This is a genomic window from Bradyrhizobium sp. (assembly GCF_030697065.1).
GTDB lineage: Bacteria > Pseudomonadota > Alphaproteobacteria > Rhizobiales > Xanthobacteraceae > Bradyrhizobium.
This window is the reverse complement of the sequence record NZ_JAUYQU010000256.1, coordinates 1-48217: the sequence shown is the minus strand read 5'-3', so window position 1 is coordinate 48217 and position 48217 is coordinate 1. Positions and strand designations below refer to the sequence as shown.

The window sequence follows — 48217 nt, the reverse complement described above, 5'->3', positions numbered from 1 at the left end:
GAAGGGCGCCAAGCAGAAACTCGGCATTGCGCTGGAGCCGTTTTCGGTGCCGGACGAAGTGCTGAAGGCCTGGCGCGAGGCCGGCAGCCGCGGCGTGGCGGCGCGCCAGGAGTGGGAAGCGCAATTCGCCGAACTCGGCAGCCGCAAGCGCGCCGAATTCGAACGCCGGCTGCGGCATGAACGGCCGGCCTCATTGGCGAAGGCGCTGAAGGCGCACAAGAAGGCGTTGCTGGAGACGCCGCAGAATATCGCCACCCGGAAATCGTCGGAGCTGGCGATCGAGGCAATCGTGCCGGCGCTGCCGGAATTCCTGGCGGGCTCCGCCGACCTCACCGGGTCCAACAACAACAAGGCGAAATCCGCGGTCGCCTTCTCGGCCAAGACGCCGAAGGGCCGCTTCATCCATTACGGCATCCGCGAGCACGGCATGGCGGCGGCCATGAACGGCATCTTCCTGCATGGCGGGTTCGCGCCGAACGGCGCCACCTTCATGGTGTTCACCGACTATGCCCGGCCGGCGATGCGACTGGCGGCGCTGATGGGCGCCGGCGTGGTCTATGTGATGACCCATGATTCGATCGGTCTCGGCGAAGACGGCCCGACCCATCAGCCGGTCGAGCATCTCGCCGCCCTGCGCGCGATTCCCAACATGCGCGTGTTCCGTCCCTGCGACGCCATCGAGGTGGCGGAGTGCTGGGAACTGGCGCTGAACCGGACCGACGGGCCGACGGTGCTGGCGCTGACCCGCCAGAACCTGCCGCAACTGCGCACTTCAGCGCCGCCGGAGAATCCCTGCGGCCACGGTGCCTACGAACTGGTCGCAGCGCAGGGCGACGCCAAAGTGTCGCTGTTCGCCTCCGGCTCCGAGGTCGAGATCGCGGTGGCCGCGCAGAAGCTTCTGGCCGATCGCGGCATCGCGTCACGGGTGGTCTCGGTGCCCTCGCTCGAATTGCTGCTGGCGCAGCCGGAAGGCAAGCAGAAGGCGATTATCGGCAATGCGCCGGTCAGGATCGCGATCGAGGCCGCGGTGCGGTGGGGCTGGGATGCCGTGATCGGGTCGGATGGCGTCTTTGTGGGCATGCACGGTTTCGGCGCCAGCGCGCCTGCCAAGGAGCTCTACAAGCACTTCGGCATCACCGCCGAGGCTGCGGTTGACGCGGCCCTGAAGCGCCTGGGCTGACGGTTGAGATTGACCCCAAAAGGGTCTACCTAACGGTCATCTAATCCGCTCCCGCCCGGCCGAACCGGGCGTCCGCCGCAAAACCCTCGTGGATGGCTCGACGCCCTCCGCGGGGCTGACAGAGGTCATTGAAGGAGAGACAGCAGATGGCAATCCGGGTCGCGATCAACGGGTTTGGCCGTATCGGCCGCAACGTACTGCGCGCCATCGCCGAGTCCGGCCGCAAGGATATCGAGGTGGTCGGCATCAACGATCTCGGTCCGGTCGAAACCAACGCCCATTTGCTGCGCTTCGATTCGGTCCATGGCCGCTTCCCCGGCATCGTCACGGTCGACGGCGACTCGATCAGCGTCGGCAACGGCAAGATCAGGGTTTCCGCCGAGCGCGATCCGTCAAAGCTGCCGTGGAAGGAACTCGGCGTCGACATCGCGCTGGAATGCACCGGCATCTTCAGCGCCAAGGCCAAGGCCTCGGCGCATCTCACCGCCGGCGCCAAGCGCGTGCTGGTTTCGGCGCCGTCGGACGGCGCTGACGCCACCATCGTGTTCGGCGTCAACCACGACAAGCTGTCGAAAGATCACCTCGTGGTCTCCAACGGTTCATGCACCACCAACTGCCTCGCGCCGGTCGCAAAGGTGCTGAATGACACCGTCGGCATCGAAACCGGCTTCATGACCACGATCCACGCCTACACCGGCGACCAGCCGACGCTCGACACCATGCACAGCGATCTCTATCGCGGCCGCGCCGCGGCGATGTCGATGATCCCGACCTCCACGGGTGCGGCCAAGGCGATCGGCCTGGTGCTGCCGGAACTGGTCGGCAAGCTCGACGGCGTCGCGATCCGCGTGCCGACCCCGAACGTCTCGGTGGTCGACCTCAAGATCATCGCGCAGCGCAAGACCGACGTGAAGGAAATCAACGAGGCGATGAAGCGCGCCAGCGAGCAGCAGCTCAAGGGCATTCTCGGCTACACCACCGCGCCGAACGTCTCGATCGACTTCAACCACGACCCGCATTCCGCCACCTTCCACATGGACCAGACCAAGGTGCAGAACGGCACGCTGGTGCGGGTGATGGCGTGGTACGACAACGAATGGGGTTTTTCGAACCGCATGTCGGACACCGCCGTGGCGATGGGGAAGCTGCTGTAAAGTCGCGCACCGTCATTCCGGGGCGGTCCGCAGGACCGAACCCGGAATCTCGAGATTCCGGGTTCGATGCTTCGCATCGCCCCGGAATGACCGCTTGGAGAGTTCGAGTCCGGCCATGAAAAAATCATTCCGCACCCTCGATGACGTCGACGTGAAGGGCAAGCGCGTGCTGCTGCGCGTCGATCTCAACGTTCCCATGGAAGATGGCCACGTCTCCGATGCCACCAGGCTGGAGCGCATAGCGCCCACCATCGGCGAGATCTCAGGCAAGGGCGGCAAGGTCATCCTGCTCGCGCATTTCGGCCGACCCAAGGGACGCGATCCCAGTCAATCGCTGAAGCCGGTCGCCGCAGCGCTGGCGCTGGTAATCGGGAAGCCGGTGGCGTTCGCGGAGGATTGCGTCGGCGACGTCGCAGCCAGGGCCGTCGGCGCCATGCAGGACGGCGACATCCTTTGCCTGGAAAACACCCGCTTCCACAAGGAAGAGGAGAAGAACGATCCCGCCTTCGTCGCGGAACTGGCAAAACTCGGCGATATCTGGGTCAATGACGCCTTCTCGGCCGCGCACCGCGCCCATGCCTCCACCGAGGGCCTCGGCCACAAATTGCCGGCCTATGCCGGGCGCACCATGCAGACCGAACTCGACGCGCTGGGCAAGGCGCTGGACGCGCCGACCCATCCGGTCATTGCGATTGTCGGGGGCGCCAAGGTCTCTTCCAAGATCGACCTGCTGGAGAACCTGGTCACAAAAGTCGATGCGCTGGTGATCGGCGGCGGCATGGCCAATACGTTCCTGCATGCGCAGGGCGTCGGCGTCGGCAAGTCGCTGGCGGAGAAGGACCTCGCGGCGACCGCGCTGCGGATTATCGCCAAGGCGGAAACCGCCAATTGCGCCATCATCCTGCCCGTCGACGCCATCGTCGCCACTCACTTCGCCGCCAACGCGCCGTCCCGGGCCTACGGCCTCGATGCGATTCCCGCCGACGGCATGATCCTCGACGTCGGCCCGCAGTCGACCGCACGGATTCATGCCGCGATCGACGATGCCGCAACGCTGGTCTGGAACGGCCCGCTCGGCGCCTTCGAAATGAGCCCGTTCGACCGGGGCACCATGGTGGCGGCCAGGCACGCGGCGGAACGGACCAAGGCGAACAAGCTGATCTCGGTTGCCGGCGGCGGCGACACGGTGGCGGCACTGAACCAGGCCGGGGTATCCGGCGATTTCAGCTACGTTTCGACCGCGGGCGGCGCATTTCTTGAATGGATGGAAGGCAAGCCATTGCCCGGCGTTGAGGTTTTGAAGGCAAAAGGGGCATAACTTGAAGCTTGGCGGCCCTCGGCATATGTTACATGTAACATTCCACCCGAGGGAAATGCGCCATGGCCGACGGAGCGAAGCGGGTCAAGAAGCACCGGGACAAGATGAAGGCGGCCGGCCTCAAGCCGGTGACGATCTGGATTCCCGATGTAAATGCTCCGGGGTTCAGGGAGCAAATCGCGCGGGCGATCGAGGTCATCAATGCCGACGCGGAAAGTCAGCGCGTCATGGATGAGATGCTGGCGCTTTCGGACTTTAGCGACTGGAAATGAAACAAGGCGACCTCATCACCGTTTCGCTTCCGGGAGACTACGGCAAGCCGCGTCCGGCACTCGTGATCCAGTCGGTTATCTACGAGCATCTTGATTCGGTGACCGTACTACCAATGACGAGCAATATCCTGAGCGCGGAGCCTTGTCGGGTAGCGGTGGAAATATCCGAAGAAAATGGTCTTCGACACGCCTCTCAGGTCATGGTGGAGAAAGCCACTACCCTGCCCCGGTCTAAGGCAGGACCGGTAATCGGCCGTCTTTCAGCTACCGACATGAGCGCCGTCAATCGCGCCCTCGCGCTGTTCTTGGGTTTCACCTGAGAAGCGGCTACTTTGGTTTTGAAACCGTGACAGATCGCTGTCACGCTACTTGCGGAGAACGGAACACATGGCACGCATCACGTTGCGTCAATTGCTCGACCACGCGGCGGAACACGATTACGGCGTGCCGGCGTTCAACATCAACAACATGGAGCAGGCGCTGGCCATCATGGAGGCCGCCTCCAGCCTCGATGCGCCGGTCATCATCCAGGCCTCGCGCGGCGCGCGGTCCTACGCCAACGACATCATGCTCAAGCACATGATGGACGCGGTGACCGAAATCTATCCGCAGATCCCGGTCTGCGTGCATCTCGATCACGGTAACGGGCCCGACACCTGCATGACGGCGATCCAGGCCGGCTTCACCTCCGTCATGATGGACGGTTCGCTGAAGGCCGACGGCAAGACCCCCGCCGACTGGGACTACAATGTCGGCGTCACCAAAACCGTTACCGACATGGCGCATCTCGGCGGCATTTCGGTGGAAGGCGAACTCGGCGTGCTCGGCTCGCTCGAGACCGGCATGGGCGACAAGGAGGACGGCCACGGCGCCGAGGGCAAGCTCTCCCACGACCAGTTGCTGACCAATCCCGACGAGGCCGTCAAATTCGTCCAGGAGACCAGGGTCGACGCACTGGCGATCGCGATGGGCACCTCGCACGGCGCCTACAAGTTCACCCGCAAGCCGGACGGCGACATCCTCGCCATGAAGGTGATCGAGGAAATCCACCGCAAGCTGCCGAACATGCATCTGGTGATGCACGGCTCGTCCTCGGTGCCGCAGGACCTGCAGGACATCATCAACGCCAATGGCGGCAAGATGAAGCCGACCTGGGGCGTGCCGGTCGCCGAGATCCAGCGCGGCATCAAGAACGGGGTCCGCAAGATCAACATCGACACCGACAACCGGATGGCGATGACCGGCCAGATCCGCAAGGTGCTGAAGGAGAATCCCGAAGAATTCGATCCGCGCAAATATCTCAAGCCGGCGATGGAAGCGATGGCGAAGCTCTGCAAGCAGCGCCTGCAGGAATTCAACACCGCCGGTCAGGCCAGCAAGATCAAGAAGGTGCTGACGACGGCCGAAATGGCGAAGCGCTACATCAAGGGCGAACTCGACCCGAAAATCGCGTGACCGGCTTCCGGCGGGCCCGCGTCGCTTTATCCCTGTGTTCCCCTGGACGGTTTTGCTCTGGACGGTTTCTTGGGTTTTGCCCGAGAACCGTCTATTTTGGTCCGCAACACATAGTGCCCGGGAGGACGCACCGATGAATCTCGCCGAACTGAACAAGATTGCCCTGGCCATGGTGGCGCCGGGCAAGGGAATCCTCGCCGCCGACGAATCGTCCGGCACCATCAAGAAGCGCTTCGACGCCATCAAGGTCGAGTCGACCGAACAGTCGCGCCGCGACTATCGTGAAATGCTGTTCCGCTCCGACGAGGCGATGCGCCAGTATATTTCCGGCGTCATCCTCTATGACGAGACCATCTGGCAGGACGCCGCGGACGGCACGCCGCTGGTCAGGCTGATCGAGCAATCCGGGGCCATCCCCGGCATCAAGGTCGACGAGGGAACCCAGGCCCTGCCCGGCTGTCCCGGCGAACTGGTCACGGCAGGGCTGGACAGGCTCGCCGAGCGTCTGAAGAAATATTACGAGCGCGGCGCCCGCTTCGCCAAATGGCGCGCGGTGATCGATATCGGCGAAGGCAATGGCGGCCCGGGCGTTCCGAGCATGACGGCGATCCACGTCAACGCCCATGCGCTGGCGCGCTATGCCGCCCTTTGCCAGGCCGCGCAGATCGTGCCGATCGTCGAGCCGGAAGTGCTGATGGATGGCGGCCACGATATCGAGCGCTGCCATGACGTGACGCAGCGCGTGCTCAACAAGACCTTCCAGGAATTGCGGGTGCAGCGCGTCGCGCTGGAGGGCATGATCCTGAAGCCCAATATGGTCATTTCAGGCAAGAAGAATGCGAAGCAGGCCTCGGTCGAGGAGGTCGCGGAAAAGACCATCCGGCTCCTGAAGGCATGCGTTCCGGCCGCGGTGCCCGGCATCGCCTTCCTGTCCGGCGGGCAATCCGACGAGGACGCGACCGCGCATTTGAACGCGATGAACCGGATCGGCGGTCTGCCCTGGCGCCTCACCTTCTCCTACGGAAGGGCGCTGCAGGCGGCGCCGCAGAAGGCGTGGTCGGGCAAGGCGGAGAACGTCGCCGCGGGGCAGCGCGCCTTCACGCACCGGGCGCAGATGAATTCGCTCGCCAGCAAGGGCGAATGGAAGGCCGATCTCGAAAAGAAGGCGGCATAGTTTGGCCACGAAACCCGTTCCACCGCGCCCCGTGCCGCGTCTCTATCTTGCGACGCCGGAGGTGGACGATCCAGCGGCGCTGATCGCAAGCCTGCCTGGCTTGCTGGCGGCCGCCGATGTCGCCGCGGTGCTGCTGCGGCTCAGGATGACCGACCAGCGCACCATGATCTCGCGGATCAAGGCGCTGGCGCCCGCGATCCAGGGCGGCGGAGCAGCTCTTCTGCTCGACGGCCATGTCGAACTGGTTGCCCGCGCCGGCGCCGATGGCGCGCATGTCAGCGGCATCGAGGCCCTGGCGGAGGCGCTGCCGTCGCTGAAGCCCGACCGTATCGCCGGCGTCGGCGGCCTGTCGACACGGCACGATTCGATGGCCGCGGGCGAAGCCGGCGCGGATTACGTGCTGTTCGGCGAACCCGACGCGCAGGGATCGAGGCCCGCGGTAGAGGCGATCGCCGAGCGCCTCGAATGGTGGGCCGAGCTGTTCGAGCCGCCCTGCATCGGCCATGCGGCATCGCTGGACGAAGCTCGCGAATTCGCCGCCGCCGGCGCGGATTTCGTCCTGGTCGGCGATTTCATCTGGGCCGATCCGCGCGGCGCGGCGGCGGCCCTCGAGGAAGCCGAACAGACCATCAGGCAAGCCCACGCCGCCACCTCCGGAAAAGTCAAAGCCGAGCAGGGATAACGCCGGAAATGAAAATCCTGCGGCCCACACTGATCCTGGCCAGTTTGCTGATGCTCCCGGCAAGCGGCATGGCGCAGACCCAGCTGCTGCCGCCGCCCGGTGCGCCAAGGCCGCTGCTGCCGCCGCCGGGGATGCCGACGCCGGTCGCGCCTGCGAAGAAGGAATCCAGGCCGAAACCGCCGGTGGCCGCCAAAAAGCCCGCGCCGGCCGCGACGCCGAAGCCCACCGCAACGCCCACGCCGACGGCGACCGTGACGCCCGCTCCGGTGTTCGACGATCCGAATGTCGACCTGGTCTACGGCGCCTATCAGCGCGGCCAGTACAAGACCGCGTTCGATCTGGCGACCAACCGCGCGCAGTTCAACGGCGATCCCAAGGCGATGACCATGCTCGGCGAACTCTATGCCAACGGGCTTGGTGTCAAGCGCGACTACGCCAGGGCCGCCGAGTGGTACAAGCGCGCCGCCGACGGCGGCGACCGCGAGGGCATGTTCGCACTCGCGATGTTCCGGCTGGCCGGGCGCGGCGGCCCCATCAACCGCGAGGAGGCGGCAAGGCTGCTGGCGTCCGCGGCCAAGCTGGGCAACCCGAAGGCGGCGTACAATCTGGCGCTGCTCTATCTCGACGGGCAGACGCTGCCGCAGGACGTCAAGCGCGCCGCGGAACTGCTTCGTGTCGCCGCCGACGCCGGCAATCCGGAAGCGCAATACGCGCTCGCCACCTTCTACAAGGAGGGCACCGGCGTGCCCAAGGACATCGACAAGGCGGTGCGGCTGCTGCAGGCGGCCGCGCTGGCCGGCAATGTCGATGCCGAGGTCGAATACGCCATCGCGCTGTTCAACGGCACCGGAACGGCGAAGAACGAGGCGGCCGCGGTGGCGCTGCTGACCAAGGCAGCCCGGCAGAACAGCCCGATCGCTCAAAACCGCCTCGCCCGCGTGCTGGTGATGGGGCAAGGCGCAGCAATGGACAAGATCGAGGGCCTGAAATGGCACATTGTTGCGAAAACCGCCGGCAAGGGCGATCTCATGCTGGATGAGGCGCTGGCTGCGCTCAGCCCCGAAGACCGCACCCGGGTCGAGGATGCCGCCCGCAAATGGGTCGGCACCAAATGATCCGCCTTGACGCCACCCCACCGGCAGGGCACCCACAGGGCGAAATCCCGCCAAATCCCTGTCCTGACCTGACGCTCAGGTCGTCTTGAGCCGAGATCATGCTGCAATCAGCCCTTATGAACGTCATGGTCAAGGCCGCGCGCCGCGCCGGCCGCAGCCTCAAACGCGACCTCGGCGAGATCGAGAACCTGCAGGTATCGCTGAAGGGGCCGGCCAATTTCGTCTCGCTGGCCGACAAGCGCGCCGAGGAAATGCTGCTCACCGATCTCACCAAGGCGCGGCCGGGCTACGGCTTCATCGGCGAGGAAGGCGGCGTGCGGATCGGCGACGACAAGACCCATACCTGGATCGTCGACCCGCTCGACGGCACCACCAATTTCCTGCACGGCATCCCGCAATTCGCGATCTCGATCGGGCTGCAGCGCGAGGGCGTCATGATCGCCGGCGTGATCTACAATCCCGCCAATGACGAGCTCTACACCGCCGAGCGCGGCAAGGGCGCCTTCCTCAACGACCAGCGGCTGCGCGTCGCCGGCCGCCGCCAGCTCGGCGATTGCGTGATCGCCTGCGGCCTGCCGCATATCGGCCGCGGCGACCACAATCTGTCGCGGCTGGAAATGACCGCAATCCAGAACAAGGTGGCGGGCCTGCGCCGGTTCGGCGCCGCCTCCCTCGACATGGCCTTCGTCGCCGCCGGCCGCCTCGACGGCTACTGGGAACGCAATCTGCAGCCATGGGACATGGCAGCCGGCCAGATCATCATCCGCGAAGCCGGCGGCACGGTGAGCGGGATCGAGGGCGACGACGATCCGCTGAAGACGGGCAATCTGATCTGCGGCAACGAATTCGTGCATGCGGAACTGGTGAAGATATTGAAGCCGCTGGGGAAGTGACGGCGACCACGCCGTCATCATCCGCGAAAGCGGATGATCCAGTACGCCGCGCCGCTGATAGCTAGGCTGTAATGTCGCGGAGCACTGGATGCCCGCCTTCGCGGGCATGATGAACGAGATTGCAGGACACGCCCGCGCTTCTCTATGGCTTCGACGCTTCGGGCGTCACCTCCGCCTCCGCCACCTTCTCCACAACCCGGTCCCCCGCCAGCACGCGCTGCACCACGACGAAGAACACCGGCACCATCAGCAGCGCCAGGATCACCACCGCGATCATGCCGCCCATCACGCTGGTACCGAGTGCCTGCTGGCTGGCGCTGCCGGCGCCGGAGGCGATCACCATCGGCAGCACGCCGCAGACGAAGGCGAGACCGGTCATTAGAATGGGGCGGAAACGCAGGGTACAGGCTTCCACCGTCGCCTCGATCAGCGGCTTGCCCTGGGCGCGCAGGTCTTTGGCGAATTCGATGATCAGGATGGCGTCTTTCGCCGCCAGCCCGATGATGGTGATGAGACCGACGGTGAAATAGACGTCGTTGGGCAGGCCGCGCATGGTCGCCGCCAGCACCGCGCCGCAGATGCCGAGCGGCACCGTCAGCAGCACCGCCAGCGGAATCGTCCAGCTCTCGTAGAGTGCTGCGAGACAGAGGAACACCACCAGCAGCGACAGGCCGAGCAGGATCGGCGCCTGCGAGCCCGACAGCTTTTCCTGCAGGCTTTGCCCGGTCCACTCATAGCCGAAGCCGCGCGGCAGCCGTCCCGCGAGCCGCTCCATCTCGGCGATGGCGTCGCCCGAGGTGAAGCCCGGTTTCGCCTCGCCGCTGATGCGCACCGCGGGATAGTAATTGAAGCCCGCGATCTGGGTCGGGCCTTTCGACCACTCCACCGTGGTGAAGGCGGACAATGGCACCAGCTGGCCGCGGTTGTTCTTGACGTTGTAATTGAGGATGTCGTCGGTCTCCATGCGGCTGCTGTCGGCGGCCTGCACGATCACCCGCTGCATCCGGCCGCGGTTCGGAAAGTCGTTGATGTAGTTCGATCCGAGATTGGTCGAGATCGTGTTGTTGATGTCCTCGAAGGTGACGCCGAAGGCGCCGGCCTTCTCGCGGTCGATGGTCAAATTTACCTGCGGTCCCTCCGGCAGGCCCTCGACGAAGACGTTTTTCAGCACCGGGCTGGCGTTGGCTTGCGATATCAGGCGGTCGGCGGCGGCGACCAGCGCCGGATAGCCCTTCTGGCCGCGGTCCTGCAGGCGGAAGGAAAAGCCGGCGGAATTGCCGAGATTGTCGATCGGCGGCGGCTGCAGCGCGGAAATCTTGGCGTCGCGGATCGAGGCAAGGTCGCGGTTGATGTCGGCGACGATCGCGGCCGCGGAATCCTTCGCCGGACGCTCCGACCAGTCCTTCAGCGTGATGAAAGCCTGTGCGGTGTTGATGCCCTGGCCGAGAAAGCTGAAGCCGGTCAGGAAGGTGACGGTCTCGACACCGGCGCGCTGGGCCAGGTATTTTTCAACCTTCTCGACCGCGGCCTCGGTGCGCGCATATGAGGCGTCGGCCGGCGTCTGCACGTCGGTGGTGATGAAACCCTGATCGTCGACCGGGAGGAAGCCGCCGGGTAGGCGAAGGAAGGCCCAGCCCAGTCCGATCAGCAGCGCCGCGTAGACCAGCATCAGCCGCCCGGTGCGCCGCAACGACCAGCCCACGGTGCCGGCATAGCGCATCTTCACGCTTTCGAGCACGCGGTTGAACCAGCCGAACACGCCCTTGCGCGCATGGGCATGGCCGGCCTCGACCGGCTTCAGCAGCGTCGCGCACAGCGCCGGCGTCAGCGACAGCGCCAGCAGCGCGGAGAAGCCGATGGCGGCGACCATGGTGACCGAGAACTGGCGGTAGATGATGCCGACCGACCCCGGGAAGAACGCCATCGGCAGGAACACGGCGACCAGCACCAGCGTGATGCCGATGATGGCGCTCGATATCTGAGACATCGCCTTGCGGGTGGCCTCCTTCGGAGACAACCCCTCCTCCGACATGATGCGCTCGACGTTTTCGACCACGACGATGGCGTCGTCGACCAGAATACCGACCGCTAGCACCATGCTGAACATGGTCAGCATGTTGATCGAATAGCCCACCGCCAGCAGAATCGCGCAGGTCCCGAGCAGCGCCACCGGCACCACGATGGTGGGAATGATGGTGTAGCGGATGTTCTGCAGGAACAGGAACATCACGATGAACACCAGCACCACCGCCTCGGCCAGCGTGATCAGCACCTTCTGGATCGAGGCCTCCACCACCGGCGTGATATTGTAGGGAATCTGGTAGGAGATATTCGCCGGGAAGAAGCGCGACAGTTCCTCCATCTTGGCTTCGACCGCGCTGGCGGTGGCCAGCGCATTGCCGCTCGGCGACAGCAGCACCGAGAGGCCGGCGGTCGGCTGGCCGTTGAGCCTGGTGTTGAACTGATAGCTCAATCCGCCGATCTCGAGCCGGGCGACGTCGCGCAAGCGCACCGTCGAACCGTCCGCATTGGCGCGCAGGATGATGGCGCCGAATTCGTCGGGAGAGGAGAGCTGGCCCTTGACCAGCACCAGCGCCGAAATCTTCTGATCCTTGGTGCTCGGCTCGGCGCCGATGCTGCCCGATGCCACTTGGGCATTCTGCGCCGATATGGCTGTGTTGACGTCGTCGACAGTCAGGCCGTAGCCGACCAGCTTGGCGGGATCGATCCAGATCCGCAGCGAACGTTCGGTGGAATACAGCGTGGCGCGGCCGACGCCCGGAATGCGTCTGATCTCGCCGAGCACGCTGCGGATCATGAAATCGCCGAGACCGACTTCGTCGAGGGTGCCGTCGGTCGAACGCAGCGTGATGATCTGCAGCACCGCGCTGGAGGCTTCCTCGATCAGGATGCCCTGCTGGATCACCGCGCGGGGAAGCCGGGCCTCCACGCGCTTGATGCGGTTCTGCACTTCGACCGACGCCGTTCCGGTGTCGGTGCCGGGCACGAAGTTGGCGATGATCTCGACCGCTCCGAGCGAGTCGCTGGTGGATTCGAAGTTGAGAATCCCGTTGGCGCCGTTGAGTTCTTCCTCGATCAGCCGCGTCACGCTGTTGTAGAGGTTTTCCGGCGAGGCGCCTGGATAGCTGGTCGAGATCGAGATCGAGGGAGGCGCGATGATCGGGTACTGCGCCACCGCGAGCAGCGGGATCGAGATGGCGCCGACGAGGCATATGAACAGCGCGACGACCCAGGCGAAGATCGGCCTGTCGATAAAGAAACTGGGCATCAAGCGTTACCGGTCCGCTTGCTCGGTCTGCCTTGCTACCTCGGTGTCGGCCGAAGCGTCCCCTTCGGTGAACAGCTGCGGTCGGACCTTGTCGCCGGCCGCGAACTTCTGGAAGCCCTCGACCACGACCTTGTCACCGGCTTTCAGCCCTTCGGTCACGAACCACTGGCCGTCCTGCATCGATCCGGTGCGCACGGGCTGAACCGCGACGCGGTTGTCGTCCTTGATCACGAACACTTCGCTGCCGCCGCCGCCGTTGCGCTGGATCGCCTGCTGCGGCAGGGCGATGGCATCAGTGTCGATGCCCTGCTCGATCAGCACGCGGACATACATGCCCGGCAGCAATTCGCGCTTCGGATTGGGAAACTCGCCGCGCAACGTCACCTGCCCGGTATGGGCGTCCACCCTGGCGTCCGAGAACAGCAGCCTGCCGGGCGTCGCGTAGACCGTGCCGTCATCCAGCACCAGACGAACCCTGGCCGCATCGGGCGCGATGCGATCGAGTTCGCCGCTCTCGAGCGAGCGCCGGAGTTGATTCATTTCGGTGACCGACTGGGTGAAATCGGCATAGATCGGATCGAGTTGCTGAATGGTCGCGAGATTGGTCTCGTTCTGCACCACGAGAGCGCCTTCGCTGACCAGTGCCGCGCCGACGACACCGTGGATCGGGGCGCGAATCGTGGCGTAGCTCAGATTGAGCTTGGCGCGGGCGACTTCCGCCTTGCGTCCCTCGACCTCGGCCGCCGCCTGCCGCATGGCGCTGATGGCTCTTTCATTTTCGGCCTCCGAGGTGGCCTTCTGGCTCGTCAGGGTGGCAATTCGTCCCGCCTGCCGTGACACCTGCTCGAATGCCGCAACGGCCTTGGCGAGCGCCGCCTCGGTGGACTGCACTTCGACTTCGAACGGCCGCGGATCGATCCGGTAGAGCGGATCGCCGGCCTTGACCTCGCTGCCCTGATTGAACAGGCGTTCGGTGACGATGCCGGAGACGCGCGGACGCACATCGGAAACGCGGGTCGGAGCGACGCGCCCGGGCAATTCGCGCACCAGCGCGCGGGATTGCGGCCGGATGGAGACGATACTGACTTCGGGATCGGAGGTTTGAGCTGCCGCGATCGCCGAGGAAGGTTCATTGCATCCAGCGAGAAGCGGCGCCATCGCAGCCAACATCAAGACGATGCCCGCCGATTGCGTGCGAAATCCATTGATCATGAAGGGTCGCCCCAAGTTTGAGTTCTGCGCGGATTGATCTTCCGCTGGTGCGGCGTCGCGAACGAATCCGCGTTTCTCTTGGGGAACAAGTTAGATCACTGTTGCTGCATTGCAATATTGTTCGAGGCGGCTCAATGTCACACGTGGATAGCCCGTTGAATAAACAGGATTTTCCGGCTCTCACTCGATCGTGAATCAGATCGGTTCCGGTTCCATTTTTTGGTTCCACGCCCCTGGCGATGAAGGCGCCGTTTTCGTTGCTCAGCGAGGCAGCAAACGCCGAATTGTTGGGCGCATCGATGCGACGTGTTGATCAAGCCGCGGCCTTCATCCGGTAATGGCTGACGCCCCATTCGCTGCCCTCGGCGTAACCGAACAGCCCCGATGCGGCGAGCAAGAACCAGCGCCAGCGCCGCATCCACAACGGCGTCGCGTTGCCGTATACGCCGCGCAGGATTTCCTCGATCTCGTCATGGTGGGCATCGAAATTGGCCAGCCAGTCGAGCGCGGTGCGCTGATAATGCGTGCCGCTCCAGCGCCATTCCTTCTCGACCTCGAACAGGTCGGCATATTGCCGGATCAGATGATGGCTCGGCATCACGCCGCCGGAGAAGAAATGCCGCGCGATCCAGTCTTCGCCATTGGCGCTATCGAACAGATAGGCGCCCGAGCGATGCGTGAAGATGTGCAGGAAGAAGCGCCCGCCCGGTTCGAGCCATGACCGCACCCGCATTAGCAATTCGCGCCAGTTCGTCATGTGCTCGAACAATTCAACCGACACGATGCGGTCGAACTGGCGTCCCGGATCGAACGCGTCGATATCCGCGGTGAGCACCCGAAGATTCCCCAATCCCCGCGATGCTGCTTCGTGCTCGATGAATTCGCGCTGCAATGGCGAATTCGGCACCGCGGTGATCTCGGCATTGGGAAATAGTCGCGCCATCGACAGCGCCAGCGAACCCCAGCCGCAGCCGAGTTCGAGGATCGCCTGCCCGTCGGCCAGATCGGCATGCTCGATGGTCTGGCGCAGCGCCTCTTCCTCGGCCTCCTGCAGCGTGGACGCCGGTTCCTTGTAGAAGCATGACGAGTATTTGTGGTTGGGACCGAGCACCCGCGCAAAGAATGCCAGGGGCATTTCATGATGCCGGGTTCCGGTTGGGCCACCCTGCCCGGCGGCGGCGCGTGCCGCCATCTCGCCGGCGAACGCCGCATCGCGCTCGGCGCTGCCGCTGGCGAGCCGTGTGGCGGTGTGCGAGCACAGCCGCTGGATCGCGGCGCGAATGACGACGTCGGGCAGCGGCACACGTTCGGCGGTGCCGATCATCCTGGAAACGAAGCTCATGCGACCGCTCCTTCTCGTCGTGGCCGGCGTCGCGAAGGGTGAGGGCCGACATTCGCCCTGCAACCGGCGAGCCCGGCTGCAGGGGCCGGCGCGGCGGAATGCGACAGCGCGTCGGCGGCGGAGGGCTCCGAGATACCAACTGTCATCCGAAATCCCTGATATCCCCGCTAGACACCGCCCATTCATGGACTACGCTCCTAACCAAGCTGCGGATTCACCCAGGGTTCCACAATCCACCCCGAATCAGGGCTATCTGAGCTTCTTTCCCGGTCCCGCTGTGCCATATTCGGGCGCGAAACCGGTTCCTCGCAACGGATGACACCGACCAATGCCTCCACGCCCTTCTTCCCGCTCCGCGATGGAGACCGAACTGAACAAGCTGTCCTCGCCGCGGATCTTCCTGGTGCGGATGCTGGTGTTCCTGGTGCTCTGCGCGCTGCTGCTGGTGGTGCTCTACAAGCAGATCATCGAAGCGTTTTTCGCCAATCCCGGCCTCAACGCGCTGATCGGCGCGGTGCTGTTGATCGGAATCATCCTGTCGTTCCGCCAGGTGGTGCGGCTCTATCCCGAGGTCGCCTGGGTCAACAATTTCCGGATCTCCGATCCCGGCCTCGCGGTCGACCGGCACCCCACCTTGCTGGCCCCGATGGCGGCGATCCTCGGCGGCGAGCGCACCGGGCGGATGACGATCTCGCAGACCACCATGCGGCACCTGCTGGATTCGATCGCGACAAGGCTCGACGAGGCCCGCGACATTTCCCGCTACATGACCGGCCTGCTGGTCTTCCTCGGGCTGCTCGGCACCTTCTGGGGCCTGATCGAAACCGTCGGCTCGGTCGGCAAGGTGATCGAGGGGCTGAAGGTCGGCGGCGACGCCGGCTCGCTGTTCGATACCCTCAAGGAGGGCCTGGCCGCGCCGCTCGGCGGCATGGGCATTTCGTTTTCGTCGTCGCTGTTCGGTCTCGCCGGCTCGCTGATCCTGGGATTCCTCGATTTGCAATCGAGCCAGGCCCAGAACCGCTTCTATACCGACCTCGAGGACTGGCTGGCTTCCACGGTGCGTGAATACACCCGCGAAGGCGCCGGCGGCCCGGGCGGCGAGCTTCAGGCCGCCGTCGAACGGTTGCGCCTGACCCTCGAAGAGGGCGGCGCCAGCCGCGGCACCACGGCGGCGATGGCCAACCTCGCCGAAGCCATCCAGGGCCTGGTCACGCATATGCGGACCGAGCAGCAGATGATCCGCGAATGGGCCGACGGCCAGGGCGAGCAGAACCGCGAGATCAAGAAGCTGCTCGAGCGGATCGCGCGCCAGCCCGAGAAGAGTTTGGGAGAGTGACGCGTGCCCCGGACGCGGCGCGGCGTTCTTGACGTTGGGCTGAAGTGGTCCCGGCACTGCGGAGCAGCGCAAAAACGCTGCCCCGCGTCCGGGACACGAGATTGTAGTGGAGACTTCTGAATGGCCCTCGCCCGTGCCCGCCGCAACGAAACCGGATTCAACTACTGGCCGGGCTTCGTCGACGCGCTGTCGACGCTGGTGCTTTCGATCGTATTCCTGCTGTCGGTGTTCCTGGTGGTGCAGTTCTTCCTGTCGCAGGAGGTCACCGGCAAGGACAAGGCGCTGGAGCAGCTCAACGCCAAGCTGGCGCAGCTCAACGACCTGCTTTCACTGGAAAAGCTCGGCAAGCTCAATCTCGACGACCAGCTGTCGCAGTTGCGTGCCGGACTGGCCTCGGCCGAATCCGAACGCGATCGCGTCAAGGGACTCTATGAAGGTCTCGCGGGCGCCGGCAGCGACGCCGCCGGCCGCGCCGGCGAACTCAACAAGGCGCTGGATTCCGAAAAGCAGGTTTCGTCGCGGGCGCTGGCGCAGATCGAGGTCCTGAACCAGCAGATCAGCGCGCTGCGCCGCCAGCTGGCGGCGCTGGAGGAAGCGCTCGAGGTTTCGGAAAAGCGCGACAGGGAATCGCAGGGGCGGATCGCCGATCTCGGACAGCGGCTGAACGTGGCGCTGGCGCAAAGGGTGCAGGAACTGTCGCGCTATCGTTCGGAATTCTTCGGCCGCCTGCGCGCCATTCTGGGCAACCGCCCGGACATCCGCATCGTCGGCGACCGTTTTGTGTTTCAGTCCGAGGTGTTCTTCGACACCGGACAGGCGCTGCTGCTGCCCGAGGGCCGCGCCGAGCTCGACAAGCTTGGGGCCGCGCTGACCGAGCTGGACAAGCAGATTCCCGCCGAGATCGCCTGGGTGCTGCGGGTCGACGGCCATACCGACGTGCGGCCGATCCTGAACAGCCCGGTGTTCAGGTCGAACTGGGAATTGTCATCGGCGCGCGCGATCTCGGTGGTACAGCACCTGATCTCGCTCGGCGTGCCGGCTCAGCGGCTGGTCGCGGCGGGTTTTGCGGAGTTCCAGCCGCTCGACACCGCGGCGACGGAAGAAGCCTACAAGCGCAACCGCCGCATCGAGCTGAAGCTGACGGAACGGTAGTGAGAAAACACATCGTCATTGCCGGGCTTGACCCGAGAATCCATCTGAAACGACTGTTGCGAAGTAGCTGGATGCCCGGGTCAAGCCCGGGCGTGACATCCGTGCTCTCATGAGCGTTCCCTTCCTCCTTCGTCCCTATCGCGCCGAGGACGAGGACGCCGCCATCGCGCTGTGGCTTGCGACCTGGAAGCTCGCTTATCCCTCGATCGATTTCGACGCCCGCGTGGACTGGTGGCGGGAGCGCTGGCGCAACGAACTGGTGCCGAACGCAGCGATCATTGTCGCCGAACAGGGCGGCGCGATGGTCGGCTTCGTCACCATCGATTCATCGGGCTATCTCGACCAGCTGGTGGTCGCGCCGGATCTCTGGGGATCGATGCTCGCAACTGGTCTCGTCGATGAAGCCAAGCGGCGATCGCCCGATGGCGTCACGCTCAAGGTCAATGCCGACAATAACAGGGCGATCCGCTTCTACGAGCGCAACGGATTTGTGCAGGCGGGAGAAGATGTGAACCCGGGATCGAAGCGACTCGTGCTGAAGATGGCGTGGAAGCCGTAGTCATCCATTCCGTCATTGCGAGGAGCCCTTGCGACGAAGCAATCCATCTTCCAACCGGTCCGCAGCGAAATGGATTGCTTCGCTTCGCTCGCAATGACGTTGAGGGATTGGCGTCGAAGTCACACACCCTCGAACTGCAACCTTGCCAATCTCGCATAGAGCCCGCCTGCCGCCACCAGTTCGGCATGGGTGCCCTGTTCGACGATGCGGCCCTGGTCCATCACCATGATGCGGTCGCAGGAAAGCACGGTGGCGAGCCGGTGCGCGATCACGAGCGTGGTGCGGTGGCGCATCAGTTCTTCCAGCGCGGTCTGCACCAGCGTCTCGCTCTCGGCATCGAGCGACGAGGTCGCTTCGTCGAGCAGCAGCAGCGGCGCATCGCGCAGAATCGCGCGCGCGATCGCGATCCGCTGGCGTTGTCCGCCCGACAGCGTCACGCCGCGTTCGCCAAGTTGCGCCTCGAAGCCGCCCGGCAGCCGGCGGATGAATTCGCCGGCATGGGCGAGGTCGGCGGCGCGCTCGACTTCCGCATCCGTCGCATCGGGCCGGCCGAAGCGGATGTTGTCGCGCGCGCTGGCCGCGAACACCACGGAATCCTGCGGCACCAGCGCGATGCGGGCGCGCAATTCGCGCGGATCGGCCGCCTTGATCGGCACGCCGTCGAACGCGATGGCGCCGGAAGCCGGATCATAGAACCGCAGCAGCAGATGGAACAGCGTGCTCTTGCCTGCCCCCGACGGGCCGACGATCGCAACCTTCTCGCCGGCGCGTACGGTGAGCGACACGCCGTCGACCGCCAGTGTGTCCGGCCGGGTCGGATAGGCAAAGCTGACATTCTCGAAACCGACGTCACCCCGTGCCGGCACCGGCATCGCGCGCGGCGCCGCCGGCACTGCGATCGCCGACTTGACGCGGAGAATCTCGAACAGCCGTTCCGAGGCGCCTGACGCCGCCGACAGATCGCCCCAGACCTCGCTGAGCTGGCCGAGGCCGGCGGCGGCGAACGCCGCATACAGCACGAACTGGCCGAGCCGGCCGGGAGTGATCGAGCCGGTCAGCACGTCGTTCGATCCGACCCACAGGATCGCCACCACGCTGGAGAACACGATGAAGATGATGACGGCGGTGAGAACCGCCCGCGCCCGGGTCGAATTGCGCGCCGCCGCATAGGCTTGTTCGACCTCCCCGCCGAACCGGGCATTGGCCAGCCCCTCGCTGGTATAGGCCTGCACCGTCCTGATCGCGCCGATCAATTCCGATGCATAGGACGTGGCTTCCGCCAGCGTGTCCTGGGCGTTGCGCGACAGCCGCCGCACCCAGCGCCCGAACGCAACCAGCGGAATCACGATCAGCGGGATCGCCAATAATACGAAACCCGACAGCCTCGGGCTGGTGATCACCATCATCGCGGTGGCGCCGATGAACAGCATCAGATTGCGCAGCACGATCGAGACCGAGGCGCCGACCGCCGACTTGATCTGGGTGGTGTCGGCGGTCAGCCGCGAGATCAGTTCGCCCGAGCGCGCTGAATCGAAGAAGGCCGGCGACAGCGAGATCAGATGGGCGAACACGCCGCGCCTGATATCGGCGACGATGCGCTCGCCGATGGTCATGACCAGGTAGAACCGCGCGGCACTGGCGCTGGCCAGCACCGCGACCAGCGCGATCATCACGCTGAAATAGGAATTGATCATCGCGATGCCTTCGGGCGTGAAGCCGAAGTCGATCACCCGCCGCACCGCGATCGGCACCAGCAGGGTCGTGATCGCCGAGATGGTGAGCGCGATGAAGGCGAGCACGGCGCGGCCCCGGTAGCGCGCCACATAGGGCATCAATGCCAGCAGCGGGCGAAGCCGCGCGCGGCCCTTGGCCGGCAGCTCCGTCAGTTCGGCCTCTAGCAAGGGGACCTCGGCGACATCAGGATCGCGCTGCGGCGGCGTCTCGCCACGCCGCTGTTCAAGCCGTTCCATTGCGCTCATGAGATCAGGACCAATCGCTTTGCCAGCCCCCAGATAGGCCCAGCCGCCGACGCTGGCAAATCCGGCAAGATACTAATGCGCGATCCCCCGCGGGCCGGGGGCCAAGCTTGGCTTGTTTTGAGGGCCTCGCTGCGTTATAGAGCGGCCCAAATCCGTCCCCGCACAACCCGAAAGACAGGCGCCGGCGCGCCGAAGGATCTGCCATGAAAGCCGAAATTCATCCGGAATATCATATGATTACGGTGGTCATGACCGATGGCACCGAGTATCAGACGCGGTCCACCTGGGGCAAGGCGGGCGACAAGCTCAACCTCGACATCGACTCCAAGTCGCACCCGGCCTGGATCGGCGGCGCCCAGCAGATGCTCGATCGCGGCGGCCGCGTATCCCGGTTCCAGAAGAAGTTTTCGGGCTTCCTCAAGAAGGACTGAGGCCGGTTGCGCCTCGCCTGACGCAGATATCGAAACGCCCCGGCTCGCGCCGGGGCGTTTTTCGTTGGAAAATGGCTGCGACCGATCCCCTGGATCAGCCGCTCTGGCGCTCGAAAGCCGCTTTCAGGCGATTGAGCTGCGGTACCAGGGGATTGCCGATCGAGGCGCGTTCGGCCGCCGGAGCATGGATCGTGGTATCGAGGCGGCGGACCTTGGTCTGCAGCGCCATCGAGCGGGCGATCAGCTCCTGCAATTGCTGCGGCAGCTTTTCGATGATGTCGACCGGACCGGGGTCGGCGGCCGAGAGCTTGACCTTGGTCTTTTCGCGGTTGGCCTGGGTCAGCGTCATCTCGCCTTCCTTGACCGCGCGGTGCAGCAGCAGCCATGACGCCAGCTGCATCAGGCGGGTGGTCAGCCTCATGCTTTCGGTGGCGTAAGTCAGGCTGACGGAGCGGTCGAGCGCCTTCGCCTCGGTGCGGCCGACGCCGTCGAGATAGGCCGCGGTCTCCTCGACCAGATCCATGCCCTCGCGGAACAGGGTGCCGAACGCCGCCGAATTGGTCAGTCTCTCGCTGAACTGGACGAGAGCGGTTTCGCCTTGCGAACGGTTCGACATGGTTACGCCTCACGCAACGGATTACGCCGCCGGCTTGAATGGGCGCCGGCTTATGATGAACAAATCATTACGCGCCGGCCGACGAGAGTCCAGCCGCATGCGCGATTATGGTTTCCAGTGAGGTACCGCGAACGCCCAAAAAAAGAGCCGCCATTTCTGGCGGCTTTTGAAGTTGATAACAGGGAGGCGTCAAACAGAGTGGACAGGAGCCACTCGGTGTCCAAACAAGGACAAGCGTAGTCATAAACGGGAAAGCTTAATGGACCGTAAACGAGCGGTTTTCTTCAAGCTTCGTTTGCCATGTCGGCCATTGGCCGAGGCCTGCGCCCCGAGTGCGTTGCACCCCGCCCTCTCATCCGTCGTCCCGGACAAGTGAGCGCAAGCGAACGCCGATCCGGGACGACGAGAGGGGGATCGCGCCTGATTACGTCTTGAAAAAATTGTTCGCCGCATCCTTCGACGCGCGCTTTTTGGTCATCGCCGCCTGCAGCCGCTCGATCTCGGCATGCATCAGCGCGATGCGCTCGGCCAGTTCCTCGACCGACAGCAGTGACAGGTCCTGCCCGATCTCGTGGGTGATTTTCTTTCGCGGTCGGTCGTCGTCCTCGATGGCCATGCGTTCTACCCCGTGCTCAACCCTGAGGGAGGCGGTTGCCAGCCGGAGCGCGGCTGGCTAATCAGGTGCCTCTTCGAAATTCCCGCCCTGGCCGAAGGAAAAACCATGGAAAAGCTGCCCGCGCAAATGACCGTCGTCGGCATCAGCAAGCCCGGCGGCCCCGAGGTGCTGATCCCCGAGACCCGCGCGCTGCCGGTGCCCGGTCCGGGTGAAATCCTGGTCAAGGTTGCGGCCGCGGGCGTCAACCGTCCCGATGTCGCGCAGCGCTCCGGCGCCTATCCGCCGCCGCCCGGCGCCAGCGACCTGCCGGGTCTGGAGATTGCGGGGGAAGTGGTCGCGCTCGGCGCAGGTGCCAGCCGGCACAAGCTCGGCGACAAGGTGATGTCGCTGGTGGCCGGCGGCGGCTACGCGCAATATTGCATCGCGCAGGATGCCCAGGCGATGGCGGTGCCCCCTGCCCTGTCGATGCAGGAGGCGGGCGCCATCCCGGAAACCCTGATGACGGTCTGGCACAATGTGTTCGAGCGCGGCGCGCTGAAGCCCGGCGAGACGCTGCTGATCCATGGCGGTTCATCCGGCATCGGCACCATGGCGATCCAGTTGGCAAAAGCGCTCGGCTCCAGGGTGATCGTCACCGTCGGATCGAAGGACAAGGCCGACGCCTGCATCAAACTCGGCGCGGACCTCGCGATCAACTACAAGACCGAGGATTTCGTCGAAGCCGTCAAGACGGCGACCAATGGCGCGGGCGCCAATGTCATTCTCGACATGGTCGGCGGCGACTATATCGACCGCAACTACGATGCCGCGGCGATCGACGGCCGCATCATCCAGATCGCGTTCCTGAGCGGGACGCCGAAGGCCACCGTCAATTTCTCCAAGGTGATGGTGAAGCGGCTGCTGCACACCGGCTCGACGTTGCGGCCCCGCAGCAATGCAGACAAGGCGGCGATGGTCGCCGCGATCGAGGCCAGGGTGATGCCGCTGCTGCGCGACGGCAGGGTCAAACCGGTTATGGACAGCACATTCCCGCTGGAAAAGGCCGCCGACGCCCATCGGCGCATGGAAACCAGCGAACATATTGGCAAAATTGTGTTGGCGGTTTAACGCTGTTGCGCGATGCGCATCCGGAAACCCTTTGATTTCCCTCACTTTCATGTCATTTATCGCGCAACGCCGGTCGATCAGCTTCGCCCGGACATGTGGCTGATTGCGGAGAACTGACATTGCGTCTGATCAGGTGCCTTGCGCCCCTCGCGCTGGGCCTCATGATGTTTGCCGCCGCGCCGCCGGCGCGCGCTGTCGACGCGGTCAGCGTTCGCAGTGACGCGGCTGCGATCGATCTCACCGCGATCCTCCAATATCAGCGCAGCGACGCCGACCGCATCCAGGTCTCCACCGCACCGGGCACCGACGGCATCGTCCGCCGCGTCGAAGTCCGCGCCCGCGAGGGCGGACAGAACTGGGTGGTGTTCGCGCTCGCCAACAACACCGACGACCAGCTCGACCGCCTGATCGTGGCGCCGCATTATCGCATCGTGTCGTCGGGGCTGCTGTGGCCCGACCTCGGGCTGTCGCGCATCGCCACCATCACGCCCTCGACCGGCGACCGTCCCGAGAAACAGGAGAGCGCGACCGCGGACATCTTCCGCATCACGCTCGATCCCGGCGCCGTCATCACCTTCGTTGCGGAACTGCGCACCGATAAACTGCCGCAGCTCTATCTGTGGGAGCCGGACGCCTACAAGGACAAGGTCAATTCGTTCACGCTGTACCAGGGCATCGTGATCGGCATTTCCGGCCTGCTGGCGCTGGTGCTGACCATCCTGTTCGTGGTCAAGGGCAGCATCATGTTCCCCGCCGCTGCCGCTTTGGCGTGGGCCGTGCTGGTCTATATCGGCGTCGATTTCGGCTTCTGGGGCAAGGTGCTCGACATGTCGAACAACGCCGAGCGCGTCTGGCGCGCGGCCGGTGAAGCCATCCTGGCGGCGACGCTGCTGGTGTTCCTGTTCGCCTATCTCAACCTCAGCCGCTGGCATGTGCGCTATTCCCACATCACCGTGGGGTGGCTGACCTTCCTCGGCTCGCTGGTGGCGCTGGCGCTGTTCGATCCCGCGGTCGCCTCCGGCATCGCGCGGATGTCGCTGGTGCTGATCGCCTTCGCCGGATTTGCGCTGATCGTCTATCTGTCGACCCACGGCTTCGATCGCGCGGTCCTGTTGATCCCGACCTGGTTCCTGCTGGTGGTCTGGGTGATCGCAGCCGGCATGACGGTGGCGGGCTCCGTCACCAACGACATCGTCGGCCCCGCCCTGCTCGGCGGCCTCGTGCTGATCGTGATGCTGATCGGCTTTACCGTGATGCAGCACGCCTTCGCCGGCGGTGGCGCCACCACCGGCGTGGTCTCCGACGTCGAGCGCCGGGCGCTGGCGCTGACCGGCTCCGGCGACCTGATCTGGGACTGGGACGTCTCGGCCGACAAGGTGTTCACCAGCCCCGAAACCGAGCAACTGCTCGGCCTCAAGCGCGGCACGCTGGAAGGCCCCGCGGCGAAATGGCTGGAAGTGCTGCACCCGCTCGACCAGGACCGATTCCGCGCGGCACTGGACAGCGTGCTGGACCAGCGCCGCGGCCGGCTGGTGCAGGATTTCAGATTGCGTACGCCGGACGGTCACTTCATGTGGTTCGCGCTGAAGGCACGGCCCGTGGTCGGCTCCGACGGCGAGGTTTCCCGCGTGGTCGGGACGCTGACCGACGTTACCGAGGCCAAGAACGCCGAAGAGCGCATGCTGCACGATTCCGTGCATGACAATCTCACGGGCTTGCCGAACCGCAAGCTGTTCATCGACCGGCTCGGCGCCGTGGCCAATTTCGCCAAGACCATGCCGAACCTGCGGCCGACGCTGATGGTGATCGACCTCGACCGCTTCAAGCAGGTCAACGATTCCGTCGGGATCGCGGTCGGCGATTCCATCCTGCTGACGCTGGCGCGGCGGCTGACCCGCATCCTCAAGCCGCAGGACACGCTGGCCCGGCTCGCCGGCGACCAGTTCGGCCTGATCCTGATGTCGGAGCAGGATTCGGCGCGCATCACCGCTTTCGCCGAGACCATCCGCAAGACAATCCGCGCCCCGATCGCCTTCAACGACCGCGAGATTTTCCTGACCGCCTCGATCGGCCTCGCACTGTCCGACCCGCAGACGCAATTGTCCGAAGAGATCATCAAGGACGCCGAACTGGCGATGTACCATTCCAAGCGCATCGGCGGCGACCGCATCGACGTCTACAAGCCGGCGATGCGCGCGCGCAAGACCGACCGGCTGACGCTGGAAAGCGAATTGCGCCGCGCCATCGAGCGCGAGGAGATCACCATCCTGTACCAGCCGATCGTGCGGCTGGAAGATCGCTCGATCGCCGGCTTCGAGGCGCTGGCGCGCTGGGACCATCCGAAGCTCGGCCGCATGTCGCCGGTGGAATTCATCTCGATCGCGGAGGAAATCGGTCTGATCGTCGATCTCGGCATGTTCGTGCTGGACCAGACCGCGAAGCAACTGGCGATCTGGCAGCGCGCGATGCGCTCGCGCGAACCGATTTTTGCCAGCGTCAACGTCTCCTCGCGGCAATTGCTGCGGCACGATCTGATCCACGATATCCGCACCGTGCTGTCGCGTTCCTCGGTGGCGCGCGGCACGCTCAAGCTGGAATTGACGGAATCGCTGGTCATGGAAAACCCCGAGCACGCCGCCCAGATGCTGACCCGGATCCGCGAACTCGGCACCGGACTGTCGCTGGACGATTTCGGCACCGGCCATTCCTCGCTGGCCTATCTGCAGCGTTTTCCCTTCGACACCATCAAGATCGACCAGTCCTTCGTGCGCACCACCAGCCGCGGCACCCGCCCGGTGATCCTGAAGTCGATCATCGCGCTGGCGCACGACCTCGGCATGGACGTGGTGGCGGAAGGCGCCGAGACCGACTCCGATGCCGTCGAGCTCTATCAGCTCGGCTGCGAATACGCGCAGGGTTTTGCGTTCGGCGAGCCGATGGACGCCGATGCCGCGATGCGGCTGTTGACGGAAGAGCGGCTGGAGGCGGCGAGCTAGTCAATTGCGCCCGCTCCTCATCGAACGGAATCAACTCATGCGACCTCATATCATCTGCCACATGAGTACTTCCATCGATGGACGCCTTCATCCCAGCCGCTTCACGCGGGCGGCGCCGGGAATTTCGTGGGACGTCCTGCGCGGGCACTATGAAAAGGTTCATGACAGCTTCGGGGCCGATGGATGGATCGTGGGCCGCAGGACCATGAGCGAAATGGCCAAGGGCACCGAGCGCAAAGTTGCCGAAGCACCGAAGCTGCCGCGTGAAGCGCATGTCGCCGCGCCCCGCGGCCGCAAGCTCGCCATCGCCATCGATCCGTCGGGCCGTGCCCATTACGGCAAAGACAATGTCGGCGGCGACCATGTCGTTGCGGTACTCGGCGAGCAGGTGTCCGACGCATACCTCGCCGAACTTCGCGAAGATGGCGTTTCCTACATCTTCGCCGGCGCCGGCGGCGACGATCTGGCAGGGGCGATGGAGCAGATGGCCGCGCGTTTCGGCGCCGGAAAACTGCTGCTTGAAGGTGGCGGCAGAATTAACGGATCATTCCTCAAGCGCGGACTGATCGATGAGTTCAGCACGCTGATTTTTCCCGCCGTGGACGGCGTTGCCGGCGCGCAAAGCATCGTCGATTACGAGGGCCCGGAGGGTGACCGTCCCGGCGCCGGCCAGACCTTGCGGCTGACCCATTGCGAGACGCTCGAAGGCGGGATGATCTGGCTGCGGCACGCCGTGGAACGGGCGGAATAGACGGGCTATCCATTTGCGACACCGAAAGGGGAGTGCCGGTCTCTCCCCAGCGGCCGGGATCATTCCTTTCGCAGAATCTTTTCCATGGCTTTTCCCTTCGCCAGTTCGTCGATCAATTTATCCAGGTAGCGAATTTCGCGCATGAGTGGCTCTTCGACGTCCTCCACCCGGACGCCGCAAACCACGCCCTTGATCAAGGCGCGCGACGGATTGATCTTCGGCGCCTTCGCAAAGAAGGTTTCAAAATCAGTCCGTTTTTCGAGCTGGGTTTCGATCTGCTTCTGGCCGTAGCCCGTCAACCAGGAGATGATCTGATCGACCTCGGCTTTGGTGCGGCCCTTCTTCTCGGCTTTCGCGACGTAATGCGGGTAAACGCTTGCGAAGCTCGCTGTATAGATCCGGTGTTTTGCCATGGGTGCTCCAGGGGTGCCCAACAGTCATGCAACCAAGGCCCGGGGCTCCGCGCATACCCCGGCCCGACGCAAAATATCTCCGACCGGACATCGGTGGCAACGAGCTCAAACGGAGCGCGAAGGTAGCATGATCCGGGATGTGTATCTGTGCATGGGGTTGTTTTCGATATTTTGCTTGGGGCGGGCGTCCTCGCTCCAGACACACGAAGGACGGCGGCGGATGCGCCGCCCTCACTTGATCTTCTTGAACCGCACGCTCCTGCCGTCCGCCAGCCGGGTCGCGATATAGCCGCCGGCGAGGCAGGCTTCGCGCTGCGGCATCTTCTCCTGCGGGCTGCGCAGCGTTTCCCACCACGACGCGCGGTGCGCCGCGCGCGGCAGTGCGGCGTCGATGATCTCCTCGATCTTTTCGAAGCTCAGCACGAATTCGGGCAGCGTCTGCTGTTTCAGGTAATCGCGCAGCGGGTCGTAATCGTTCACTTGCGCTCCAGATAGTGCTTCATCTCCGCGCGCAGCCCGTCGCGCAAATCGGCCCGCGCCATGCCGAAGGCGATGTTGGCGCGGAGAAAGCCGGCCTTGGAGCCGCAATCGTGCCGCTCGCCCTCGAACTCGACGCCGTAGAAGCTTTGCGTCCTGGCGAGGCCGATCATCGCATCGGTGAGCTGGATTTCGCCGCCGGCGCCGCGCTCCTGGGTTTCCAGGATCCTGAAAATCTCCGGCTGCAGGATGTAGCGGCCGGTGATCGAGAGATTGGACGGCGCGGTGCCCTGCGGCGGCTTCTCCACCATGCCGTCGACCTCGAACATGTTGCTGCCGTGGCGCTTGCCGACGCCGCAGATGCCGTACTGATGCGTCAGATCGGCGGGCACTTCCTCAACCGCGATCAGGTTGGATTTCTCGCCGAGCTTGTTGGCGGCCTCGATCATCTGCGCCAGGCATCCCGGCGTGTTGAGCACCAGTTCGTCCGGCAGCACCACCGCGAACGGCTCGTTGCCGACGATATCGCGGGCGCACCACACCGCATGGCCGAGCCCGAGCGGGGCCTGTTGCCGGGTGAAACTGGTGGCGCCGGCGGCGGGCTGGTCGCGCGCCAGGATGTCGATCTCGGCCTTCTTGTTGCCGCGCGCGGCCAGCGTGGTGTCGAGTTCGAACATGCGGTCGAAATGGTCCTCGATCACGCCCTTGTTGCGGCCCGTGACGAAGATGAAATGCTCGATGCCGGCCTCCCTGGCTTCGTCGAACACATACTGGATCAGCGGCTTGTCGACGATGGTCAGCATTTCCTTCGGCATCGCCTTGGTGGCGGGCAGGACGCGGGTGCCGAGGCCGGCGACCGGGAAGACGGCTTTGCGGATTTTCATGTGGGCTCGGGACGCCTTTGAGGGAGCTTCGGGTAAGAGAGCCGGGGGAACGCGCGTTCTGACCGCACGTTGGTAACCGGTTTGCAGCCGGGAACAAAGGCGGATGTATGATGATGGTTCCCCGGCCTGCCCGCAAACAGACAAGAAACAAAATCCGGCCCTTGTTAAGCTATTGGCAACCGTGACAGGGCCTTCTGGCCCAGGGGATGAGCGCGACATTTCGGGGAACGACGAGACATGCGGACGGGACACATGAGATTGAGCCGGGCCGGCGCGGTCGTGCTTGCCACGACGCTGTTGCTGGCCGGCGAGGTACGCGCCCAATCCCACGGCGGCGGGCTGCCGAATCCGTTCGGCAACATGTTCTCCGGCCCAAAATCCGCGACGCAGGCGCAGGCGCAACCTGCGCCCGCCGCCAGCAGCGCCCCGTTGCCCTGGACCGGCCAGGACGGGGCTTCCGGCCATCCCGCGATGACGGCGTCCGCGATCCGCGAGGCGGCGGCGAATTTTGACAATTGCGTCGCCTCGATGTGGCCCGAAGCCGCACGGCGTCGCATCTCGCAGGCCAGCTTCCAGCGCTTCACCGCCGGGCTCGCGCCCGACCTGCGCATCATGGACCTGATGGATTCGCAGCCGGAATTCACCAAGTCGGTGTGGGATTATCTCGACATTCTGGTCAACGACGTCAGGCTGGCCAAGGGCCGCGAGGTGCTTGCCAAATACAAGCCGCAGTTCGACGCCGTGGAGAAAGCCTACGGCGTCGACCGCTACATCATCGCCTCGATCTGGGGCATCGAATCGAACTATTCGACGATGATGGGCGATCGCAGCGTGCTGAATTCCACCGCGACGCTGGCCTGCATCGGCCGCCGCCAGAAATACTTCAGGGACGAGTTCCTCTCGGCGCTGGAAATCCTGCACCGCGGCGATTTGCGCCCCGAACAGTTGCGCGGCTCTTGGGCCGGCGCGTTCGGCCCGACGCAGTTCATGCCGACCTCGTTCAAGCGCTTTGCGGTGGATGCCGACGGCGACGGCCGCCGCGACGTGGTCGACAATCCAGCCGACCTGATCGCCTCGACCGCCAACAACCTGAAAAAGTCCGGCTGGCAGCCCGGCCAGACCTGGGGCTTCGAGGTGGTGATCCCCAAGAACTTCAACTACATGCTGGCCGACCGCGGCAAGGCGATGACGATCGCGCAATGGGAGAATCTCGGATTGGCCCGCGCCGGCGGCAAGCGGTTCCCGAATCCGGCCGAAAAGGCCTATCTGCTGGCCCCGGCCGGCGCCGAGGGGCCAGGCTTCCTGATGCTGCAGAATTTCCGGGTTATCATGCGATACAACCCGGCGGAGGCCTATGCGCTGGCGATCGGCCATTTCGCCGACCGGCTCCGCGGCGGCGCGCCGTTCGTGCAGCCCTGGCCGCGGCAGGAACGCACGCTGTCCCGCGCCGAGCGGCTGGAACTGCAGCAGCTTCTGGCCCGGCGCGGCTTCTATCGCGGCACCCCCGACGGCCAGTTCGGCGGCCACACCCGCGAGGCCCTGCGCGGCTTCCAGGCCTCGATCGGGGCGCCGGCGGACGGATTTGCCTCCTCCGAGGTGCTGGAGCGGCTCAGGGGCCGGCAGTAAAGTAACCTTGAAGACGACATTTCCGGAGCGACCTTGACGACAGCCGCCGATGCCCGGCTTATGGCAGGAAATCTGCCCGCTTGCGGCCTGATTCCGCTATTATAGCGATGGCCTGATCTTCACATTGCGATCGATCCGAATGCAGAAGCCGAAGTCCTTTTTCCGGGTGTTTACCGAAAGCGGCCCGCTGATCGCGCTGGCGGTTGCAATCGCTTTGCTGGTCGGGATCGTCGGGCCGGCATCCGCGCAGTTCTTCAATTTCGGCGGACCGCCGCGGCAGGCGCCGCCGCAGCGCGGCGGCGGGGGCGGCTGGTTCGGCGGCGACCTGTTCGCGCCATTTCAGCAGCCGGCGCCGAAGCGGGTCGAAAGTTATTCCAGGGCTCCGCCGCCGGACAAGCGCGACCCTAACATCGTGCCGGAGCGCAACTTGCTGGTGCTGGGCGACGCCATGGCGGACTGGCTCGCTTACGGCCTCGAGGACGCCTATTCCGAGCAGCCGGATATGGGCGTGATCCGCAAGCACAGGACCGTATCCGGCCTGATCAGGTACCAGCCCAGGGGCGAACCGGCCGACTGGGTGGCCGCGGCAAAAGGTATCCTCGCCAGCGAGAAGCCGGACGCCATCCTGGTCATGCTCGGGCTCAACGACCGCGTCGCGATCCGCGAGCCGGCGGCCGACAAGCCCGAGAAAAAGACCGACAAGAAGGACCCGCGCGCCAAGACCGATGCCAGGACCGATGCCAAACCGGGCGACGCGAAGCCCGCTGCAGAGCCGGACAATTTGGCCGACGCCAAAGCGAAGCCCGATAACAAGCCGGCCGATGCCGACGCGGCCGATGATGCCGACGGCGACGTGCCCTCGATCGTCGCTCCGGAAAAAACCGGCCGCGCCGGCGGTCTCCATGAGTTTCGCGACGAACGCTGGGTCGAGCTTTACGCCAAGAAGATCGAAGAGATGATCGCCGTGCTGAAATCCAAGGGGGTGCCGGTGCTGTGGGTCGGCCTGCCCGCGGTGCGCGGCCCCAAGGCGACGTCGGACGCGCTGTTCCTGAATTCGCTCTATCGTGACGCCGCCGGCAAGGCCGGCATCACCTATGTCGACGTCTGGGACGGTTTCGTCGACGAGGCCGGCCGGTTCCTGCAACAGGGCCCCGACTTCGAAGGCCAGACCCGCCGGCTACGCTCCTTTGACGGCGTGTATTTCACCAAGGCCGGCGCACGCAAGCTCGCGCATTATGCCGAGCGCGAGATCACCCGGCTGATGGCGGCGCGTTCCGGGCCGATCGCGTTGCCGACCGAACCCGCCACACCCGACGCCAACGCCCTGCCCGGTCAGCCGGCACCGCGTCCGCTGGCCGGACCGATCCTGCCGCTGGTGGCCTCTTCGGTCGGCACCGACCAGCTGCTCGGCGGTCCCGGCTCGCGGCCGGCATCGGTCGATGCGCTGGCGGCGCGTACGCTGGTCAAGGGCGAACCTCTGGCGCCACCTGCCGGCCGCGCCGATGATTTCATGTGGCCGCGGCGCGAGGTCGGACGGGAGCCAGCCAGAGGCGATGTGCCGGTGGCGTCCACGATGCCGGATGGAACGGTTGCCGCTCCTGAGGAGGCGCCGAAACCTGCGGCGAAGAAGCTGGTTCGCCCGCCACAACCGGCCACGCCGCCAGCGACGGCGCAACCGGGCACGCCCATGCCGTCATTGCGGAATTTCTTTGGATTTGGCGCTGCGCCGCGTCAGGCGCCGCCGCCGCCGCGCGCACCGGCAGGACCGCGTCCGCCAGCCGACGTCGGGCGATCAGCATCGGTCCCGGGCTGGTTCGCGCGCTAAGCATAGCCATGAGTCATTCCGGGGCGATGCGATGCATCGAACCCGGAATGTCGGTTGAGTTCGCCCTGTAGCCCCCGGATTCCGGGCTTGCGCCGATGGGCGCATCCCGGAACCAGGAGATAGATTGCCGGGTTTCAGTAGCGCCAGCGTGCCGGGGGACGGCGCGGCGGACGCGTCAACAGCATCGCCAGCGCAAAGCCAATGCCGCCCGCGATCAGCAGTGCGCTGAGCGGATTGTCCTGCACCCTCTTCGCCACGGCTTCCGATCCCTCGCGCAGGGTTTCGCCGCTGTTGTCATAGGCGTCCTTGGCAAGACCGGCGGCGGCATCGGTGGCGTCGCGCGCGGCATCCTTGGCCTGGCCGTACAGGTTCTGCACCGTGCCGGCAGCCTCGCGAACGCGACCCGAGGCCTCGGTCTGGGCGTCGCCGGTGACCTTGCCTGCGGCACCTTCGACCTTGCCGGCGAAATCCTTGGCGGTGCCGGCGATTCGATCCTTGTCCATCTGTTTACTCCTGAGCTGATTCTCGCGGAGGTAACTGACGAAACCGGCTCCGGTTCCTAGAGAATGAGTCCGCCATCGACGATGAGCGTCTGGCCGACGATGTAGGACGACAGCGGCGAGGCCAGAAACAGTGCCGCGCCCGCCATGTCGTCCGGCGTACCCAGCCGCTTCAGCGGAATACGCCCGATCGCGCCCTCGAGCCGCTTCGGATTTGATGTCGTGACCCTGGTCATTTTGGTATCGACCAGTCCGGGCGCTATGCCGTTGACGCGAATGCCGTCCTCGGCCCAGGCCTGTCCGAGCGTCCGGGTCAAGCCCATGGCGCCGGTCTTCGAGGCGTTGTAGGCCGGATTACCTTTTGTCGAGTGATAGGCGGCGGTCGAACTGACGATGATCAGCGAGCCGTTCGCCGTACTCAACATGCCGTGGAATTTGCCGGCGCAGGCCATCAGACTCATCAGGTTGACCTCGAGCACCTTGCGAAACCCGTCCATTTCGAATTCGCCGCGCCGATAGATCACCGCACCCTGCGCCAGCACCAGCACATCCAGCCGATCGAACGACGGCTTGAAATTTTCGATCGCCTGGGGATCGCTGACGTCGAGCCGCGCGTAATCCAGGCCATCGAGATGCGATCCCTCTTCGGGCGAATAATCCTTCGCCGATGCGCGGGTGCCGCAGACATGCACGCGCGCGCCCCTGGTGCGAAAGGCCTGGGCGATGCCGTTGCCGATGCCGCTGGAGCCGCCGACCACGAGAACCTGCTTGCCGCCGAAATCCAGTTCGTTCATTGCGTGCCTCCCGCTTTTCTTGTCCGGTTTGACGTGTCTGGGGATCGGTGCCAGCCTTGTCAATCCTGCAAGCCGCAGGCCCTCATCAGCGAGTATGCGATGGCCGACTTCAAACAACTCAGCCGCTCGGTCAAGGGATTGACCGTGCTCGTCACCGGTGCGGCGAGCGGCATGGGCCGCGCCACCGCGCGCGTATTCGCGGCCGAGGGCGCCAACGTCGCCGTGACGGATTACTCGGCCGAAGGCGCACGGACGGTTGCGGAGGAGATCGCGGCCGACGGCGGCACCGCAAGAGCGTGGACGCTCGATGTCGCCAGCCGCAACGATATCGACGCCGTCGTCAGCGCCGCCGCCGCGCATTTCGGCGGGCTCGATATCATCGTCAACAATGCCGGCATCTCGGTGCGCGTGGCAATCGACGACGACGGCTACGAGGAAGCCTGGGCGAGAGGTCTGGCCGTGATGCTGACGGCGCATCCGCGCATCATCCGCGCCGCGCTGCCGCACCTGCGCCGGTCGAAAAGCCCGCGGATCGTCAATATCGCCTCCACCGAGGCGCTCGGCGCCACCGCCTTGCATAGTCCGTATTCGGCGGCGAAGGCCGGCGTGGCCGGCCTGACGCGGTCGCTCGCGGTGGAACTCGGCCGCGACGGCATCACCGTGAACTGCATCTGTCCGGGCCCGATCAGGACCGCGATCACGGAGCGGATTTCGGAGGAGCACAAGACGATCTACGCCAAACGCCGCACCGCGCTCGGCCGCTACGGCGACCCGGAGGAAGTGGCTCACATGACGCTGAGCCTGTGCCTGCCGGCGGCATCGTTCCTGACCGGCGCCGTGATCCCGGTGGACGGTGGCCTGATGGCGCGCAACGCCTGAGGGCGGGCATGCGCGGCGCGACGTTGACATCATCCAGACAGGGAGTAGTTTTTCGCCCAACAGGGCGGATTAACCGCCCGCCTCGATCAGGAGAAAACGCGCCATGGCCATCACGATCCGGCAGCTTCATCCGCATTTCTTCGGCGAGGTATCCGGCGTCGATCTGCGCAAGCCGCTGACGCCGCAGGAAGCCCGCGATATCGAGGCCGGCATGGACAAATACGCCGTGCTGCTGTTCCGCAATCAGGACATCACCGACGAGCAGCAACTGGCGTTCGCGCTGAATTTCGGCGAGCGCGAGAACGCGCGCGGCGGCACCGTCACCAAAAAGGAAGATTACCGGCTGACCTCCGGTCTGAACGACGTCTCCAACCTCGGCAAGGACGGCAGGCCGCTGCCGAAGGATCACCGCACCCATCTGTTCAATCTCGGCAATTCGCTGTGGCATTCCGACAGTTCGTTCCGCCCGATTCCGGCGAAGTTTTCGCTGCTGTCGGCGCGCGTGGTCAACCCGAAGGGCGGCAACACCGAATTCGCCGACATGCGTGCGGCCTATGACGCGCTCGATGACGACACCAAAGCCGAGATCGAGGACATGATCTGCGAGCATTCGCTGATGTATTCGCGGGGATCACTCGGGTTTCTCGATTACACCGATGAAGAAAAGGAGTTGTTCAAGCCGGTGCTGCAGCGTTTGGTGCGCACCCATCCGGTGCACGGCCGCAAGTCGCTGTATCTGTCGTCGCATGCCGGCGCCATCAGGGGCATGACCATGCCGGAGGCGCGGTTGTTGCTGCGCGATCTCACCGAGCATGCCACGCAGCCCGAATTCGTCCACGTCCACAAATGGACGCTGCATGATCTCGTGATGTGGGACAACCGCCAGACCATGCACCGCGTCCGCCGCTACGACCAGTCGCAGCCGCGCGACATGCGCCGCGCCACGGTGGCCGGCACCGAACCTACGGTGACGCAGCAGGCGGCGGAGTGATGTCGCGAGCCATCGCTCCATAAAAATGGTTGTCATCGCCCGCGAATGTGGGCGATCCAGTAAAAGCAGCTGTTGGAATTGGAAAACACCGGTGATTACTGGATGCCCCGCCTTGCGCGGCATGACGACCGAAGCTTATGCATGCCCGGCTTCGTTCGACAGCATGCCGGGATCGATCCCGATCTTGCGCAGCGCACGCAGGTATTTTTCCTCGACGTCGCGGCCGAAGATCAGATCCGGATCGGCGGAGCAGTGCAGCCAGCCATTTTCCTGGATTTCGGTTTCCAGCTGTCCCGGCGCCCAGCCGGCATAGCCGAGCGCGAGGATCGCGTGCTTGGGGCCGGCGCCTTTGGCGATCGCCTTGAGAATGTCGACGGTCGCGGTCAGGCAAATGCCCTCGTCGATCTGCAGCGTCGCATCCTTGATGAAGAAATCGCTCGAATGCAGCACGAAGCCGCGGCCGGTTTCGACCGGACCGCCTTTCAGCACCTTCATGCTCTCGGCGTTTTCAGGCAGCGTGATCTGGTCGGCCTTCTTGATGATGTCGAGTTGCACGAGCAATTCGGGAAAGTCGATGCTGCCGGCCGGGCGGTTGACGATGATGCCCATCGCGCCTTCGGACGAGTGCGCGCAGAGATAGATCACCGAACGCTCGAAGCGCGGATCTCCCATCACCGGCATCGCGATCAATAGCTGACCGTCGAGATAGCCCTGATTGGACGAATTGTCGCCAGCGCCGGCGGCTTGGCGGCGAGCAGTCCTCGGTCTTTTGCCTTCAGGGTCCATCCGCATATAAGGACTCTCGCGTTGTTGACCATCCTGATATTGGGTGGGCGTTCTGTCAATCAACCATCGCGCCGGTATTCGTGCCGGATCACAAGCATTTCAATGGTTTGCGGCCCTGCCAGCCTGTAAAGACGTCTCATGATCGTCATAGTTCCCCTGCGGACCGCGCTTGCCCTGGCCGCTGCCGTATTCGTGTCGTCCCTGGCGACCGAGGTCCACGCCGGGGATTCGTCGCCATGGCAGCACGACGACCACTCCGCGGTCCGGCTGCTGGCGGGCTCGCGCAGTGGCGCGGTGCTGCTCGGCGGCATCGCGTTTCGGCTGCAGCCGGGCTGGAAAACCTACTGGCGGACGCCCGGCGATTCCGGGGTGCCGCCGCGCTTCGATTTCTCGAAATCGGACAATGTCGAAGCCGTCACGGTGCTGTGGCCGGCGCCAAAACAGTTCGATGACGGCGCCGGCGGTCAAATGTTCGGCTACAAGACCCAGGTCCTGCTGCCACTGCGGATCGTCGCCAAAAATGCCGACAAGCCGGTGACGCTGCGCGCCGAAATCAACTACGCAATCTGCGAAAAACTCTGCATTCCCGTCGAAGCCAGGGCTGAACTCGCCTTCACCAGCGTCGCCAGCACCGAGGACAGCGCGCTGTACGCTGCCCTCGACACCGTGCCGAAGCCGGCCAATGTCGGCGATCCGAACCCGCTGACCATCCGCGATGTCAAGCGCGACGGCAAATCCACCGTGCTGGTCGATGTGGCGGTAGCCGACACGCGCGAAGTCAGCCTGTTCGTCGAAGGACCGACGCCGGACTGGGCGCTGCCGGTTCCGAAACTGATCGAGGCCGGGTACCCCGGGGTCAAGCGGTTCGGCTTCGAACTCGACGGCCTGCCGCCGGGCGCGACCGCCGAGGGCGCCGCGCTCAAACTGACCCTGGTCGGCGGCGACCGCGCCTACGAGTTCAATGTCAATCTGAACTGACCCGACGGGGACACCCCCACTTCAGCCATCGCGCAATCGACCATCCTGTTTGTTCGCGTAGCGCTCCGCGAAACGCGATTGTCTTTCATCGCGCTGTCAACACGATGAATTGAATTCCTGCACGATCGCGACTGTGAACCACACCACAATGCGAGGTTGTGGTCCGCGCTAGAAATTCGATGCTCCGCGCGAGTGATACTCAACTCGACACATTACCAGGAGGACATCATGTCTTTTTCCTTGTTCTCGAACAACTTCCAGGACAGGTTCATCGTCGCACGAGGCGGCTTTGCCGATATTGCCAAGATCGAAACCGATATCGACCGCGGTAACGCCACCTTCGACTGGACCGGCCCCAGTCTGAGGTTCGACACCACGGGGCAACTGCGACGAGCCGTCGCGCCGTTAGGTTTCGTGCTGCACATTGCGGATTTCGACAGTTTCCGCATCCACGAGAAGTTCTTCGACGGTATCGTCGACCCCGACAGAAAGGAGGAGGTTCGCCAGGAATCGACCTTCGTCGCTGTACCCGGACTCATCGACCCGAATCACTTTTCATTTCGTTCCGTGAAATTTCCCGACCGCTTCATTCGGCACAGAAGCTTCCAACTGTTTGCCGAACCGATAAACACGCCTCTCGACCATCAGGACGCGACGTTCAGGAGAGGCCCGCCTCAACCCCCAAACAGCTAGGCGACTCGTCAACGAATCGACAGATACACGGTCAGGCCTTGCGGCGCCGGATTCGGATTTGACTTGCGCTTCCGGCGCGACGGAGCGGCGGCAAGCAACCGGTCCTGATAGCCGGCTGGTGGCGACTCCGCGCCGTGCACGATTCAGCACGACGGCCGCGGGAGACCAAATCTTAACGATTGGTTGATAGACCGGAGTATCGCCGCCCTCGCGGCCTTTCCGGGGACGCTTCTTCCGTGGCCGTGATGGAAACCGATCCTGCAACCGCTTCGCCTGCCGGCATTGCTGCGCGGCTGAAGTCGCTGCTTGGCGGCACCAGTGAAGCCTCCGTCACGAAGCGCCTGGCCGGTACGGTGTTCATTATTCGCGTCATCAGCGCGGCGATGGCATACCTGGCCCAGATCCTGCTGGCGCGCTGGATGGGCGGCTCGGACTACGGCGTCTACGTCTACGTCTGGACCTGGGTGCTGCTGCTCGGCAGCATGATGGATTTCGGAATTTCGGCGTCGGCGCAGAAGATCATCCCGGAATGTCGCGCGAGCGGCGACATGGCGCTGCTGCGCGGCTTCCTGTCCGGCAGCCGCTGGATGACGTTTGCCGTGTCGGCGCTGATCTCGGCACTGCTTGCCGGCGTCGTGAGAATGCTGTCGCCGTGGATCGATCCTAATTCGGTGGTGCCGTTGTACATCGGCTGCGTCACGCTGCCGGCTTTCGTGGTCGCCAACACCCAGGACGGCATCGCGCGCTCGCATGACTGGATGCGGCTCGGCCTGATGCCGCAATTCATCGTGCGGCAGTCGCTGATCATCGGTTTTACCGCGGGCGCCTTTGCGCTCGGCTTCGATCTCGGCGCCACCGCCGCGATGCTCGCCAGCGCCGCCGCGGTATGGATCGCCATGATCGGGCAGATGATGGTGCTGAACCGCCGGCTCCGCGGTCATGTCGAGCCCGGCCCGAAGGCCTACGATTTTCGCGGCTGGCTCGCGGTCTCGCTGCCGATCCTGCTGGTGGAGAGCTTCTACCTGTTGCTGTCCTACACCGACGTGCTGGTGCTGCAGCAGTTCCGCTCATCCGAGGAAGTCGGCGTCTATTTCGCGGTCGTGAAAACGCTGGCGCTGGTGTCCTTCATTCACTACGCGATGTCGGCGACGACGGCGCACCGCTTTGCCGAATATCACGCGCTCGGCGACAAGGCGCGGCTGTCGGCCTATGTCGCGCATTCGATCAAGTGGACGTTCTGGCCGTCGCTCGCCGCCACCATCGTGTTGCTGGCACTGGGGAAGCCGCTGCTGTGGCTGTTCGGACCGCAATTCGTCGTCGGCTACGACATCATGTTCATCGCCGCCATCGGCCTCGTGGCGCGCTCCGCGATCGGCCCGGTCGAGCGGCTGCTCAACATGCTCGGCCACCAGATGATCTGCGCGCTGGCCTATGCGCTGGCGTTCGCGATGAATCTCGTGCTCTGCCTCCTGCTGGTGCCCGAATTCGGCGGCCACGGCGCCGCAGCCGCAACCTCGATCGCGCTGGTGTTCGAGACGGTGCTGCTGTTCTGGATCGTGCGGAAGCGGCTCGGGCTTCACGTGCTGGCGTTCGGGAAGCGCGGTTAGGATTGTCATGCCCGGGCTTGCCCGGGCATCCATCAGGTTGCGCAAGAGACTTCCCCCAAAGGCGATGGATTGCCGGGTCAAGGCCGGCAATGACGAGCTTGTGTCCCCTACCCCGCGGTCCAGCCGCCGTCGATCGACAGATTGGTGCCGGTTATCTGCGCCGCGTCGTCGCCGCAGAGAAACAGCGCCAGCGCGGCGACCTGCTCCGAGGTGACGAACTCCTTGGTCGGCTGCGCCTCCAGCAATACGTCGCGGATGACCTGCTCCTTGGTCAGGTTGCGGGCCTTCATGGTGTCGGGAATCTGCTTTTCCACCAGCGGCGTCCACACATAGCCGGGTGAGATGCAGTTGCAGGTGATCTTGTGGGTCGCGAGTTCCAGCGCCACGGTCTTGGTGAGGCCTGCGATGCCGTGCTTGGCCGACACATAGGCCGACTTGAACGGCGAGGCGACCAGCGAATGCGCCGAGGCGGTGTTGATGATGCGGCCCCAGCCGCGCTTCTTCATGCCGGGCACCGCGGCGCGGATGGCATGAAACGCCGAGGAGAGGTTGATCGCGATAATCGCGTCCCATTTCTCGATCGGAAACTCCTCGATGGGCGACACGAACTGGATGCCGGCATTGTTGACGAGAATGTCGACCGAACCGAAGGTGCTTTCGCCGAGCGCGACCATGCCGGCAATCTCGGCGGGCCGGGTCATGTCGGCGGGCGAATGCACCGCCTTGACCCCGAAGTCTGCCTCGATGCCCGAGCGTTCCTTCTCGATGTCGGCGGGAGCGCCCATGCCGTTGAGAACGATATTGGCGCCGGCGCCGGCGAAGGCCCGCGCATACGCCAATCCAATGCCGCTGGTCGAGCCGGTCACAACAGCGGTCTTGCCTGTCAACGTACCCATTCGCTTCACTCCTTTTTGCCGTTGAGGGTGCCGTCCCTCGCAAGATCGTAGGTCATCATGGTTTCACCGGCCTGCGGCCGATGCAGCGTATCCTTGTGGCGCATCGACAGATGGACGTCGCGCTCGCCCGAGCCCCAATGCTCGACCATGCCGACCCGGGAAAAATCGTAATCCTTCGAGGAAGATTCATAGCTCTTGCTGCGGTAGATCAGGTGCACCACCGTAACGGTGCTCTCCTTGGTGGCTTCACAGAGGATGTCGACCGACGGATCGTTCCTGAGATAGTCTGGCAACTTGCCGATCAATTCGCGCAACGCCTTGCGGGTGTTGTGAACCTGCCGGTTCTTGTCGGTGTTCATGCGGGTGCGGCTGGAGAAGCGGATGTCCTTTTCGCGCTCGGCTGCCTCGAGCAATGACACCGGCAACTCGCCACGTGCGCTGAACAGGTCGACCTGGAAGATCAGGAGATCGCGACTGGTTTCCTCCTCCAGCACGTAATCGAGCGGCGTGTTAGAGGCGATGCCGCCGTCCCAGTAATGCTCGCCATCGATCTCGACCGACGGGAAGCCCGGCGGCAGGGCGCCGGATGCCATGATGTGCTCCGGCCCGATTCTCTTGCCGAGCTTCTTCATCTCGTAATTGTCGAAATACTTGAAATTGCCAGAGGCCACGCCGACGGCGCCGACGCTGAGCCGCGTCTTCAGGTCATTGATGCGGTCGAAATCGACCAGCCGCTCCAGCGTCTGCTTCAGCGGCGCGGTGTCGTAATAGCTCTGCGACTGCGGGCTGCCCGGCGGCCACAGCGGCGCCGGCGGCACACGCGGCGTGAAGAAGCCGGGAACGCCGAAGGTGGCGATCAGCGCGGCGCTGGTCTCGTTGAACAACGATCGCGCGCGGTCCGACTTGCCGACCGGATTCCAGGGCACCGGCGAGGAGACCATCTCCCAGAATTCCTTCAGGCGCCCCACCCGCTTCTCGCGCGGATTGCCGGCGATGATCGCGGCGTTGATGGCGCCGATCGAAATGCCGGCAATCCACTCAGGTTCGAAATCATGGTGGCACAGCGCCTGATAGGCGCCGGCCTGATAGGAGCCGAGCGCGCCGCCGCCCTGCAGGACGAGCACGCGCTGAGCCTTTGCGGGCGTGTGGGCGGGCGCGGAATGGGGATTGTCCGTCATGATTCTCGATGAACATAAAAAAGCGATGCTACCGTGGCGTCAGTTGGCGACGGCGTCAATCAGCCAGGCCGCAACGCCGGATCACGCCGTGTTTATCGCTTTTCCGGGGATGCCAGAATCAGCGTCCAGAACACCTTGTATTTGGTGTTGGGAGCATAGGTGGCCGCGATGCCTAAATTTGTGACACCGTTCTTCAGCATATTCGCCTTGTGCGGGGGCGAGTCGCGCCAGCCCGAAAAGGCCTCCGCCATGGTGTGGTAGCCGGCGGAGACATTCTCAACCGCCAGCGTCGCCGGATAGCCCGATGCATTCAGCCGTTTCGTCAGCGGTCCCTTGACGTCATGGTCGAGCTTGTTGCGGCTGGCCATGGCCTGCGACTGCTGCTCGGCGAGCTTCATCAATTCGGGGTCGACCGCCACGGCGCCGAGGCCGTTGTTCTGCCGGTAGAGCGAGATCATCGAGGCCGCGGCCTGCGGATCGAGCCTGGCGCCGCCATTGGCCATGCTGAGATACATTGTGGGCTGCTCGGTCACGGGTGCATCCGCCGCACAGCCGCCCAGCGCCAGCAGCCCGATAATCGCGGCCGCGGCGCGCGTGATTCGAGGGTTCCCCATGGCAAGGGTTGTTGCACAGGAACCGTGGCTGAATGGTGAACGGCCGACGCTTTTGGCGTTATTCCGGGGCGAGGCGAAGCCTCGAACTCGGAATTCAGAGGCTGTCGCGCGAGATTCCGGGTCTGGTCCTGCGGACCATCCCGGAATGACGACTCACCTAATCCTGCCCCGCAAAAATCCGGTAGCGGCGGGGGTGCAGGCTCACAATGTCGCCGGGCTGCAGCTCGCGGTCCCGGGGCGCGTCAATCTCGATCACGGTGGTACCCTCGCCCGCCGACAGCGCTACTTCAGCGCGCTGGATCGGGCCGAAGGTCCGCACATGCCGCACCGCGCCCTCGAACGCGCCGGTGCCGGGCACGCCGATCGCCATGTCGTGACGGCGGACAAACAGTCTGGAGGCCCCGGAAGTGACGCCTTCGGCTGAAATGTTCAGCGGCTTGCCGCCGAGCTCGACGCTGCCGTCGCGCACCTCGACCGGCAGCACGATGGATTCGCCGATGAAGCCGTGCACGAAGGCGGTGGCCGGATTGTCGTAGACCTCGCCGGGCGTGCCGATCTGCACGATGCGGCCCTTGTCCATCACCACCACCCGGTTGGCGACTTCGAGCGCCTCTTCCTGGTCGTGGGTGACGAAGATCGAGGTCACGTTGATCTCCTGATGCAACGAACGCAGCCATTGCCGCAGCTCCTTGCGCACCTTGGCGTCGAGCGCGCCGAACGGCTCGTCGAGCAGCAGGATGCGCGGCTCGATCGCGAGCGCGCGGGCCAGCGCGATGCGCTGGCGCTGGCCGCCGGAGAGCTGACTCGGATAGCGGCTCGAAAGCCAGTCGAGCTGCACCAGATCCAGCAATTCCTTGACCCGCGCGCGGATCGCGGCCTCGTCCTTGCGAACCGCGCGCGGCTGCACCCGCAGGCCAAAGGCGACGTTCTCGAACACCGTCATGTGGCGGAACAGCGCGTAGTGCTGAAACACGAAACCGACGTGGCGCTCGCTGGCGCCGTGCGCCAGCGCGTTCTGGCCGTCGAACGAAACCTCGCCGGCGTCGGGCCAGTCCAGCCCCGCGATGATCCGCAGCAGCGTGGTCTTGCCCGAGCCCGACGGCCCCAGCAGCGCCAGCAACTCGCCATCGGCGACCTTCAGGTCCACATGGTCGAGCGCGGCGAACGTGCCGAATTTCTTCACGATGTTCTTGACTTCAATCGCCACTGGGAAGTTGTCCCTCGTCAGATGCCGCTCGAGAATGGTCTTTGCCACCGGGGTGATCAACGCCGGCATGGCCAGCAGGGGAGGCGATCGCGAACGCCGCCACGAATTGATACACATTATAGAGGATTTCGACCAATCGCCGCCCGACGGACCTTGCTGACACCGGACCCGGCAGATCGTCCCCGGTCGGTGCAACTGGCTACAGGATCGGCCGTGAAGCGCAAGCGTAATGAGTCAGCCCGTCTATGAGGTCCGGCTGGTATGGATGCCGCATTCCGTCTTGGCTCTGCCGCGCCAGCGGCCGGCGCGAGCGTCCTCGTCCGTCGACGTCCGGCTGCTGCAGGGCATGCATCCGACCGAGAGATAACCCGATGCCGTCAGCGGATGCGGCGGCAGCTTTGCTAGGCGGTAGATCGCCTCGATCTGCTCGCGCGAGGCACTCGCGAACGGATTGAACTTCAGCCTGACCCCATCGTCCTCAACCACGGCCATGTCGGCGCGCAGCCCGCCCTGGAAGCGCTTGCGTCCGTTGATCCATGCCGAGAACGGCGCCAGCGCCCGCGCCAGCGGCTCCACCTTGCGGATCCGGCAGCAGCCGTCGGGATCGGAGAACCACAATTCGCGATCCGGATCCTCGCGCGACAATGTTTGCTCCAGCGGCCTGATGGAGCGGACGTCGCGCAGGCCGAGCGTGGCGATCAGCGTGTCGCGATAGGCCAGCGTCTCCTCGAACAGCCATCCGGTGTCGAGAAACACCACGGGGATGGCGGGATCGACATCGGCCATCACCTTGAGCAGTGCCGCCGATTCGGTGCCGAACGACGAGACCACGGCTAGGTGCTCGCGGCCGACCGTCTGCACGGCCGCCGCGATCACGTCCGCGGGCGATGCGTGACGCAACGCAAGAGCAAGTTCCAGCGCCGCCGGCGCCAGTTCGCGCGCCTTCAGTTCCGGCAGAACCTGGTCCGCGAGCGCGTTCACTGGCCGGCACTCTCCGAATGGCGCAGTTGCATGCGCCGGTGCAGGGCGGTGATGCGGCCATCGCCGGTCGGCTGATAGAAGACCGAATAACGCTTGACCGTGGCGGCGAAGGCTTCCGCGTCGGCTTCTTTCCTGACCTCGAAGGCGTCGAAGCCCGCGCGCAGCATGAATACGAACTGGTCGCGCAGCACCTGGCCGGTGGCGCGCAACTCGCCCCTATAGCCGTGGCGCTCCCGCAGCAATCGCGCCTGGCTGTAGGCACGGCCGTCGCGGAAGCTCGGAAATACCAGCGCCACCGCGGCGAGCCGGCCGAGATGGGGAACGAGATCGTCGAGGTCACGGTTGTTCGGCCAGACCACGCCGAGTTCGCCGGCGCGCCACGAAAGTGCTTCGGCATCGCCGAGAAATCGCGTGGCGGAGATCAGGATGGCGCCCTCGCCGGGAAGTTCGGCGTCGTCGGCCACATGAACCAGCGGATCGGTCGTGATCTTCCCGCCCTTAACGAGTGGCATAGACGCGCTCCTTGAACGGCTCGACGCCAAGCCGCTTCACGGTATCAACGAACAACTCGTCGGGCCGGGCGCGCAGCGCGAGATAGGCTTCGACGATATCCTCGATCACGTCGGCGACGTCGCCATAGGGAACGGCGGGCCCGATCAGCGTTCCGACTTCGGCGTTTTCGTCGGCGCGGCCGCCGATCGTGATCTGATAGAATTCCTCGCCGTTCTTCTCGACACCGAGAATGCCGATATGGCCGACGTGATGATGGCCGCAGGCGTTGATGCAGCCGGAAATATTGATGTGCAGCCGCCCGATCAGGCTTGCAGTATCGTGATCGGCGAAGCGCCGGGTCAGTTCCTGCGCGATCGGGATCGACCGAGCGTTGGCCAGCGAGCAATAGTCCAGCCCCGGGCAGGCGATGATGTCGGAGACCAGATTGACGTTCGGGGTGGCGACGCCGATCCTGTCCAGCGCCTTCCACAGCGCCGGCAGGTCGCGCCGCGCGACATGGGGTAGCGCCAGATTCTGCTCGTGGCCGACGCGGATCTCGCCGAAGGAATATCTGTCAGCGAGATCGGCGATGGCGTCCATCTGATCGGCGGTGGCGTCGCCGGGCGGGCCGCCGACCGGTTTCAGCGACAGCGTCACGATCGCATAGCCCGGCGCCTTGTGGGGCGCGACCGAATTCCTGCGCCATGCCTCGAAATGCGGGTCGTGCGCCGCCTGCTTCAACTCGTCGGGCATGTGCGGCAGCTTTTGATAGACGGGATAGGTGAAACGCGAACGGATATCCTTGATCACCGAATCATCGATCGCCAGCGCGCTGTCGCGCATCTGCAGCCATTCCTCCTCGACTTCCCGGGCGAATTTCTCGATGCCGAGTTCGTGCACCAGGATCTTGATGCGCGCCTTGTAGATATTGTCGCGGCGGCCGTACTGGTTGTAGACGCGCAGGATCGCCTCGACATAGCTCAGCAGATCGTGGCCGTGCACGAACGGTTTTATCGTTTTGCCGATGAAGGGGGTGCGGCCGAGGCCGCCGCCGACCAGCACCTCGAAACCGGTTTCGCCGGCTTCGTTCTTGTAGAGCCGCAGGCCGATATCGTGCACCTTGATCGCCGCGCGGTCATGGTCGGATGCGGTGATCGCGAATTTGAACTTGCGCGGCAGAAACGAGAATTCCGGATGCAGCGTGGTGTACTGCCGCAGCAGTTCGGACCAGATCCGGGGATCCTCGATCTCGCCCGGCGCCACGCCGGCCCACTGGTCCGAGGTGACGTTACGGGTGTTGTTGCCCGAGGTCTGCATGGCGTGAATGCCGACCTCGGCGAGATCGGCCAGCGCATCCGGCAGTTCGGCGAGCTTGATCCAGTTGAATTGGATGTTCTGCCGGGTGGTGAAGTGGCCGTAGCCGCGATCATATTTGCGCGCGACATGCGCCAGCCGCCGCAACTGCTCCGACGACAGCGTGCCGTAGGGAATCGCGACGCGGAACATGTAGGCGTGCAGTTGCAGGTAGACACCGTTCTGCAGCCGCAGCATCTTGAATTCGTCCTCGGTGAGTTCGCCGGACAGCCGGCGCTTCACCTGATCGCGGAATTCCTCCACGCGTTCGTTGATGATGGTGCGGTCGAGTTCGTCATATGCATACATGGCAAAATGGCCTTACACCGGGACCGGGAGGTCGATGGTGACCCCCGCCGAGCGGATGTGTTCGCGCAGATTGCCCGGCTTGATCGCGCCGGCGTCCCTGAGGTCGACCGGCGCGATGTAGGCGCCGATCGCACCGACGTCGTCGGCGATCGATTCGGTCAGCAGCGCCCGCGCTTCATCGGCGGTGCGCACGATCGCGGCGTCCGACAGATCCGCCGACCAGCCCTTTGCGGTCGTGCGCCAGATCACGATGCCGTCCCAGGTGCGGTTGGCGGTGATGACGGAAGGACCAGTGATCTTGATTTTCTGTTGCAGCGGTGAGGTCATGCGGCGGTTTCCAGCAGTTTGGATATCACTTTGTCGAGATCGGCTTCGCGCCACGGCGCGGAATGGGCGACCACGTCGCCGATGATGAGAATGGCCGGGCCGCCGTCGATCTTCTCGATCAGGCCAGGCAAATCCTGCAACGTTCCAACGGCGGCTTGCGCATCCGGCCGCGTCACCCGAGCGAACACACCGACCGGGGTTTGCGGCGAACGTCCGGCGGCGAGCAGGCCCGATCGGACCGAGGGCGCCGCGGTCATTCCCATGTAGACCACGACCGTCATCTTCGCGTCGGTCAGGGTCGACCAGTCGACGGCATCGGCATCCCTGGCCTTGTGCGCGGTGAGAAACGTAATGCGCAGCGCCTCGTGTCGGAACGTCAGCGGCACTTCGAATTGCGCGGCCGCGCCGAGACCCGCGGTTATTCCCGGCACCACCGAATAGGCGACGCCGGCCGCGCGCAACGCCTCGATCTCCTCGCCGCCGCGGCCGAATACGAAACCATCTCCGCCCTTGAGGCGCACCGCGCGCTGGCCCGATTGCGCGGATTCGATCACCAACTTGTTGATGGCGCCCTGGCCGATGCCCGGCTTGCCGACGCGGCGGCCGACCGGCACGCGCGACGCATCTCGGCGCACCCGATCGAGAATCTCCGGCGAGACCAGTTCGTCGTAGAATACCACGTCGGCGTCCTGCAGCGCGCGCAGCGCCTTGATGGTCAGAAGATCGGGATCGCCCGGGCCGGCGCCGACCAGCGTCACCCTGCCCTCGGCCTTGCCCGATGCAAGCGCACCGGCGAAGGCGGATGCGTCGGGAATGTCGTTCAGCGCGGCTTCAGCCTCGTCCTTGCGGCCGGCGAGCACCAGCGCTCCGATCGGGCCATCGACCACACGCTCCCAGAAACGGCGGCGCAACGCGAATTCGGGGATGCGGCCATGGATGGTCTTGCGCCAGCGGCCGATAAAGGTGGCGAGATCACCGATCCGCGCGGGCAGCACCGCTTCGATGCGCTCGCGCACGCGGCGCGCCACCACCGGCGAGGCGCCGCCGGTGCCGACGGCGACGACGACATCGCCGCGATCTACGATGGCGGGAAAGATGAAAGTCGAATGGGCGAGATCGTCCATCACATTGACGGGAAGGCCGACCGCCTTGGCCCGCGCCGACATCGCAACCCCGATGTCACCGGCGCCCGCGCACAGGATCGCGATCACGCCCGTCAGATCTGACGTCAGCGGATCGCCTTGCGCCAGTTCGATCCGCGCCGCTTCATCCGCGGCCAGTCCGCCCACATCATGCTCTCCGTCGATCGCGAAGTAACGGATGCGGGCGCCCGCGGCCGCCAGCAGGCGCAATTTTGCCCGCGCCAGATCGCCGGCGCCGACAAGCAGCACCGGTCCGGTTTGCAGGTCGAGAAAGACTGGCAGGAATCGCATGCGACACTCGCTGCCCCAACTCGCGGGGTTGACTAGAATTATTTTCTATATATGTCTTGTTCAATGCCAGCAAAGAGAAATATTTTCTTCTCTACTGCATTGCAACTATAGAATTTTGGCCTCCCTAGGCCAAGGGGCAGAGATGCATCTTCTCGACAACGATTCCGCCATCGCCCGGTTGCGCCGCTCCGATCCGCCGGGCGGGTCGTCTGCCCTGCAAGTCCCGTCCCAAATTTCGTCCGACCGCCCCCTACCTCCCCCCACCATGGATCATCTCGACGGGCTTGAGGCGCAGAGCATCTACATTTTCAGGGAAGCCTTTGCGCGGCTGAAGAAGCTGGCGCT

Annotated in this window: 45 protein-coding genes and 1 pseudogene; 25 read left to right on the top strand and 21 right to left on the bottom strand. The window is 64.7% G+C overall.

Annotated elements, in window-relative coordinates; all coding sequences use genetic code 11:
• The 10 genes from Q8R73_RS20115 to Q8R73_RS20070 all read left to right on the top strand — a co-directional run.
• A partial coding sequence (locus Q8R73_RS20115; RefSeq protein WP_305721296.1) for a transketolase C-terminal domain-containing protein occupies window positions 1–1180 on the top strand: 1180 nt, incomplete at its 5' end.
• Between the two features lie 146 nt (window positions 1181–1326).
• Window positions 1327–2334 carry a type I glyceraldehyde-3-phosphate dehydrogenase gene (gene gap / locus Q8R73_RS20110; RefSeq protein ID WP_305721295.1) on the top strand — a complete coding sequence of 336 codons (1008 nt, stop codon included), beginning with the start codon at window positions 1327–1329 and terminating at the stop codon, window positions 2332–2334.
• Between the two features lie 115 nt (window positions 2335–2449).
• On the top strand, window positions 2450–3652 hold the full coding sequence (gene pgk / locus Q8R73_RS20105; RefSeq protein ID WP_305721294.1) for a phosphoglycerate kinase: 1203 nt from the start codon (window positions 2450–2452) through the stop codon (window positions 3650–3652).
• A 62-nt stretch (window positions 3653–3714) separates the two neighbouring features.
• On the top strand, window positions 3715–3924 hold the full coding sequence (locus tag Q8R73_RS20100) for an antitoxin MazE family protein (protein WP_305721293.1): 210 nt from the start codon (window positions 3715–3717) through the stop codon (window positions 3922–3924).
• Window positions 3921–4244 (top strand): type II toxin-antitoxin system PemK/MazF family toxin, encoded by a 324-nt coding sequence (locus Q8R73_RS20095; protein WP_305721292.1) that lies wholly within the window; start codon window positions 3921–3923, stop codon window positions 4242–4244. The genes Q8R73_RS20100 and Q8R73_RS20095 overlap by 4 nt, the downstream gene beginning before the upstream one ends.
• A 67-nt stretch (window positions 4245–4311) precedes the next feature.
• Complete coding sequence (gene fba, locus Q8R73_RS20090; protein WP_305721291.1) at window positions 4312–5379, top strand: class II fructose-bisphosphate aldolase; 1068 nt, start codon at window positions 4312–4314, stop codon at window positions 5377–5379.
• A gap of 133 nt (window positions 5380–5512) precedes the next feature.
• Window positions 5513–6553, top strand: a complete 1041-nt coding sequence (locus Q8R73_RS20085; RefSeq protein WP_305721290.1) for a class I fructose-bisphosphate aldolase — start codon at window positions 5513–5515, stop codon at window positions 6551–6553.
• 1 nt (window position 6554) lies between these two features.
• Window positions 6555–7235, top strand: a complete 681-nt coding sequence (locus Q8R73_RS20080; RefSeq protein ID WP_305721289.1) for a thiamine phosphate synthase — start codon at window positions 6555–6557, stop codon at window positions 7233–7235.
• Window positions 7236–7243: 8 nt separating this feature from the next.
• Window positions 7244–8350 carry a tetratricopeptide repeat protein gene (locus tag Q8R73_RS20075; protein ID WP_305721288.1) on the top strand — a complete coding sequence of 369 codons (1107 nt, stop codon included), beginning with the start codon at window positions 7244–7246 and terminating at the stop codon, window positions 8348–8350.
• 98 nt (window positions 8351–8448) lie between these two features.
• Entirely contained in the window at window positions 8449–9243 is a 795-nt protein-coding gene (locus tag Q8R73_RS20070; protein ID WP_305721287.1) for an inositol monophosphatase family protein, read from the top strand.
• A 142-nt stretch (window positions 9244–9385) separates the two neighbouring features.
• Here the strand turns inward: Q8R73_RS20070 and Q8R73_RS20065 are convergent, their stop codons facing one another.
• The 3 genes from Q8R73_RS20065 to Q8R73_RS20055 form a co-directional block, all read right to left on the bottom strand.
• Window positions 9386–12532: an efflux RND transporter permease subunit gene (locus Q8R73_RS20065; protein WP_305721286.1), complete on the bottom strand. Its 3147-nt coding sequence runs from the start codon at window positions 12530–12532 to the stop codon at window positions 9386–9388.
• 6 nt (window positions 12533–12538) lie between these two features.
• Window positions 12539–13741 carry an efflux RND transporter periplasmic adaptor subunit gene (locus Q8R73_RS20060; protein WP_371126139.1) on the bottom strand — a complete coding sequence of 401 codons (1203 nt, stop codon included), beginning with the start codon at window positions 13739–13741 and terminating at the stop codon, window positions 12539–12541.
• Between the two features lie 316 nt (window positions 13742–14057).
• A complete protein-coding gene (locus Q8R73_RS20055; RefSeq protein WP_305721284.1) occupies window positions 14058–15086 on the bottom strand; it encodes a cyclopropane-fatty-acyl-phospholipid synthase family protein in 1029 nt (342 codons plus the stop codon).
• Between the two features lie 328 nt (window positions 15087–15414).
• Between Q8R73_RS20055 and Q8R73_RS20050 the strand changes: the two genes are divergently transcribed.
• The 3 genes from Q8R73_RS20050 to Q8R73_RS20040 all read left to right on the top strand — a co-directional run bounded on the left by Q8R73_RS20050 (window position 15415) and on the right by Q8R73_RS20040 (window position 18133).
• Window positions 15415–16422, top strand: a complete 1008-nt coding sequence (locus Q8R73_RS20050; protein ID WP_305721283.1) for a flagellar motor protein MotA — start codon at window positions 15415–15417, stop codon at window positions 16420–16422.
• Window positions 16423–16542: 120 nt separating this feature from the next.
• Window positions 16543–17574, top strand: coding sequence for a peptidoglycan -binding protein (locus tag Q8R73_RS20045; protein WP_305721282.1), 1032 nt, complete (start codon window positions 16543–16545; stop codon window positions 17572–17574).
• Between the two features lie 109 nt (window positions 17575–17683).
• Window positions 17684–18133, top strand: coding sequence for a GNAT family N-acetyltransferase (locus Q8R73_RS20040; protein WP_305721281.1), 450 nt, complete (start codon window positions 17684–17686; stop codon window positions 18131–18133).
• A gap of 119 nt (window positions 18134–18252) precedes the next feature.
• Here Q8R73_RS20040 and Q8R73_RS20035 read toward each other — a convergent pair whose 3' ends face one another.
• Window positions 18253–20112, bottom strand: a complete 1860-nt coding sequence (locus Q8R73_RS20035) for an ABC transporter ATP-binding protein/permease (RefSeq protein ID WP_305721280.1) — start codon at window positions 20110–20112, stop codon at window positions 18253–18255.
• A gap of 203 nt (window positions 20113–20315) precedes the next feature.
• On the opposite strand from Q8R73_RS20035, the gene rpmE reads away from it, so the two are divergent.
• Window positions 20316–20543, top strand: coding sequence for a 50S ribosomal protein L31 (gene rpmE, locus Q8R73_RS20030; RefSeq protein WP_305721279.1), 228 nt, complete (start codon window positions 20316–20318; stop codon window positions 20541–20543).
• Window positions 20544–20637: 94 nt separating this feature from the next.
• Here rpmE and Q8R73_RS20025 read toward each other — a convergent pair whose 3' ends face one another.
• Both Q8R73_RS20025 and Q8R73_RS20020 read right to left on the bottom strand, forming a co-directional pair.
• Window positions 20638–21159, bottom strand: a complete 522-nt coding sequence (locus Q8R73_RS20025) for a DUF1465 family protein (protein WP_305721278.1) — start codon at window positions 21157–21159, stop codon at window positions 20638–20640.
• A 424-nt stretch (window positions 21160–21583) separates the two neighbouring features.
• Complete coding sequence (locus Q8R73_RS20020) at window positions 21584–21775, bottom strand: DUF1192 domain-containing protein (protein WP_305721277.1); 192 nt, start codon at window positions 21773–21775, stop codon at window positions 21584–21586.
• Between the two features lie 105 nt (window positions 21776–21880).
• On the opposite strand from Q8R73_RS20020, the gene Q8R73_RS20015 reads away from it, so the two are divergent.
• From Q8R73_RS20015 to Q8R73_RS20005, 3 genes are all read left to right on the top strand, one after another.
• Window positions 21881–22882 (top strand): NAD(P)H-quinone oxidoreductase, encoded by a 1002-nt coding sequence (locus Q8R73_RS20015; RefSeq protein WP_305721276.1) that lies wholly within the window; start codon window positions 21881–21883, stop codon window positions 22880–22882.
• A 119-nt stretch (window positions 22883–23001) separates the two neighbouring features.
• Window positions 23002–25878, top strand: a complete 2877-nt coding sequence (locus tag Q8R73_RS20010) for an EAL domain-containing protein (protein ID WP_305721275.1) — start codon at window positions 23002–23004, stop codon at window positions 25876–25878.
• A gap of 37 nt (window positions 25879–25915) precedes the next feature.
• Complete coding sequence (locus tag Q8R73_RS20005; protein WP_305721274.1) at window positions 25916–26629, top strand: RibD family protein; 714 nt, start codon at window positions 25916–25918, stop codon at window positions 26627–26629.
• Window positions 26630–26688: 59 nt separating this feature from the next.
• Here the strand turns inward: Q8R73_RS20005 and Q8R73_RS20000 are convergent, their stop codons facing one another.
• The 3 genes from Q8R73_RS20000 to Q8R73_RS19990 all read right to left on the bottom strand — a co-directional run bounded on the left by Q8R73_RS20000 (window position 26689) and on the right by Q8R73_RS19990 (window position 28403).
• Window positions 26689–27042, bottom strand: coding sequence for a DUF2200 domain-containing protein (locus Q8R73_RS20000; RefSeq protein WP_305721273.1), 354 nt, complete (start codon window positions 27040–27042; stop codon window positions 26689–26691).
• Window positions 27043–27273: 231 nt separating this feature from the next.
• Entirely contained in the window at window positions 27274–27522 is a 249-nt protein-coding gene (locus Q8R73_RS19995) for a hypothetical protein (RefSeq protein ID WP_305721272.1), read from the bottom strand.
• On the bottom strand, window positions 27519–28403 hold the full coding sequence (locus Q8R73_RS19990; RefSeq protein ID WP_305721271.1) for a UTP--glucose-1-phosphate uridylyltransferase: 885 nt from the start codon (window positions 28401–28403) through the stop codon (window positions 27519–27521). The genes Q8R73_RS19995 and Q8R73_RS19990 overlap by 4 nt, the downstream gene beginning before the upstream one ends.
• A 252-nt stretch (window positions 28404–28655) precedes the next feature.
• Between Q8R73_RS19990 and Q8R73_RS19985 the strand changes: the two genes are divergently transcribed.
• Together Q8R73_RS19985 and Q8R73_RS19980 are read left to right on the top strand one after the other, a co-directional pair.
• The gene (locus tag Q8R73_RS19985) at window positions 28656–30029 is read left to right on the top strand and encodes a lytic murein transglycosylase (RefSeq protein ID WP_305721270.1); all 1374 of its coding nucleotides are present in this window, start codon (window positions 28656–28658) and stop codon (window positions 30027–30029) included.
• Between the two features lie 139 nt (window positions 30030–30168).
• On the top strand, window positions 30169–31854 hold the full coding sequence (locus Q8R73_RS19980) for a DUF459 domain-containing protein (RefSeq protein WP_305721269.1): 1686 nt from the start codon (window positions 30169–30171) through the stop codon (window positions 31852–31854).
• Window positions 31855–31988: 134 nt separating this feature from the next.
• Here the strand turns inward: Q8R73_RS19980 and Q8R73_RS19975 are convergent, their stop codons facing one another.
• Together Q8R73_RS19975 and Q8R73_RS19970 are read right to left on the bottom strand one after the other, a co-directional pair.
• Window positions 31989–32357 (bottom strand): CsbD family protein, encoded by a 369-nt coding sequence (locus tag Q8R73_RS19975; protein WP_305721268.1) that lies wholly within the window; start codon window positions 32355–32357, stop codon window positions 31989–31991.
• Window positions 32358–32413: 56 nt separating this feature from the next.
• Window positions 32414–33148, bottom strand: a complete 735-nt coding sequence (locus Q8R73_RS19970; protein ID WP_305721267.1) for an SDR family NAD(P)-dependent oxidoreductase — start codon at window positions 33146–33148, stop codon at window positions 32414–32416.
• A 99-nt stretch (window positions 33149–33247) separates the two neighbouring features.
• Between Q8R73_RS19970 and Q8R73_RS19965 the strand changes: the two genes are divergently transcribed.
• On the top strand, window positions 33248–34027 hold the full coding sequence (locus Q8R73_RS19965; RefSeq protein WP_305721266.1) for an SDR family NAD(P)-dependent oxidoreductase: 780 nt from the start codon (window positions 33248–33250) through the stop codon (window positions 34025–34027).
• 103 nt (window positions 34028–34130) lie between these two features.
• The gene (locus tag Q8R73_RS19960; RefSeq protein WP_305721265.1) at window positions 34131–35018 is read left to right on the top strand and encodes a TauD/TfdA family dioxygenase; all 888 of its coding nucleotides are present in this window, start codon (window positions 34131–34133) and stop codon (window positions 35016–35018) included.
• A 135-nt stretch (window positions 35019–35153) separates the two neighbouring features.
• Here the strand turns inward: Q8R73_RS19960 and Q8R73_RS19955 are convergent, their stop codons facing one another.
• Window positions 35154–35804 (bottom strand): YqgE/AlgH family protein, encoded by a 651-nt coding sequence (locus tag Q8R73_RS19955; RefSeq protein ID WP_305721299.1) that lies wholly within the window; start codon window positions 35802–35804, stop codon window positions 35154–35156.
• A 138-nt stretch (window positions 35805–35942) separates the two neighbouring features.
• On the opposite strand from Q8R73_RS19955, the gene Q8R73_RS19950 reads away from it, so the two are divergent.
• The 3 genes from Q8R73_RS19950 (at window position 35943) to Q8R73_RS19940 (ending at window position 39082) form a co-directional block, all read left to right on the top strand.
• Window positions 35943–36782 carry a protein-disulfide reductase DsbD domain-containing protein gene (locus tag Q8R73_RS19950; protein ID WP_305721264.1) on the top strand — a complete coding sequence of 280 codons (840 nt, stop codon included), beginning with the start codon at window positions 35943–35945 and terminating at the stop codon, window positions 36780–36782.
• Window positions 36783–37010: 228 nt separating this feature from the next.
• Window positions 37011–37475: an AbfB domain-containing protein gene (locus Q8R73_RS19945; RefSeq protein WP_305721263.1), complete on the top strand. Its 465-nt coding sequence runs from the start codon at window positions 37011–37013 to the stop codon at window positions 37473–37475.
• A 245-nt stretch (window positions 37476–37720) separates the two neighbouring features.
• Window positions 37721–39082, top strand: a complete 1362-nt coding sequence (locus Q8R73_RS19940) for an oligosaccharide flippase family protein (RefSeq protein ID WP_305721298.1) — start codon at window positions 37721–37723, stop codon at window positions 39080–39082.
• Window positions 39083–39189: 107 nt separating this feature from the next.
• On the opposite strand, the gene Q8R73_RS19935 is transcribed toward Q8R73_RS19940, so the two are convergent.
• The 9 genes from Q8R73_RS19935 to cysG all read right to left on the bottom strand — a co-directional run bounded on the left by Q8R73_RS19935 (window position 39190) and on the right by cysG (window position 47872).
• Window positions 39190–39978, bottom strand: coding sequence for a 3-hydroxybutyrate dehydrogenase (locus tag Q8R73_RS19935; RefSeq protein ID WP_305721262.1), 789 nt, complete (start codon window positions 39976–39978; stop codon window positions 39190–39192).
• 5 nt (window positions 39979–39983) lie between these two features.
• Window positions 39984–41156: a DUF3734 domain-containing protein gene (locus Q8R73_RS19930; protein WP_305721261.1), complete on the bottom strand. Its 1173-nt coding sequence runs from the start codon at window positions 41154–41156 to the stop codon at window positions 39984–39986.
• A gap of 92 nt (window positions 41157–41248) precedes the next feature.
• Window positions 41249–41770 (bottom strand): CAP domain-containing protein, encoded by a 522-nt coding sequence (locus tag Q8R73_RS19925; RefSeq protein ID WP_305721260.1) that lies wholly within the window; start codon window positions 41768–41770, stop codon window positions 41249–41251.
• A gap of 157 nt (window positions 41771–41927) precedes the next feature.
• Entirely contained in the window at window positions 41928–42977 is a 1050-nt protein-coding gene (locus tag Q8R73_RS19920; protein ID WP_305721297.1) for a sulfate/molybdate ABC transporter ATP-binding protein, read from the bottom strand.
• A gap of 243 nt (window positions 42978–43220) precedes the next feature.
• Window positions 43221–43958: a phosphoadenylyl-sulfate reductase gene (locus tag Q8R73_RS19915; protein WP_305721259.1), complete on the bottom strand. Its 738-nt coding sequence runs from the start codon at window positions 43956–43958 to the stop codon at window positions 43221–43223.
• Window positions 43955–44470, bottom strand: coding sequence for a DUF934 domain-containing protein (locus tag Q8R73_RS19910; protein WP_305721258.1), 516 nt, complete (start codon window positions 44468–44470; stop codon window positions 43955–43957). The genes Q8R73_RS19915 and Q8R73_RS19910 overlap by 4 nt, the downstream gene beginning before the upstream one ends.
• On the bottom strand, window positions 44457–46112 hold the full coding sequence (locus Q8R73_RS19905; protein WP_305721257.1) for a nitrite/sulfite reductase: 1656 nt from the start codon (window positions 46110–46112) through the stop codon (window positions 44457–44459). Before Q8R73_RS19905 ends, Q8R73_RS19910 begins: the two co-directional genes overlap by 14 nt.
• Before the next feature lie 12 nt (window positions 46113–46124).
• Window positions 46125–46439 carry a DUF2849 domain-containing protein gene (locus tag Q8R73_RS19900; RefSeq protein WP_305721256.1) on the bottom strand — a complete coding sequence of 105 codons (315 nt, stop codon included), beginning with the start codon at window positions 46437–46439 and terminating at the stop codon, window positions 46125–46127.
• Entirely contained in the window at window positions 46436–47872 is a 1437-nt protein-coding gene (gene cysG / locus Q8R73_RS19895) for a siroheme synthase CysG (protein ID WP_305721255.1), read from the bottom strand. The genes Q8R73_RS19900 and cysG overlap by 4 nt, the downstream gene beginning before the upstream one ends.
• A 142-nt stretch (window positions 47873–48014) precedes the next feature.
• Between cysG and Q8R73_RS19890 the strand changes: the two are divergent.
• A pseudogene (locus tag Q8R73_RS19890) lies at window positions 48015–48217 on the top strand (hypothetical protein); the annotation flags it as partial.

Bases quoted from the DNA above. Each gene is read 5' to 3' on its own strand.
- fba (WP_305721291.1), top strand. From the start codon at position 4,312: ATGGCACGCATCACGTTGCGTCAATTGCTCGACCACGCGGCGGAACAC.
- Q8R73_RS19930 (WP_305721261.1), bottom strand. From the start codon at position 41,156: ATGACGGACAATCCCCATTCCGCGCCCGCCCACACGCCCGCAAAGGCT.
- Q8R73_RS19940 (WP_305721298.1), top strand. From the start codon at position 37,721: ATGGAAACCGATCCTGCAACCGCTTCGCCTGCCGGCATTGCTGCGCGG.
- Q8R73_RS20065 (WP_305721286.1), bottom strand. From the start codon at position 12,532: ATGCCCAGTTTCTTTATCGACAGGCCGATCTTCGCCTGGGTCGTCGCG.
- Q8R73_RS20055 (WP_305721284.1), bottom strand. From the start codon at position 15,086: ATGAGCTTCGTTTCCAGGATGATCGGCACCGCCGAACGTGTGCCGCTG.
- Q8R73_RS20075 (WP_305721288.1), top strand. From the start codon at position 7,244: ATGAAAATCCTGCGGCCCACACTGATCCTGGCCAGTTTGCTGATGCTC.
- Q8R73_RS20100 (WP_305721293.1), top strand. From the start codon at position 3,715: ATGGCCGACGGAGCGAAGCGGGTCAAGAAGCACCGGGACAAGATGAAG.
- Q8R73_RS20040 (WP_305721281.1), top strand. From the start codon at position 17,684: ATGAGCGTTCCCTTCCTCCTTCGTCCCTATCGCGCCGAGGACGAGGAC.
- Q8R73_RS19950 (WP_305721264.1), top strand. From the start codon at position 35,943: ATGATCGTCATAGTTCCCCTGCGGACCGCGCTTGCCCTGGCCGCTGCC.
- Q8R73_RS20050 (WP_305721283.1), top strand. From the start codon at position 15,415: ATGCCTCCACGCCCTTCTTCCCGCTCCGCGATGGAGACCGAACTGAAC.
- Q8R73_RS20025 (WP_305721278.1), bottom strand. From the start codon at position 21,159: ATGTCGAACCGTTCGCAAGGCGAAACCGCTCTCGTCCAGTTCAGCGAG.
- pgk (WP_305721294.1), top strand. From the start codon at position 2,450: ATGAAAAAATCATTCCGCACCCTCGATGACGTCGACGTGAAGGGCAAG.
- gap (WP_305721295.1), top strand. From the start codon at position 1,327: ATGGCAATCCGGGTCGCGATCAACGGGTTTGGCCGTATCGGCCGCAAC.
- Q8R73_RS19910 (WP_305721258.1), bottom strand. From the start codon at position 44,470: ATGCCACTCGTTAAGGGCGGGAAGATCACGACCGATCCGCTGGTTCAT.
- Q8R73_RS20095 (WP_305721292.1), top strand. From the start codon at position 3,921: ATGAAACAAGGCGACCTCATCACCGTTTCGCTTCCGGGAGACTACGGC.
- cysG (WP_305721255.1), bottom strand. From the start codon at position 47,872: ATGCGATTCCTGCCAGTCTTTCTCGACCTGCAAACCGGACCGGTGCTG.
- Q8R73_RS19945 (WP_305721263.1), top strand. From the start codon at position 37,011: ATGTCTTTTTCCTTGTTCTCGAACAACTTCCAGGACAGGTTCATCGTC.
- Q8R73_RS19960 (WP_305721265.1), top strand. From the start codon at position 34,131: ATGGCCATCACGATCCGGCAGCTTCATCCGCATTTCTTCGGCGAGGTA.
- Q8R73_RS20070 (WP_305721287.1), top strand. From the start codon at position 8,449: ATGCTGCAATCAGCCCTTATGAACGTCATGGTCAAGGCCGCGCGCCGC.
- rpmE (WP_305721279.1), top strand. From the start codon at position 20,316: ATGAAAGCCGAAATTCATCCGGAATATCATATGATTACGGTGGTCATG.
- Q8R73_RS20005 (WP_305721274.1), top strand. From the start codon at position 25,916: ATGCGACCTCATATCATCTGCCACATGAGTACTTCCATCGATGGACGC.
- Q8R73_RS20085 (WP_305721290.1), top strand. From the start codon at position 5,513: ATGAATCTCGCCGAACTGAACAAGATTGCCCTGGCCATGGTGGCGCCG.
- Q8R73_RS19935 (WP_305721262.1), bottom strand. From the start codon at position 39,978: ATGGGTACGTTGACAGGCAAGACCGCTGTTGTGACCGGCTCGACCAGC.
- Q8R73_RS20015 (WP_305721276.1), top strand. From the start codon at position 21,881: ATGGAAAAGCTGCCCGCGCAAATGACCGTCGTCGGCATCAGCAAGCCC.
- Q8R73_RS20035 (WP_305721280.1), bottom strand. From the start codon at position 20,112: ATGAGCGCAATGGAACGGCTTGAACAGCGGCGTGGCGAGACGCCGCCG.
- Q8R73_RS19975 (WP_305721268.1), bottom strand. From the start codon at position 32,357: ATGGACAAGGATCGAATCGCCGGCACCGCCAAGGATTTCGCCGGCAAG.
- Q8R73_RS19965 (WP_305721266.1), top strand. From the start codon at position 33,248: ATGGCCGACTTCAAACAACTCAGCCGCTCGGTCAAGGGATTGACCGTG.
- Q8R73_RS20000 (WP_305721273.1), bottom strand. From the start codon at position 27,042: ATGGCAAAACACCGGATCTATACAGCGAGCTTCGCAAGCGTTTACCCG.
- Q8R73_RS19980 (WP_305721269.1), top strand. From the start codon at position 30,169: ATGCAGAAGCCGAAGTCCTTTTTCCGGGTGTTTACCGAAAGCGGCCCG.
- Q8R73_RS19970 (WP_305721267.1), bottom strand. From the start codon at position 33,148: ATGAACGAACTGGATTTCGGCGGCAAGCAGGTTCTCGTGGTCGGCGGC.
- Q8R73_RS19905 (WP_305721257.1), bottom strand. From the start codon at position 46,112: ATGTATGCATATGACGAACTCGACCGCACCATCATCAACGAACGCGTG.
- Q8R73_RS19955 (WP_305721299.1), bottom strand. From the start codon at position 35,804: ATGGACCCTGAAGGCAAAAGACCGAGGACTGCTCGCCGCCAAGCCGCC.
- Q8R73_RS19985 (WP_305721270.1), top strand. From the start codon at position 28,656: ATGAGATTGAGCCGGGCCGGCGCGGTCGTGCTTGCCACGACGCTGTTG.
- Q8R73_RS19900 (WP_305721256.1), bottom strand. From the start codon at position 46,439: ATGACCTCACCGCTGCAACAGAAAATCAAGATCACTGGTCCTTCCGTC.
- Q8R73_RS20020 (WP_305721277.1), bottom strand. From the start codon at position 21,775: ATGGCCATCGAGGACGACGACCGACCGCGAAAGAAAATCACCCACGAG.
- Q8R73_RS19990 (WP_305721271.1), bottom strand. From the start codon at position 28,403: ATGAAAATCCGCAAAGCCGTCTTCCCGGTCGCCGGCCTCGGCACCCGC.
- Q8R73_RS20045 (WP_305721282.1), top strand. From the start codon at position 16,543: ATGGCCCTCGCCCGTGCCCGCCGCAACGAAACCGGATTCAACTACTGG.
- Q8R73_RS19925 (WP_305721260.1), bottom strand. From the start codon at position 41,770: ATGGGGAACCCTCGAATCACGCGCGCCGCGGCCGCGATTATCGGGCTG.